The organism is Parapedobacter sp. (genome assembly GCF_035556095.1).
In the GTDB taxonomy this organism is placed as follows: Bacteria; Bacteroidota; Bacteroidia; order Sphingobacteriales; family Sphingobacteriaceae; genus Parapedobacter.
Map to the genome: position 1 here is coordinate 517,469 of NZ_DATMFT010000021.1, position 57,671 is coordinate 575,139.

Here is a 57,671-nt window from a genome sequence, read left to right on the forward strand (position 1 = left end):
ACTAAGCGTTTTTACGAGGCGTTACCCGAAATGCATCGGATTATGCACACCGATGCTACCGCTATTTTTGAAGGCGACCCGGCGGCGACCAGCACCTTCGAAGTAATCCGTACCTATCCCGGGTTTTTTGCGATTGCTTTGTACCGCGTGGCGCACGCATTGATGGCATTGGATGTGCCGCTCTTGCCGCGAATCCTTACCGAGCACGCCCATTCGCAAACCGGCATCGATATTCACCCAGCGGCTACCATCGGCGAATATTTCTGTATAGACCACGGTACGGGTGTCGTTATCGGCGAAACGGCCGTTATTGGCAATCAGGTGAAAGTCTATCAGGGGGTTACCTTGGGGGCGATGAGCGTAGAGAAATTTTTAGCAAACACCAGGCGCCATCCCACCATCGAAGACCGCGTGGTGATTTATGCAGGTGCTACGATCTTAGGCGGCGATACCGTTATTGGTCACGACAGCGTTATCGGTGGAAACGTTTGGTTGACGTCCAGCATCCCGCCTTACTCCACGGTGTACCACCAACCTACTGTAAAGATTGTAGACTCGAAAGCAACACATTAATAGGCTATGAAGACGTTGATTGATTGCGTGGGAAACACCCCGATGGTGAAAATCGAGAAATTGAACCCCAATCCCAATGTGACATTATATGCCAAATTGGAAGGGACTAATCCGGGTGGAAGTGTAAAGGACCGCGCCGCGCTCAACATGATCCGAAGCGCGATAGACCGCGGCGACATCACTCCGGATACACGGCTCATCGAGGCCACTAGCGGCAACACGGGTATCGCACTGGCCATGATGGCCAGTGTTTTCGGGCTGTCGATCGAACTCGTGATGCCATCCAGCTCTACGCGGGAGCGTACGCTGACCATGGAGGCGTTCGGTGCGAAGGTAACCTTGCTCGATTCCATCGAGGCGTGCCGGGATTATGCCGAAGAGAAGGGGGCACAACCGGATTACTACATGTTCAATCAATTTGCCAATCCCGACAATTACTTGGCCCATTACCAAACAACAGGGCCCGAAATATGGCGCGATACGACGGGTAAGGTTACCCATTTTGTGAGTGCAATGGGGACTACAGGTAGCATCATGGGCAATTCCATGTTCTTAAAAGAACAAAACCCGGCAGTGCAAATCGTAGGTTGCCAACCGACGGAAGATTCGTCTATCCCAGGCATCCGCCGCTGGCCTGAAGAATACCTGCCCAAAATCTACGACCCCCAACGGATAGACCGCATGATGGATGTTTCACAGGCAGACGCGACGGCGATGGCGCGCGAACTAGCCCGCAAGGAGGGGATATTTGTTGGGATGAGCAGCGGTGGGGCCATGGCGTGCGCTGCCCGCTTAGCGGCAGAAGTGGATACAGGCGTTATTGTAGTCATCGCATGCGACCGCGGGGATCGCTACCTTTCCAGCGACTTGTTCGGTTAAGGTAGCACAGCGTGTTAAACTAAGACCCGAATTTACTTTTCAAAGCAGCTAATTTGCTGGCCATGTCATTTTCTCCAGTACGCGACTTGGTAGGCTTTCGCTGTTTATGGGGCCGTCCGCCCTGTTTTTTGGGTACGGGGCGTTCTTCCGTTTTCATCGATAGGCTGATCCGGCTACGTTTTTCATCGACTTCCGTTACAGTGACCATTACCTTTTGCTGAACCTTAACTAATTCGTTGGGATCTTTCACATAACGGTTAGCCAGTTGGCTGAGGTGCACCAATCCATCCTGGTGTACACCGATGTCTACAAAAGCACCGAAATTAGTGATATTTGTGATGATGCCCGGTAAGCGCATGCCAATACGAAGATCAGCGATACTGTTTACACCTTCCGTGAATGAAAAAGGCTCGAACTGTTCACGTGGATCCCTGCCGGGCTTGGCCAGCTCGGCCAAGATATCGCGCAGGGTAGGCATCCCGACATTTTCACTGACGTATTTTTTAAGCTCGATTTGTTTACGCAGTTGTTCATCGCGAAGCAGGTCCGCTACCGAGCATCCCAGATCGGCCGCCATTTGGGCTACCAGGGGATAACGTTCGGGATGAACCGCACTGGTGTCCAGCGGATTTTGAGCATTCCGTATCCGCAAGAAGCCAGCAGCTTGCTCAAAGGCCTTTTCGCCCAATCGCGGTACTTGTTTCAGCGACTCGCGGTTACGGAAGGCGCCATGTGTTTGGCGGAAATTAATGATTTGCTGGGCTAAGGAAGGTCCTAAACCAGAGATGTAAGACAGGATTTCCTTAGACGCGGTATTGAGTTCGACACCCACGGCGTTAACGCAACTAACCACGGTGTCGTCAAGCGCTATTTGTAGCTTGGATTGGTCCACATCGTGCTGATATTGGCCCACGCCGATTGATTTTGGATCAATTTTGACCAATTCGGCCAACGGGTCCATGAGTCGCCGACCGATGGAAACGGCGCCGCGTACAGTCACGTCGTGGTCTGGAAATTCTGCACGGGCGGTTTCGGAGGCGGAATATATGGAAGCACCACTTTCATTCACCATCACGACGGCTATGCCGGGGATATCCAATTTGCGTACAAATGCTTCTGTTTCGCGTCCAGCCGTCCCATTGCCGATAGCGATGGCTTGCAACTGATGTTTTTCGATGAGGGCACGGATCGTGTGGGCAGCCTGTTCTGCGCCGCCGGTGCCGGTATGGAGAAATAGGGTCGTATTTTCAAGCAGTGCACCCTGCTCATCCAAACATACGGTCTTACAGCCGGTACGGAATCCTGGATCGATGGCCATGATGCGTTTTTGCCCCATGGGGGCGGCCAGCAATAATTGCCGTACGTTGCCCGTGAATACCCGTATAGCCTCGTCATCGGCGCGTTGCCGGGTAAGCATTCGTACTTCGGTTTCCATGGCAGGCTTGAGCAGCCGCTTATATCCGTCGAGCATGGCCATGCGCACTTGTGTGCTTGCTTCGCCTGCTCCCTTCACATAAGCATTGTCTAAAAGGGGGAGTATGTCACCTTCGGGTACTTCGATATCCAGGTAGAGCAGTTCCTCTTTTTCGCCTCGTCGCATGGCCAAAATGCGATGGGAGGGAGCAGTCTTCAGCGGCTCCGTCCACTCGTGGTAGTCCTTGTACTTCAATGCGGCGTCCTCTTTCCCGGGCACCACCCGTGCCGCGAACATTCCCTTTTCGAGGAAAACCTGCCGCGTTTTGGCTCGGATTGCTGCGTCTTCGGCGATGATTTCAGCAATGATGTCACGTGCGCCCGCTAATGCGTATTCTACATCGTTTACGCCATTCGCCGTATCCACATAGGTTTGTGCAGCGGCAAGGATGTCCGTGCCATTTTGCAGCAGCACCAATTGTGCGAGGGGTTCCAACCCCCGGTCGCGCGCGACACTTGCACGGGTTTTACGTTTGGGCCGATAAGGGAGGTACGTATCTTCCAGTGTGGTCATTGTCTCCGCAGCACGTACTTTTTCCTCCAATTCGGGCGTAAGCTTCCCGAGGTCAAGGAGTGATTTGAGGATGGCGTCGCGGCGTTTGTCCAACTCGCGCAGCTGGTAGAACCGGTCGCGGATTTGGGTAAGTTGTACTTCGTCGAGACTACCCGTCATTTCCTTGCGGTAGCGCGCTATGAATGGAACTGTGGCTCCCTCATCGAGAAGGGAAATAGCCGTGCTTACCTGCTTTGCAGACAACGCAAGTTCTTCGCCAATACGGATGTGGTGATTCATATTCCCTTAGGGGTTCTTTTCGTCACTGACCGGTTGCTGTGGGCTTTCGGTATCGGATGTGTCGTTACTTTCAGTGCCTGCTTTGGTATTATCGCCAGCGTCGTGGTCGTTGTGATAATAGGGGCCCTGAGTGCCGTAGTAGTCGGGCTCACGGCTAGGCTCGGGGTTGTGTTGGTATGTGCCTGCCGGTGCCGCTGGATTATGTTCATTCAGTTTTTTAGGCTCGTGGTCCTCCACGATGGCATCTTTCACATCCAGGTCCTTTTCGAAATTATTGATCTGGTCACTGATATCGCGTTTAATGGTTTCCGATGCATCCTTGAATTCACGTATGCCACGCCCCAGCCCCCGTGCTAATTCCGGAAGTTTTTTGCCCCCGAAAAGCAATAATGCAACGAACACAATGAGCATCATCTCACTCGTTCCAATGTTTAAGAATGCAATTACAGTACTCAACATAACAATAGCTCAATTTTCCACCTGCTAAGGTAGGGGTAAATTTTTTTATATCCATGGCTCGCCCTATTTTTCCACCTATAATTGATTAAAAAGCCATTTAATATACCGTATAATTGTGCTTGGCCCCATTATTCCGGCCCGGACAATATGGCAAACAATTGCCTGCAGCGCGTAAAAGGCTATTAGCGGCTTTTCATCGCTAATCAGCGTTGGTAAACGCTGGTCGGCGGTTCCTGATCGGAGTTACTCTTCGATTGCATTTGATTCGCTGATCCAAATCGATACGAGTGATTCGGCGCAATATTGTACCTTTGCGGCTTCAAAAATGCAATGATTTACAGGCATGGGCTGGCAACTGAAACGATACAAACCCTATTATATCAATACATTAGTGCTGGCCGGTCCAGTGATGATTTCGCAGCTTGGCCATATGTTGGTCCAAGTGGCCGATAGCATAGTCGTGGGCCATTTTGCCGGTACGATTCCGCTGGCAGCAGTATCGTTGGTGCATAGCATATTCATGATTGTGATGGTCATCGGTCTCGGTATCGCCTATGGTCTAACGCCATTGATAGCGCAAGAAAACGGCCGTAAGAACTACATAGAATGTGGTGCCTTGCTGTCCAATAGCATATGGATCAACCTATGTGCCGGTGCCGGGCTGTTCTGCTTGGTGTATTTCGGTTCAATGGCGGCCATCGATCACCTCGACCAAGACCCCGCAGTGGTTCGGGAAGCCAAGCCTTACCTCTTTATCTTGAGCTTATCCATTGTGCCGTTAATGGTTTTCAGTGCCTTCAAGCAGTTCGCTGAAGGATTGGGGTTTACGAAACAGGCTATGCGCATCACGATTTGGGGAAATGCGCTTAATGTGGTGCTGGCCATCGTTTTCGTTCGTGGAATGTTTGGTATAGAGCCGATGGGCGTTAGCGGCGTGGGGTATGCCACGTTGATAGACCGTTGCTTGATGGCCGTGGTAATGGGTGCTTACCTATTCCGTTCGGTCAATTTCAAGGCGTATTTGGAGCGGTTTAGGTTGTTTTATATGGATGTATCGCGAAGCTGCTCGATATTGAAAATCGGTGCGCCCGTAGCCATGCAGTACGTGTTTGAAGTAGGGGCATTTGCTGCGGCTGCGGTAATTGCCGGCACGATCGGTGCCAATGAGCAGGCGGCTCACCAAGTTGCGATCACGCTCGCTGCACTGACATATATGATGGCAAGTGGTATTGCAGCGGCGGCGACGATCAAAACCGGTAATAATTTCGGTCAGCAGAATTTTTTTCGCTTACGTCGATTCGCAGTTTCCAGTTACCACATCGTGTTGCTCTTCATGGGTGTAAGTGCCCTGTTGTTTGCCCTGCTGAACCAATACTTACCTTGGATTTTCACGAAGGATATGGCAGTTATCGGCATCGCCGCCCAACTCCTCATCATTGCCGGATTATTCCAGCTATTTGATGGTACTCAGGTGGTAGGATTAGGGATATTGCGGGGTGTCGGTGACGTCAATATCCCCACATTGATTACTTTTATTGCTTATTGGGTCATCGGGCTTCCCACGGCATATTCACTGGGCATCGTGTTGGAATTGGGGGTAATTGGCATATGGTATGGTCTCACCCTTGGCTTGCTCACTTCTTCGGTGTTGCTGTATATAAGGTACCGCAAGGTGCTTTCTGCACTTCAAACTTCCCGGTTTGAATCCCAGTTTTCCAGGTAATCGGCTACACGTTTCACAAAGCGGCCACCAAGAGCACCGTCCACAACCCGATGATCGTAGGAGAGGGACAGGAACATCATGTGCCGGATACCAATCATGTCGCCATGCTCCGTCTCAATTACCGCGGGTTTTTTGGTAATGGTGCCCACGGCCAATATCGCCACTTGTGGTTGATTGATGATGGGCGTACCCATAATGTTGCCGAATGCACCGATATTGGTGAGCGTAAATGTGCCATCTTGCGTGTCGTCGGGACGCAATTTGTTGGTGCGGGCACGGTTTGCCAGATTGTTGACAGCTTTGCTTAGGCCCACCAGGCTTAATTGGTCGGCATTTTTGATTACCGGCACAATTAGGTTTCCTGATGGAAGGGCTGCGGCCATACCGATATTGATATGGCGCTTTTTGATAATTTGCGTCCCATTAACGGAGACGTTGACCATCGGGAAATCACGGAGCGCTTTGCTCACAGCTTCGATGAATATCGGGGTGAACGTAATTTTTTCGCCTTCTCTTTTTTCGTAAGCCCCTTTTATCTTATTGCGCCAGTTGACGAGATTGGTGACGTCGGCTTCCACAAAAGAACACACGTGGGGAGAAGTTTGCACGCTTTTAACCATGTGGTCTGCGATTAGCCGGCGCATACGGTCCATCTCGATGATTTCATCTTGGGGAGCAATTGGAAGGGTAACGGATGTTTCCGGTGACGAGCCATTGACGGGGGGCTCCAGCGAGGTTTCGTTGGCCGTGTGTTGGGATTCGGGCGGTGGTTGCGAGAAGACAACGGTTGTAGCTCGCTTTATATTTCCGTAAGCATCCGGTCCGCCTGGATTATTTTTCCAAGCCAGGTAATCAAGCACGTCCTGCTTGGTTACTCTCCCTTCATTACCCGTTCCTGGAATGCTGTCGAGTTCCTGTGGGGTAATCCCTTCTTCTGTCGCTATGTTTTTAACCAATGGGGAATAAAAGCGGGCAGAGGCGTCTTTGGAAGCTGACGGCGACGATGTCTTATCATCCTCCAATTGGTCCACGCCCGGAATCTCCGCTGCTTCAACGGGGATCTCTTCGGCTTTGATAGATTCGTCGCTGGCTGCTCCATCGACCTCGAGGATGGCGATGACGTCGCCCACTTGCGCAACTGAGTTTTCGGTGAAAAGCTGCTCCTTGAGTCTGCCCGAAACCGGGGAAGGCACATCGGAATCCACTTTGTCGGTGGCGACCTCCAATACCGGTTCGTCTTCCTCAATGTAATCACCGGGTTGTTTCAGCCATTTGACTATCGTTGCTTCCGATACGCTTTCTCCCATTCGGGGTAGCTGTAAGTTGTATGTCGCCATAACGATTCTCCGTTTTACTGTTTGAAACGCGCCTAAGTTACATAAATAATTGACTAAAAATAAAACAACGAAATTTTATTCTGAATATATTCGGTTGGTCCGAATAAAATAACGATTGACTTCGTGAGACGCACACTATTTTTTTTATTCACCACGTTCTGCGTGTAGCAACCGCCAAAGCATAAACAGTGCTGCCACCGATGACCGTTCGATATTGATTGCCCGGTCATGGCCGAATAGGAACTTGTGTGCAACAACGCCCGTCTTGCCGGCTACAGCGATCCAAACCAGTCCGACAGGCTTTTCTGCCGTGCCACCTTCCGGCCCGGCGATACCACTCACGGCAATAGCGTAGTCTACCTGGAAACGATTTTGTGCACCCGAGGCCATTTCACGTACGGTTTGTTCACTCACCGCGCCGTGTGTTTCGAGTGTTTCCGCTTTTACGCCGAGTATCGCTTGCTTCACGGCATTTGAATAGGTTACGGCACCGCCTTCAAACATGGAGCTGCTACCCGGCAGTGCGGTAATCAGCCGTGCAATATTTCCGCCTGTGCAGCTCTCAGCCGTAGCCAGCGATAGGCTTCGTTGTTGCATGAAGTCCCGGATCAGCATTTCCAATAGGGTATCTTCGTTGGCGATGAAGTAGTCGCCCAAACGTTCCTTCAATTGGTCCGCAACAGCCGCGGTTTCCTGTTTGAGTATTTCCAGGTTTGCTCCCGTAGCGGTAAGCCGAAGCCGTACAAATCCGGGTTTGGGTAGGTAGGCCAAGTGGATATGGGATGGTAGTGCGCTTTCAATATCGGCAATCTTCTCGGCTAGAAACGACTCGCCGATGCCAGCAGTCAGTACGGTATGGTGCCACAGCGGTTGACGGCCTTCCATTTGGCGGAGCCGTGGCAACACACGTTCCTGCATGAGGTGTTTCATCTCGAACGGTACGCCCGGCATGATGGCATACGGTTTCCCCTTGTGGGTGACCCACATGCCCGGTGCGGTACCCATGGCATTGAAAAGAACATCGCTTTTATCCAATACGTCGGCTTGTTTCCGGTTCATTTCGAGCATCGGCCGGCCATTGCGGCTAAAGATGGATTCGACATGGGCAAGCACATCGGGGTCGCGGCGGAGGCCGCATCCGAAATATACCGAAAGCGTCTGCTTCGTCACATCGTCTTTCGTAGGACCCAATCCGCCGGTAATAAAAATCAGATCAGCCCTCCCGGAAGCGAGTGTGAGGGCAACGATGATGTCTGCCGGATGGTCAGCTACCGAGCTTACTTGCTTCACGTGGATGCCGATGGCATTCAGCTGTTGTGCCATCCACGCCGAGTTGGTATCAATGATTTGGCCAATAAGTATTTCGTCGCCGATGGTGATGATTTCTGCTTGCATATCATTAGAAACCCCCGAAAGAGTCGTTTCGTTTTGTCAATTTCAAATCCTGTAATATGGATGCCTTCGCTCGAATAGTGACGTTATAACTTTGGAACCGTCCGAAAGGCACCCAGCCAAAGGACATGTCCCAGCAATGCAGATCCCGATAGATGCTGAATCGGGTAAGTGATACCTCTTTTTGCCGGAAGTCATACCCCGAATTGAACTGTACTTTCCACTTGGGTGTCAAGCTGAAATCGCCATGGATATTGAGCGTGGCGGTAATGTTTTTCCGGTAACCCGGGTTCGAATATTGAAAGCTGAAAGACCCCGCGAGGTTCCAAGGGATGTTGAAATCGACAAATGCATTTGGGTCTGAGCTAATACGTGCCAGTTGCTGTTGCTGTTCGGGCGTCATATTGGCCTTTTGGTTGTCCAGCGAATCAAGACCCTCTTGTCGGCTTTTGTTGGCAGCGGGGTTAAAGCTGTAGTCGAACGACAGCCCGAAGTTGGTCAGCCGCGCCAGCTTGCCATCCTTGATCATGTATCGGTTTACGCGCCGATTGGCCTGACTGTCGAAGGCATACGGATCAAACGTGCCGTTGAAATTGAGGTTTATTTTTTGGTTAAACAAGGCGGTGCGACCTGAGAAATTGATGTTGGAAAGTTGGAATGAATCGGCCACGAAGTTGTAGTTGCCGCTGAACGTCAACCCCTGTAGTATCGGTACTTTTTTGACACCGCCATCGGTGGTGTCCTTTTTGCTCAATATTTTGGCTTCCAGGTTATTGTCGATTGAGAATCCAATGCCCATAGAGCGGCCGCTCCCCGGCGATCCGTAGCGGCTGCCTTGGAAAATGGAATACAGGGTTTCTTCGCCGCGGGCGTCGATGAATCTGCGGTAAAACCCATATTGGGGGTCGGAGAAGTCGGGCCGGTAGTTGAGGTTTACCGAGGGCGTGATGACATGGCGCATGGCTTGTATCTTCCCGATTTTGGGATACATCCCGTAAATTTTGGTGGATAGGCCAGACGATACGGAATAGTTGTAAGAACGCCGAAATCCATTCACCGTATCGCGTAGCTCTTCAAATCCACTAGGCGTGTTCTCCAATCGCCGGCGGTAGGTCTGGAAGTGCCAGCCCTCACTATAGCTTACACTGGTGTTGAACTGGAAGTATTTTAAGGCGTTGAGCGATAGGCTCACCGGGATACTGTGCTGGAAGCCATGCTGGAATTGGCTTAGGGTTTCTTTACTGAATAATCCGGTTTCTTTCGCATTGAGGATGTTGTCGCCCCGCAGCGAGTAGCTCACATTAATCCGTTGGTACCATTTCTGTTCACCGATGCGATCTTTCGAATCAAATGGGTTGAATGAGCTCACACTGAGTGAAAAGGTAGGCAGGTCGAGTGAGACGGTTTTGGCCGCCATATCTTGGGAGTGCCGTAAGCTGCTCGTGAAGTTAACCTTGCCATCAAGAAACGTCCTCCCATAACTGATGCTCGAATTCATTGAATTGCGAGTAATCTCGTCATAGTTGTAAGAGGCACCTGCGGCGGTGTTTTGGGTGTATGAGCTCGTACCGAAATTCACATTCGCACTAAAGGTGGTGCCGGGATTGGCTTCCTGCAATTGGGTGTGGTTCCACGTTACGTTGAAGTCTTTTGTCGACCGGTATTGGTCGGTCCCTTCCACGCCGTTTTTGGTGTTGGCATAGCGGAAATTGAAGCCACCATTGAATTTGTAGTTGACCCGATAACGGGTACTTAGGGATGCTTCATACGAGCCTTTTGAGTACAAGGTACCCCGGATTTCACTGTCCCAATAATCGTTGAACGCGAGGTACCAACCCATATCGCGCATGAAAAAACCCCGGTTGAATTCTTCGCCGAATGTAGGGAAAAGAAACCCTGATGCGCGTTTATTCGGCTTAGGGAAAAATCCGAACGGGATGGTGATGAATTTCAGCGGCACCCCCTCCATCACGAGGTAGGCAGGGCCCGAAATGATCTGATTTTCGGTAACGATACCTTTGCTGATATGGATGCCGAAATGGGTGTGGGGCTCAGGGAGGTTACAGGTGCTGTATATGCCATGGTAGAGCGACATCTCGTTGTATTGGTTTTTACGCACCCTATTCGCCTGGATGAAACCGCCCTCGACTTCTGTGAAAATGCCCCACGTGTCCCCCTTTTCTGATTTGAAATTGTAACGTAGGGAATCGACCACCTTGGGGGTTTCATTCGGAAAGATGACAACGGGCCTGCCTACATATTTGTTGTTATGGTCGAATATGCCACTCGCAAAAATCTCATTTGTGTTGTTGTTTATTCGTATGTAGTCAGCCGCTAGTTCAAATCCCTCATATTTGATTTTTGCTTCTTTATAAAGATGGATGATGTTATTGCGGATATCGGTGACTTGCGAGTCTTGGGCAACAATAGTCACTACAGCTTCCAAACCATCGGTCCGCCTCCGCTGTGTGCTGTCTTTCGCCGCTCCCAGCGAGTCCAACGCTAGTGTGTCAGTTCCGTTTTTGAGTGTGTCGATTCGGGTGCTATCCGGCTCCGATATTTCCTGGCCAAATACTGAAATGGCCGAGAATATCGTTAAGAATAGTGAGACGTAAGAAAAAAAAACAACAACTGACCTCAAATTTGACAACGAATAGTATTTTTGCAATATCAGAATTGCGTACAAAATTAATTAAAATAGTTAGGACTTCGGTGTTTTCAGATATGACAAAACGTTTCATTGCGCCTTTTCTTTTTTTCCTTTCGTTAGTTACACTCCCAGCCATATTATTTGCAAACCAACATCAAGATACGGTATATACCGTTCGTACTGTGGTGCTGGATGCAGGGCATGGTGGGGATAAGCCGGGAACCAACGGTGCAAAATCGCTCGAAAAAGACGTGGTGCTGCAAGTGGTTTTGAAATTGGGCAAGGCTATCGAGAAAGAGATACCTGGTGTAAAGGTACTGTACACTCGGACAACCGATATAGACGTTGATTTGTACAAACGCATCGAATTTGCCAATCGAAACCGTGCGGACCTATTTATTTCTGTTCATTGCAATGCGACTCCCTTGCGCAAACGTCGCAACAGCAAGGGCAAGTATTATTACGCCCAAGACAAAACCGTTAGAGGTACCGAAACGTTCGTATCTGGGTTTGGTCGCTTGGGCGAACAAGATGCCGCAATAAGGGAAAATGCCGATATCCTCCTAGAAGACAACTACGAAGAAAATTACCAGGGGTTTGACCCGAACGACCCGGCCAGTTACATTGTTTTTTCGCTGATGAAAAACCAATATCGTGAACAGAGCATCAATCTGGCGTCCTTTATGCAGGATGAATATGTTAAATCGGGCAGGGTCGACCGGGGGGTACAAGAACAGAGCTTGGCCGTGCTTGCACGGGCCGGGATGCCGGCTGTATTAACTGAGATCGGTTTTCTGAGCAATCCCAACGAAGAAACCTACATGGTGTCAGAAAGCGGGCAGGCGGAGATTGTTAAAAATATGGTCAACGCGATTAAGTCGTATAAAAGGCACGTGGAGCGTTAAAACCCCGGTTGCTAAACAATATCGGCATTAAAGTTGTTTTGCACTATTGACAAGCTTTTCTTAGCTTAGCGAATTATGGCTTAACAGATTATAGCTTAACAGACGAAAACGAAAGGTACTCTTGAAAATAGCAAACGAAACCAAAGTAGGAATATTGGCGGTAGTCGCCATTGCAATATTGATTCTGGGATATAGCTTCTTGCGGGGCAATGACGTGTTTAGCCGCGAAGTTACTCTTTATTCGATTTACGAACGTGTGGATGGGCTCACGGAGTCGAAGCCGATTCTGGTAAACGGCTACCAGATCGGCCGTGTATCGAAGATGGAGTTGCAGCAGGATGGCCGCATCCGTACGGAGTTTAAGGTCAATCGCGACTATGCGGTTCCGGCAAATACCGTAGCGTTCCTTTCTAGTACGGATTTGCTGGGCGGAAAAGCCATCGTCTTTGAACTCGGCGATAGCGCCGTCTACGCAAAAGATGGCGACGAGCTGCCGGCTGGTATACAGAAAAACATCATGGAGCAGGTAGAACCGATACAGAAAAAAGCCCAGGATATTGCGGCGGTTCTTGACTCGGTACTGAATTCCATCAACAACACGATCAATAAAGATTTCCAGCGTGATTTCAATCGCAGCATCAACAGTATTGCCAATTCACTTCAAAACCTTGAGGGAATCACCCGGCAGTTGGACGGCCTAGTGGTATCCGAGCGAAACCGTATCAGCCATATTGTGGCCAATGTTGAATCGATTACCAACAACCTCAAAGAAAACAACGAGCGCATCGGCAATGTATTGGTCAATCTGAATAGCATCACGGACCAAGTGGCAAAGGCCGATTTCGCACAGACCATTACCAGTGCGAATAAGGCGATGGCCGATTTCCAATCGATTACCGACCGTATCAACCAAGGTCAAGGCTCCATCGGTATGCTTCTGAACGACGAACAGCTGTACGATAACCTTAACCAGGCGTCCAAAAACCTGGAAGAATTGATTGCCGACATGAAAGCCCGGCCCGGCCGATATGTGCATTTTTCTGTGTTCGGGCGTAAGGATAAGTGAGTGCTGATTTGTAGATCGATGTATTGATTTGAGCCAAGAATCAAATAGCAAATAGCAAAAAAGCAAAAAGTTATTGCCGTTTTATGGAATAACCCTTATCTTTGCAGTCCAAAGAAAAATCCTATGCGGAAGTGGCGTAATTGGTAGCCGCACCAGACTTAGGATCTGGCGCCGAAAGGCGTGGGGGTTCGAGTCCCTTCTTCCGCACTTGAATCCTTCCGAAACATCGGGATCCTCCCGGAAAATCGGAAGGATTTTTTATGTAAATGCGATAAACGCTTAAAATTGAGTATGAATATTTCACACGAAAACATCGACGAAACCAATGCTGTCATCACGGTGGACCTTGCCCCTGATGATTACAATCCCCAAGTAGATAAAGCGATTAAAGAACAAGCAAAAAAAGCCAAGTTACCGGGGTTCCGGCCCGGTATGGTACCGGTGTCTCACATCAGACGTACCTACGGTAAGGCGATTCTGATTGATGAGGTGAACCGGATGGTGAGTGATAAAATCAATGCTTACATCGGTGATAATAAACTCGAGATCCTAGGGCAACCGTTGCCGAAGGAAGATGATGCCGATTACAACTGGGACTTTGCCGATAATTTTTCTTTTTCCTATGAAGTGGGACTTGCGCCACAGTTCGATATACCGTTTACCGAAAAATCCAAATTTACCCAGTACGTCATCAAAGCTGATGAAGAGACGTTGGCCTCACGCATGAAAAATCTGCGCCGCAGTTATGGCAAAATGACGAACCCCGAAGTGTCTGATGAGGGCGACGTACTGTACAGCGAACTGAAACAGCTGGATGCCGATGGCAGCGAACCGGAAAACGGTATTATTAATATGGCGTCGGTCCGTACGGACTTGGTTGACGATAAGAAAATAAAGAAAGCCCTTATCGGTCTGAAGAAAGACGATACGGTCACCATCGATATCAAGAAAGCATTCAAATCGGCAGCAGATATTGCCCGTATTACGGGCATCCCTGAAGAGGATGTTGAGGCACTGGAGAATACACAGTTCCAGCTAACTGTAAAGAATGTGAATCGCCTTGAAGAGGCGGAATTGAATGAAGAATTCTACACCAAGGTATTCGGTGAAGGGGTGGTTTCCTCCGAAGCCGAATTTAAGGAGAAAGTAAGGGCAGAGGTCGAAGACATGTTGGTGCAGAACGCCACCCAGAGGTTGCAGAATGATCTTTACTTGAAAGGCCTTGACACGGTGAAGGCCGATTTCCCAGAAGCGTTTCTCAAACGGTGGCTGAAGGCAACCAATCCGGAAATCAAAGAAGATGAGTTGGAAGAAGGCTTTGCAGACTTTGTGAAAAACCTGAAATGGACGTTGATTGAAAATCGTATCATCACTCAGAACGGATTGGAAGTGAAGTATGAAGAGGTGCTTGCATTGGCAAAGGAACGGATTTCCGCACAGTTGAAAATGTACAACCCTGGTCAGGAAATCGATGACCAGCAGCTCGCGCAATATGCCGTGCAGTTGCTGGGCGATAAGGAACAGGCCAACCGATTATTCGATGAAGTGAAAGCGTTGAAAGTATTTGACTACCTGAAGGGGCTGGTGAAGTTGGAAGAGAAGGAAATCGAGTACAACAAATTCCTCGAATTGAAATAGTATCGTTCATAGATTGATGCATAAAAAAGAGGCGCCTTGAGACGCCTCTTTTTTTATGATACCTTATTTTTATTGTGCTTTGGCTACAAACTTAGCCAACGGTGCCATCCGGGCACGGAAAAGTTGGAGGGTGTCGCCGTGCACATGGTAGCTATCGGCCGACTCCAATGCCCGTTTCAGTCCGTTTTCAACTTCCATGTTTTCACACGCCATCAGTGTACCTATCAGTTGTGAAAATTTGATGCGGTTGGGTTCATTCAACTCGTAGGTGCCGCCCATGCCGTTGCACCCCCCGGTGGCCTGGACTCGGTTATCTTCACTGTTCAGCTGGATGTACGGTTCCTTTTGGGTCGATTTATCCGCTACGGCTTGGCCGCTGACTTCAATGAGTTTCCAATACCGGTCGGTAATTTGGTCAGACATCTTGGCGAGTACGTAATGTTCGGCCAACGTGCCCGTAATGCGGTTGCCTTCCATGTCCAGGTGGAACAGCTTGTTTTCACCCACCTGGAATTTTTCTCCCCGGTCAGCCAGGGTGATTTTTCCGCCATTTTCATCCCAGGCGAAGGTACCAGACTCGGTAAACACGGAATCACCTCGTTCAAGGTAACGCGTTTTCACCACATAGGTGTCGTCGTCGTTTAACGTGATTGTGTATCGAATTCCCGGGCAGTCAGCGCAGGGTAATGTGCCCTGGTACGTACCAGCCCAATCGACCGAATTCCGGCTGTTGTGGGCAGGGTCTGCACCGTCATTACCCACTGTTTTTTTTGTTTGGCATGCAGCAATGGCTAATGTAACGATCATTGCACCTGCGGCCGCCTTTAGTAATTTCGTTGTATTCATGGCACTTATATTTTAGTAAGATTAATAAGCATAAAATATACCAAAACCATCAAGCTTTGGATATTTTGGTAATCGATAACTTCGTTAGTTCAATAAGCGCTACACAGGCTATAGAAACCGTGGCCATTAGTCCCAGGGCATCCCACGGCAGTGCTTCGGTTTTAAATATAGGTTGCAGCAACGGCGTATATATAAGCAGCAGCTGAAGGCCAATGGAGCCGACCACGGTGCCCATCAGCAGCGGGTTGCTAAACAGTGGCATTTGCACGATCGACCTATCCAAACTTCGTACAATCAAGGCATTTCCAAGTTGTACAAAAGCAAGCATCGAGAAAACCATCGTTTGCTGTAGGGCTATTCCGTATTCGCGGTTTACAGCCATAAACTGTAAGGTAAATGCACCAATGGCCATAATGCATCCCGTTACGACCATCCGTGGGATAAGCCCCCCGGCGAATAGGTTTTCCTTCGGATCGCGGGGTGGCCGTTCCATGGTGTTTTTTTCTGCCGGTTCGGCCGCCAAAGCAAGACCGGGCAGCCCATCGGTTACGAGGTTAATCCACAGGATGTGTATAGGCAGTAACGGGATGGCAAGCCCCAAAATCGGGGCGAAAAAGATGACCAGTATTTCGCCCAAATTGCATGACAATACATACAGCACAAACTTGCGGATGTTGTCGTAAATGCGGCGCCCTTCTTTGATGGCTTTCACGATGGTGGCGAAATTGTCGTCCAACAGGATCATATGGGCGGTTTCCTTAGTCACATCAGAACCAGTTATTCCCATGGCTACGCCGATGTCTGCCTGCTTCAGCGAAGGGGCGTCGTTCACCCCGTCGCCCGTCATCGCCACAAACTCACCGTTGTGCTGTAGGGCTTTCACGATGTTCAACTTCTGTTCTGGCGATACGCGCGCATAGATGGTAGCATGTTTTACCTTTTCGTTCAATTCGCCATCATCCAGTTCGTTGAGGTCTTTTCCGGTCAGCACGTCGTCCTTTTCCCGGTCAATGAGTTTCAACCTTTCCGCAATGGCAACAGCCGTAGTAGGCTGGTCGCCCGTTATCATCACTGGTTGGATACCTGCTGTTTTACATTGGGCGATGGCATCCACCACCTCTTCACGCGGCGGATCGATCATGCCGACCATGCCGAGGAAATCAAGGTCGCTTTCCAACGATTCATCCACGGTATCCGGCTTTGTTGCCATGGATTTATATGCCACGAAGAGTACGCGTAATCCTTCGCTTGCCCACTCACGGTTAGTCTTGAGCCACTCCTCTTTTTTGTCGTCGTAATCACCTGACAGCGCTTCTGCGATTTTAGCCGGAGCCCCTTTTACGAGCAGCAGGTAGCCATTGCCATCTTTGTGGAGTGTACCCATACGCATCCGTTCCGAATCGAATGGGATTTTGGATACCAATGGGTATGTTTTTTTTGACTTCTCAGCAGATAGCCCCTTGGTTAATGCGTAGCTAACGAGCGCGGTCTCCGTTGAGTCGCCCAATGGGTTGTCATCTTCGTCAAACTGTACCTCATTGTTCTGCAGAAAAGCATGCAGCAACAATTGCTCTTTTCCTTCGGTGTTCCATACGTTCTCTACGGTCATCTCATTCTTGGTCAGTGTGCCCGTTTTGTCGCTGCAGATATAGGTAACCGAACCCAACGTTTCTACGGCAGGGAGCCGCCTGATAAGGGCTTTTTGCTTCACCATGCGGGCAGCGCCGTTGGCCAGCGCGATGGTGATGACCGCCGGAAGTGCCTCTGGCAGTGCTGCCACGGCCAAAGAGAGCGCGGTGAGGAAAATGGTCAATATTTTTTCGCCACGATAGAGCCCATACCCGAATATCAGTGCACAAACGGCTAATATGATGACAACGAGTTGTTTGCTGAATTTTTTCAACCGCCGTTGCAGCGGCGGTTCTTGGGTTTCCCGTTCCAGCATGGCCGCGATCTTGCCCATCTCGGTATCCATGCCCGTACCGGTGACTACCATGCGGCCCGACCCGCTGCTTACCACTGTTCCTTTGAAGGCCATGTTGACTTGGTCGCCGGGTAGTAAATCCGATCCATCCAGCGGGTCGGTGTGTTTTTCCGTCGAATGGCTTTCGCCGGTTAAAATAGCTTCATCGGTTTTGAGACCGTTGATCTGGAACAGTCGCCCGTCAGCTGGAACGATATCGCCCGCTTCGAGTACAACCACATCGCCTGGTACGAGCTCTGTCGTGCTGATTTCTACGGCGGCACCGCTGCGAATGACGGTGGTGTGCTGGGCTGCCATCTCCTGTAGCTTACGGATAGATTCTTCTGCCTTGTTTTCCTGAATGTAGCCAATTAATGCGTTGCCGAGGATAATGCCAAGTATAACGTATGCGTCCGTATGTTCGCCCACGAAAAACGATACAGCGGCGGCAATCGCCAAAATGCCGATCATGTTGTCTTTGAACTGGCTGCCGAATATCGAGAGTCTAGATTTTCGTTTACCTTCTTCCAGTTTGTTCGGCCCATACCGTTCTTGCAATGCACCGATGGCGTTTTTAGCTAACCCGTCGGTAGACGAGTCTAACCGTTTCAGTATGTCATCGCTATTCTCGCGATACCAGGGTGTAGTCATCATGCATAGCTAATTCGCTCAGAGTGTTTCGTCAAGCCAGCGGAAAAACTCCCGTTGCCAAACGAGGGCGTTTTGCGCACTCAGTACCCAATGGTTTTCATCGGGCAGGTACAGCAACCGACTTTTGATTCCCCGCAACTGGGCTGCCTGGAAAGCTTCAAGGCCCTGCTCGATGCCGACGCGGAAATCCTTCCCGCCCTGGACGATCATAATGGGTGTATTCCATTGGGTTACGTGGGTGATGGGATTGAAGTCGGTATATGTCTTTTGGTTGCGTTCATCCCAATACGGCCCACCCAAATCTTTATTGGCAAAGAAAAGTTCCTCCGTGGTACCGTACCAGCTGCGCATATCAAATAAACCATCGTGGGCGATGAATGTTTTAAACCGGTTCTTATGCATTCCGGCCAGCATGAATACGGAGTATCCGCCGTAGCTGGCACCTACGGCTCCGAGCCTATTGGTATCCACATATGGCTCTATAGCCATGTCGTCTATGGCCGAGAGGTAATCGTTGATGGCCTGGCCACCCCAGTCGCCGCTGATCTGTTCGTTCCACGCGACGCCATAGCCGGGCATTCCCCGACGGTTTGGCGCAACAACGATATAGCCTTGCGCTGCAATGAGCTGGAAATTCCACCGGTAAGAGTAAGATTGCGAAAGCGCGCCTTGTGGTCCGCCTTGGCAATACAATAGGGTGGGGTACTTTTTGTTGGGGTCGAAATCGGGCGGATAGATGATCCACGACAGCAGGTCCTTGCCGTCTGTCGCTTTGGTGATACGGGCTTCCACCTTGCTTTTGGCGATCCCAGCATAGCGGTTGTCGTTTACCGATGTGATTTTGGCGAGCCGATGGCTGGTCAGGTCAAAGCGGTACAATTCTGCGGCGTGGTTCATATCGGTGAGCGATACCACTAATTGGCCGCCTGCCTGACCTACGATGCCCGCAATGTCATGCTGTCCATCGCTGATTTGCTGAATGTGTTCAGCGGTTGCATCCGCCAGGTTATTGGGTAGCCGGATCTCGAACAGTTGCACCGTACCTTTCACGGCTGCCGTAAACCAGATGGTGCGGCCATCATTGCTCCAGAGGTACGCGTTTACGGTGCCGTCCCAAGCAGCCGTGAGGTTGTGTCGCCGGGTCGTCTTTTTGTCAAAAACGACAATATCATTTTTGTCAGCTTCGTAGCCGTCTTCGGCCATGCTCAGCCACGCCAGGCGTTGCCCATCGGGGCTGTAGGCGGGTGCTTGGTCATAACCCATCATCCCTTCGGTAAGGTTGGTGGTTTTAGCGGTAGCCAGTTCGTAGCGGTAAATGTCGGTGTTGGTGGTTTGTGCGTAAGCCGTGCCAACGCTTTTTTTGCTGACGTAGAGGATGCTTTGACCGTCGGCACTCCATATCACGTCTTCCTTGCCGCCGAAAGGCTGTTGCGGGGTATGGTAAGGCTCGTCGGCCATGATATCGACAGGCGTGCCGAGTTCACCATTGTGGTATGTGGCATAAAACACGTGGTTGTATGTCCCATTGGACCACGTATCCCAATGCCGGTAATCCAATGCGTCATACACATAGGCATCCGATTTGGGTAAATCGGCATGGCGGTCGGTACTATGCATTTTCTCGAGCGGAACGGCCGTTGTGAATAGGATGTGTTTACCGTCTGGCGAGAAGCGGACGTTCTGTAGGGGAGTAGCGTGGTCGGTCAATTGCTTCGGTTCGGTATTGTTGGTAGCCAGTTGCCAAAGCTGCCCCTTGTGCAGGTAAATAATAGCGCCGCTTTGGCTATCGATGTGTACCACACTTTCGCCCCCCTCACTGGTGGTGAGCTTCTGGGCTGTGCCCCCCGATACGGGAATGCGGAAAAGGTTCTTCTCGGATTTGTTTTCAGCTAGGTCGTAATAGGTGACCCCGTAAACCACATCTTTGCCATCGGGAGAGAGGGACTCTGCCGATATCCGGCCCAGTTGCCAGAGCATTTCGGGGGTGAGTGGTTGTTGTGCTTGGCTAACGCCTGCGGTGGCTAACGCTGCTGCAATCATCAGTGCTTTGTGTTTCATGGTTGTTATATTCGTGTGTAACGGTTGCAAGTTAGTGAAGTCTGGTAATATACAGAAATGGTGGTGGTAAGGGACGTGAACGTTTCGTACCTTTGGGTTATGAATAAAGATTTGATCCTTCGCGAACGGCTAGCCCTCCAGCGGACGATATTGGCCAACCAGTCTACGTTTCTGTCGTTCCTACGGACATCCATGTATTTTGCGGTAGCTGGAATTTCTGTCGACCGATTGCTGGATATACCCGGCGGGCGTATTTACGAATATGTTCTTTTCGTGATTGCCGCCGTCGTTTTGGTTGTAGGCGTATTCAACTTCGCGATACATCGGAAAAAGATTACCCGCAGCCAACAACACATCGGCGACTATAAACTGGAATATGGCGGGGACGCTTACCAGGCAAGAAAATAGCCAAATAAAAAAGCGAATCCAACAAGATTCGCTTTTTTGTGCCCGGAGAGAGACTCGAACTCTCAAGGGACTGCTCCCAACGGCTTCTGAGACCGCAACGTTTACCAATTTCGCCATCCGGGCGGCACACCCCTTTCGGGGTTGCAAACTTAGATAAATTCATTTTTATATGCAATATAAATATGCTGCATAAAAGATAATTTTTATCTATTTTCAGTTGCTTTCGGAAGTTGCTGATAAGAGAAATTTATTAATGATTGTCAATCACTAATTATCAACTATCAACTATTCTTCTTCGTCGCTATGCAGCATATCCCGGTGTTCTTCGGGTTTGTAAGCTGCCTTAAGTTCGGCGAGTTTCTTCTTGCCGTATGCCATTTTAGTTATCAGTACAAACAGCACCGGAATGATGAAAATACCGATAATGGTAGCGATGAGCATACCGCCGAATACTGTCCAGCCAATGGTTTGGCGCGATACGGCACCTGCCCCCACGGAAAACATGAGCGGCATGATGCCGATGATAAATGCGAGCGAGGTCATGATGATTGGGCGGAGCCGTAATTTGACGGCCTCAATGGTTGCTTTAAGTAGTCCCATGCCCATATCCACCCGCTCTTTAGCGAATTCTACGATGAGGATTGCGTTCTTGGCGGCTAATCCGATAATCGCCACCAGTCCGATCTGAGCATAAACGTTATTATCGAGATGCGGAAGGAACGTTAGTGCCAGAATGGCGCCGAATATACCCAGCGGCACGGAAAGCAGGATGGAGAACGGAACGGACCAGCTTTCATACAAGGCGGCCAGTAAGAGGAACACGAAAATAATACACAGTGCGAAAATCTGTAAGGTCGCGTTGCCTGATTCCTTTTCCTGCAGGCTTAAGCCCGAAAACTCATAACTATACCCAGCCCCGAGCGTCTCGGCAGCAACCTCTTCAAGCGCATTCAGTGCATCACCGCTACTGTATCCCGGAGCGGCGCTACCGCCTACATCGATAGACCGGAAAATATTGTAGTGGCTGATAATCGACGGATTTTGTACGATAGCGTAGGAGACTACGGTACTCAAGGGCACAGATACGCCCTGTTGGTTGGTCACGTACAGTTTATTGATGTCTTCGATCGCCATCCGGTAGGAGGTGTCCGCTTGGGTAACCACGCGGAAATTCCGACCAAAACGCGTAAAGTCGTTCACGTAGCTGCTACCCAGGTAGCCGGAAATCGTGCGGTAAATACTGCTGAGGGGTATACCCATCTTTTTTGCCTGGTCCCGATCGACGGTTACCTCATAATTTGGCGTTTTCGAGTTGAACAAGGTATAAGCCATGCCGATTTCCGGTCGCTGGTTGGCGGCCATCACGAGCTTGCTGACCGCAGCCTCGAAATCCTTGATATCGCCGCCCTGCTGATCCAGTATTTGCATACTGAAGCCACCGCTAGCCCCCAATCCTGGAATAGCCGGTGGGGCAACCGCCAAAACGGTTGCTTTGGGATAGCCTGCATACATCCCTTGGATTTGGCCCAGGATCTCCGTTGCCGTACGTGTACGATCTTTCCAAGGCTTCAATTGTACGAAGAAAGTCGCACCATTCGATTTGAACGAGCGGTTGAGGAGGTTGATGCCATTGATGGCCGTAATGTTGTTGATTTCGGGGAAGGCCTCCATGAATGTGGCTTCCATCTCTTCCAATACTTCCGTTGTTCGGGAAGCAGACGATCCTTCGGGGAGGGTGATCCCCGTCATAAATATACCGTTGTCTTCCGTTGGGATAAACCCAGCCGGTTTGGCAGAAAACAACCCGTACGTACCCACATAGAGGCACACCAAGATGATGATAACGATTGGTGCCCGTTTGATGGCGGCTCTCACGCCGAACGAGTAGCGCTTGGTGACCCGGTCAAACCAGTTGTTGAACCGATAGAACACTTTATTCATACCGGTTGACTTTTCATTGAGCTGTGAGGGTTTAAGCATAATGGAGCACAATGCCGGGGTGAGTGTGAGGGCAACAAATGCGGATAAAAGCACGGAAACCGCGATGGTGATGGCAAACTGCTGATACAGTAATCCCACCATACCGGGTATAAAACCAACAGGAATGAATACCGCAGCGAGGATAAGGGCGATGGCAATAACCGGTGCGGTAATTTCCTTCATAGCGCGGAGGGTTGCCTCCCGGGCACTTAGCCTGTTTTTGTCGATGTGGTGCTGTACCGCTTCCACCACCACAATGGCGTCATCCACCACAATGCCAATGGCCAATACAAATGCCAACATTGTAAGGTTGTTGATGGAGAAGCCAAACAGATTGAAAAAAATAAACGTGCCTACGATCGATACGGGAATGGCCAATACGGGTATTAATGTAGCCCGCCAGCTTTGCAAGAAGATGAACACCACCAGTGTAACGAGGATGAGCGCCTCGATGAGGGTGGCCAATACGGCATTGATGGATGCTTCGACTACCGATACAGTTTCGTAACTCACGACATAGTCCAGGTCACTGGGAAAGGTCTCCTTGAGGGCTTCCAATGCTTGGTATATGCCTTCGGCGGTTTGTACCGCATTGCCGCCGGGCATCTGGTTGATCATCATCCCCGATGCAGTCCGACCGTTAACGGTACTGGTGATGGTATAGGCAAACTGGCCCAGTTCTACACGGGCTACGTCATCGAGATATACCAAGGAGCCGTCAATGTTCGTTTTGACAACGATTTGCTTGAACTGTTCCTCCGTATCAAGGTCGCCATCGAGGATGACGGGGAACTCGAACACTTGATCGGATTGCTGCGGCCGCGCACCTACGCTGCCGCCGGGCATCCGGATGTTCTGTTCCTGGATTGCCGTATTGATGTCGGCTGGTGTGAGGTTGAGGTTGGCGAGTTTGTCGGCGTCAAGCCACACCCGCATACTGAAAGGCTGTCCAAACGCCATAACGTCGCCCACGCCATCCACACGCATCAATGCATCGCGCACGTAGAGGTTAGCGTAGTTGTTCATAAACTGCTGGTCGCGCGTACCATTGGGCGAAAACAGGTTGATCATCATCAGCACATCCGTGTTGGCTTTGCGCGTGGTTACCCCCAGCCGGCGTACCGCCTCGGGCAGTGCGGGTTCGGCAATGCCTACGCGGTTCTGTACGTCGAGCGTGGCGATGTCGATGTCGGTGCCTACGTCAAACGTAACGGTGATATTTGCACGCCCATCCGATGTGCTGTTCGATGACATATAAGTCATTCCCGGGGTGCCGTTGATTTGGCTCTCGATCAAGGTGGTAACGGTTTGCTCTACCGTCTCAGCATCTGCTCCCGTGTAATTGGCCGAAACATTGACCGTAGGTGGTGTGATGTTCGGGTACTGGCTTACCGGCAGCGTAGTAATGGATATGGCACCGATCAACGTGATCAGTATGGAGATAACAATGGATGTGACCGGCCTTCTTATGAATACTTCTGAAATCATGTTACACTTGAGCTACACTGTAATCTATCTACTGTTCTGATTTGGCAGGCTGCTGAACGGCCACTTTGGCTCCAGATCTTAAATTGATCAGTCCCTGCGTTACCACCATTTCGCCGCGGGATAGCCCTTTGCGTACCACCACACGGTCGGCTACTTTCGCGCCGAGCTCGACCAGGCGTTCCTCTACCGTACTGCTATCGGTAACCACATATACCGCCGACTGCCCCAATTGTTCGGTAACCGCCTGGTAGGGGATAACGAGCTGTTCGGTTTCTGATGTTGTCCGAACGCGAACGTTGGTGTTCATCCCCGCCCGCAACAAGTCGTCGGGATTGGCGAACGTTGCACGCACGGTGATGGTACCGGTGTTGGCGTCGACAGCGCGGTCGATGACCGTGATTTTGCCAGCATGGGGATACACAGTCCCACCTGCGAAAGTAAGGGTGATCACGGAATCTTTTTCGATAGCTGGTTGCTTCTGCAAGGCTACGAATTGTTGGATGTTCCGTTGGTTCACGGCAAAGTCAACAGCAATGGGGCTGGTTGATGAGATGGTGTTGAGCAGCGTGCTTCCTGCCGTTACCAATGCACCCGTGCGTACCTGGGAAATGCCAATCGTGCCGCTGAAAGGAGCCACAATTGTAGACCTATCGAGGTTTGTGGTGGCCGTAACCAAAGCGGCCTTGGCCGATGCTACCTGGGCGTCGGCATTGTTGAGGTCGGTTTCGGCGTAGTCAAGCGTCTGCCGTGCAATTGCATCCTGATCGGCCAACTTTCGGTACCGCTCCACATCGCGTGTTATGCGATCTAGATTGGCTTCTGCAATGGCTAGACTCGCTTTGGCCTGCTGCGCCGCCGCCTCATAGCGGGTACGGTCGATTTCGTACAGTTTCTGACCTTTGGAAACCGAAGCACCATCGGTCACGAAGATACCGGTAATGTAGCCGCTTACCTCCGCGCGGAGGTCGGTTTCATTGAGGGGTACCACACTTCCGGGGTAGGCATCTACACCTGCCACAATTTCTTCCGTTACCACATCCGTAGTAACCGGAATGGCCTGGGCTTGCGGTCCGGCCGCCTGTTTTTGTTGCTTATTGCCACAAGCGCCTGCGAGGCTGGCAGCAATGAGAAGGATGGGGGCTATCTTGTAATTGTTCATATGTTTATAAGTCAATAGTCGTATGTCAATAGTCGTATCTGATGTCTCGTGTCTAATGTTTAATGTCCAAAGTCTCCCCACTAATCCAATATCGATCCTAATGCGCGTTGTACCTCCAGCTTTCCGGAAAGCACTGCAAACAGCGCGTTGAGGTAGTTGATTTGGGCAGTACGTAAATCCGTCTCGGCTGTCATCAGATCGAGATACGTCTTGATACCCTCGTCGTATTGTAATTTTAGCGTATTATATACTTCTTCGGCTAATACCATATTGTACTGCGCCGTGGTCCAATCATTGAGGTTTGCCTTGTATGTAGCCATGGCCATTTGATATTGCGTATTGATTTGGTTTTTCAGGTTGAAAATATCCCAGTCGATACGCTCCTCTTGTAGCTTGGACTTCCGGATTTCCTGGATGCGTTTGGTGCCCTGGAAGATGGGCACGTTGAGCGTGAGACCAAAAACAGACCGAGGAAACGCCGGATTGTATAGGTCTGAGAAATGGTTATCGCGAAAATCCCACGCATAATTGTAGAATGCCGATAAATTTGGCAGGAACGTCCATTTGTTATACTGGGTGTTTACCTGTTGGAGTTGTTTGAGCGTTTGCAGTTGCCGGAATTCCACGCGGTTTTCTAGGTTGACGGTCTGCGCGGTGTCCAGCAGGATTTCCTGTTCCATAGCCGTATCTTCAAACGACAAGGATAATGACTGCTCCGCTTCCAAACCGATCAACTCCTTCAGGTAAGCATATTTGTAGTTGAGCATTTCGGCCACACGCTTTTGTTCGGCTTTTGTATTGGCCCGTGTAATTTCCGCCCGCTTGTAGTCGATGTTGTCTACGATACCGGTTTCATACCGAGCCCGTGCATCAGCCAGCTGCCTTTCTATGCGTTGGAGGTTTTCCCCGATGATGTTCAGCTGCTCTTCGCTGGTAAGGATGTCATAATAGCCTTTGCTCACTTCTACTACGGTATTGATGGTGCTGTTTTCCGTATTCAGTGCATTTTGTTGCCGGATGTAGCGGGCCGCTTTCGAGGCCTGCATCAGTCCGGGATTAAGCAGTTGCTGGTCGGCCTGTAGTACCACCGCACTGGAATGTTTTTGCCCCATCGCGATAACCTGGTCGCCAATTACCGTGGTAGGGATTTTAACGTTGTAATTATAAGTGCCGGTGGCATTAATCTGGGGGTACCATCCCGAGAGTGCCGACGCTATTTCACGTTCACCGATCTCCTCATCCAATATTGCCTGTTGTATCGTCGCCCGGTTATCGAGCGCGAAATCGATCAGGTCTTGCAGCCGCGCACGTTCGGGCAGATCAGGGGCGCTTTCCTGTGCCAGCGACGGCGAAAACATGCTTCCGCTGATAACGAATAGGGTGCTGTAAACAAGTCTCTTTAAATACATATTTGCCGTTGTCGTCATATTACTAATCAATTCTTGATGCCATCCCAGATGATGGCGATCATCTTTTTGAGGTCTTCTTCTTTTAACGCAAACCGCCCGTGGATATTTCGTTTGGCCGTTGCCGATACGGTGCCGATGTACGCTGCACTGATGATATTGATATCCAAAGGCTTGACATAACCTTCTTGGACGCCCTGTTTCAGGAATACCGATACTTCATCTTGGAAGCATACGCGGTCTTCCGGGTAAACATCCTTTACATAAGGAGAGGAAAAAAACTGTTCGAGAAAACTCAATACTTCCGGATGCTGTATATAATATTTCACCAGGTTCATCCACACGGCGGTAAACCGCTCTGGGTAGGGCAGGGCACGATCGTTATCCTTGAAGATGACCTGTTGCATCCGCTCCCTTGTATAGTGGTAGAGCTCGACGATTAGTTGGTCTTTTGAGGTGAAATAATGGTAAATAGTACCCGTTGCGACGCCCGCCTCCTGTGCAATTTGGCTCATCGGCGTGCCGTGGAAGCCAAATTCCTTGATCAGACGTAGGGTGCTTTCAAATATAGATCGCTTTTTCGCTGTTGTTTCCGTGCTTAATTGAACGTTCATTCGGGTGGCAAAGGAAAACATTATTTGCGAAAATGACGAGGTTTAACCCATTAATAACGGAAATTTGACAATAGCCGTCAAAAGGTCAATCGCCATGGCGGTCACGAAACAAGCGTGAAGTCGATCTGCCGTTTGGCGAGATCCACTTTCTTTACGCGTATCTGCACTTCATCGCCCAATTGATACCGTTTTTTGCGCCGTTGGCCGATGATGGCGTAGTTTTTTTCATCCAGCGCGTAGAAGTCGTCAGTAATGTCGCGTAAGCGCACCATACCTTCACATTTGTTTTCCTCAATTTCCACGTACATACCCCATTCGGTTACACCGGAAATAATGCCGGTGAACGTTTCGCCCACCTGGTCTTGCAAGAACTCCGCCTGTTTGTATTTCACCGATGCCCGTTCGGCGTCGGCGGCCCGTTTCTCCATTTGTGAGGCATGCTCGCATTGCTTTTCATACGCTTCGGCATTGACAGATTTGCCACTGGCCAGGTAATGTTCAAGCAGGCGATGCACCATCACGTCGGGATAGCGGCGGATGGGTGAGGTGAAGTGCGTGTAGTAATCGAACGCCAGACCGTAGTGACTGGTCTTTTTGGTCGTATAGATGGCTTTTGCCATGGACCGTATGGCGAGGGTGGTCAACACGTTCTGTTCTTTGGTGCCTTCCACGCGCTCCATCAGTGTATTGAGCGACTTGGCGGTTTCGCGGTCGGATTTGGTATTGATTTTATAACCGAAGCGGGCTGCAAATTGGGCGAAAGCAGTGATGCTCTCTTCCTTGGGTACATCGTGCACACGGTACACGAATGTTTTTCTGTTTCCGCTTTTGCCCTGTTTACCAATGAATTCGGCTACCCGGCGGTTAGCCAGCAACATGAAGTCTTCAATGAGCCTGTGGGCGTCTTTACGCTCCTTTACGTATACACCTAAAGGTTTGCCGGCTGCGTCGAGATGGAACTTCACTTCGGTAGTTTCGAAGCTGATGGCCCCATGTTTGAATTTGCGGTCGCGCAAGATATAGGCTAGGTTGTTGAGGGTGTGTAGTTCGGTGCTGAACTCACCAGATTGCTGTTCGATGATTTCCTGAGCCTCTTCATAGCTGAACCGTCGATTGGAATGGATGATGCCTTTTCCGAACCAATCGCGTATCACGTTGGCGTTGCTGTCCATTTCGAACACCGCTGAGAATACGAGGCGGTCTTCGTTTGGCCGGAGGGAGCACAGGTCGTTCGACAAGCGTTCAGGAAGCATGGGGATTACACGGTCTACCAGGTAAACGGAGGTGCCCCTTTCGTAGGCTTCCTTGTCGAGTGGTGAGTCGGGCCGCACAAAATGGCTTACGTCGGCAATGTGTATGCCGATTTCGTAGTGGCCGTTGGGCAGCTGCTCGAAAGAAATGGCATCGTCGAAATCCTTGGCATCCTCCGGGTCGATGGTGAACGTGGTGACCGGCCGGAAGTCGCGGCGTTTGGCGATTTCTTCGGCCGGTATTTCGGCGCTGAACCCCGCCGCCGCATTTTCCACAGCTTTGGGAAACTCGAGCGGGAAGCCGAAATCGGCCAAGATGGCATTCATTTCGGTGTCGTTCTCCCCTTTTTTGCCCAGCACAAAAGTCACCTTACCCACAGGGTTCTTACCGTCGCGCGGCCACTCGGTGATAGCCACCACGACTTTTTCGCCGTCTTGGGCACCGTTGAGGTCGGCCAACGGCACAAAGATGTCATGCAGCATCTTGCGGTCGTCTGCATTGAGGAACGCAAAGCGGGGGGAGATGGCGATGGTTCCTGTGAATTCGGTGCGCGCCCGTTCGAGTATTTCCACTACTTCGCCTTCCTTGCGCTTGCCGCGCCGTTTTTCGTACGTATGCACTTTCACACGGTCGCCATGTAGGGCTTGGCGAAGTTTCCGTGGTGCAATGTAAATGTCGTCCTCAAACTCATCTTCCGATACGATGAAAGCCGACCCGTCGGCGGTCATGTCTACTTTGCCGATGACGAATGCTTTAAGTTCCTTAAGGGTGTATTTACCTTTTTCTACTTCCTTGAAGAGCCCACCAGTTTGTGCCTCCTCCTGCAGGATGTCGCGGATGGCCTCGCGCGACTCGCTGTCGGCCAAGTTAAGTTTGGCTGCCACCTGCTTATAATTCATCGCCTTATTGCCCGATTTCTCTATTAGATCGGAAATCAGTTGGGTAAGTACGTGTTTGAATGCGTTGTTTTTTTTATTTGCCATATTTTGATTTGAGATTTGTGATTTGAAACATCAGACTGCCCGGTCTAATGTCTCACGTCTCATGTTTATTGTCTTAACCTGCATAACTAACGGCCTCTTGAGCGATTGGCGATTCGTTGCGCAACCGCCGCAAGATTTGTGCCGTGGTGAGCACATCCTTTTCGCAGTAAACGCGGATACGCTCCAAATCGTTTTCTTCGTAGTACACCCGGTATACATCTCCGCCGCTGATATCGTCTTTGGGCGAGGGGATGCCCAAGGCTGCCGCCATGAGGTTAAGGGAGACGTAACTCCTGAAATCGCCGAATCGCCAAAGATCCATCGTGTCCAGATGGTTGATTTCCCAGGGCTTTTTGCCCCATACATCCAGTTGGGCCGGGAGTGGAAGTCCGTTGATGATCATCCGTCGGCATAGGTAGGGAAAATCGAAGGCTTTGCCGTTGTGGCCGCAAAGCATCAGGCTGGCTGGTTGTGCCTGCATCAAGTTGGAGAAGGCTATCAGCAGCTCCCGTTCATCAGCGTGGGCAAATGATTTCAGGCGGAAGCCTAGCTGACCCTGACGCTGGTTGAACACACCCACGGATATGCAAATGATTTTACCGAACTCGGCATGCAACCCTGCGTTGGGGTATACATCAGCGGCTGTTTGCTCTGCCTCCAGCGTGTTGCGTACCTTATGAGCCCACAGCTCCTTGAAAAGGTCGGACAACTCATCGAAAGTAGCTTGTTGGCTGACCGTTTCGATATCCAATACCATTACTTGTTGCAGGTCTACCGTTTCGAGCATATTATTTCACTATTTTGCTAAGATTGCAAATCGCTGGCTAATGCGTGTCCCATCATCGTCCACTAATGTAATGCGGTGTTCTCCTGGAGATATTTCGAGCGCCAGTTGGTGGGACGTTTCCGTTTCACCGACAAACGTATCGTCAAGGTGCCAGAATATTTTGCTGCCGCGTCTGCGGTGGGCCGCATTGAAAATCACCTGCCCGCGCTTCCCATCAATTTCTAAAGGTATGTAAATTCTCGCATTATTTTTCGGATATATCATTTCCATTACCAAGCCCGGCGAATTGTCCGTGCATCCCGGCGCATAAGGTGGCAGCTCGTGGTAATTGCTGTGCCGTGGTTTATAATAATATTCCATGGCCGGCGGCAGTATAAACCACTTGGCAGCCACGATGTCGCCAGGAGCAGTGCAATCGGCCGTTACGCGGAGCGTACCCTCACGGTTGGTGTGTATGGTCCGGTGGTAGGGGCACACGGTAGAGCGATGGCCCGGTACGGGGATGTATAGCGTATCGGGATTGGGGCAATCCGGGCTGGCGAGGTGGCCACTTTGGGTGCATACCGCCGTTTGCACCATGCGATCCACAGGCGGGCTAAACCATCCCGGCGACGGCAGGAGGTCAAAAATATCGAACAATATCGGCGCAGCTGTGTTAATTCCAGTCAGGCCCGGCCGTCCTTCACCATCGGCGTTGCCCACCCATACGCACACCACGTGTGCGGGCGTGAGGCCCACCGCCCACCCATCGCGGAAACCGAAGCTCGTACCTGTTTTCCAAGCGATTTTCTTGGAGGAGGCAAACTGTTCCCATAAAGCCTCTTCACCTGGACGCATCACCTCATTCATGGCTTGGAAGGTAAAGTAGAGCGAGGCATGGTCGATAATGGACGCACGTTCGATAGATTCCCCGGGTGGCTCATGTGCGCTTTCGAGGTAAAGCGGGTCGTGGTAGTCGGCGCGGTTATAGTTGGTTTCGTACCGTTCGTAATGGTTTAGGACTCGGGCCATACTGGCATAGGTACCAGCTAGTTGCCATGGTGTAACTTCGCATCCGCCCAGGATCATCGATAGCCCGTAGAAATCGGCTGGGCGATTGAGTGTTTGGATGCCCACGGACCTGAGGAAGGGGTGGAAGCGTTGGTACTTATATTGCTGCAGCATCTTCACCGCGGGGATGTTGAGTGATCGGCTCAGTGCCCGCGAAGCGGGTATGGCACCGTCGTACCCCAGATCATAATTCTGCGGGGTATAACCGCCGATCTGGGTGGGCACATCAGCGATGAGCGTGTTCGGCAGGATCAATCCATCGGTAAGCATGGCCGCGTAGAGTATGGGTTTTAGCGTGCTCCCCGGACTTCGACGCGACGTAATCATGTCTACCTGGCTTTCCGCGCTACTGTTTTGCGGCGTGTGTACATTGCCTATGTATGCGAGGGTTTTACCCGTCTCCACCTCCAGTACCAGTGCAGCAGCATTTTGGATGCCGTTGGCGCTGAGGTTGCGATGGTAGCGGTCTACGATGTCGGCCACCTGTTGCTGCAAGGACGCATTAATCGTCGTGGCGGCACGGGTGGTGTGCAGTTTGAGCGTGGTGTATTCCTGTTTAAAGCGCTCCAGCAGGTGGGGGGCAAGTCGTGGCAGTGGGTGTGGTTTATCGGGCAGGGGTTCCAGCTTGGCTAGGTCGGCCGTCTGCTGATCTATCGTGCCGGTTGATGCGAGCTTATCCAGCAAATTGTTGCGTTTGGTGAGCAGCTGGCCACGGTTGCGCCCCGGATGGATAAGTGCGGGGGCATTAGGCAGTACGGCCAGTACAGCATTCTCCGCCCACGATAGTTGCTCGGGTGCACGACCGAAGTAGCGCCAGGCCGCTGCATCGAGTCCCACCACGTTGCTTCCAAACGGGGCATTTGCCGCATAGAGTGCCAAGATATCGGCTTTGCTGTAACCTGCTTCCAGCCGCACGGCTAGGAACGCTTCGATCAATTTTTGCCATAGTGTACGGTCTTGGCTACGGCTCATGCGGATTACCTGCATACTGATGGTGCTGCCACCGCTGACGACCCGGCCGCCAACGATATTCTGCCGGATGGCGCGCGCCAGTGCGATGGGGTCTACACCGGGATGATAATAGAAACGTTTATCTTCGAAGGTTGTGATGCACTTGGCAAATTTTTTCGGCACTTCTCCTGTAGCCGGGAAGCGCCATTGGCCATCGGCCGCAATAGATGCAGCAAGCAGTTTGCCCGAGGCGTCTTCGATGACGAATGAAGTAGGGGAGCGGAACAACGGTTTTGGAAGTGCCAGGTAGAACAACAGCAGCAGCGTTGCGGCGACTGCGAGAGCGATGATGCCACTTCTGGTTTTGTAGCGGCTAACGAATCGTTGCACTTGTTTGGATACCCACCTGATCACTCCGCTAAAATACGAAAATATCGATGCCCGCAGGCGTGAAGGCCGAATCTACTTGATGCTAAAAATGTAATATAATCAATTAGTTCAGATTATATTTGTAATAGATTTGATGTAAAGCTTATTGAGATTCATATAGATTAAATTTTAGCAAAATATTGGTTTGTTTTTTTTAGCCAAGGGGCGTTTTAACGGTTTTAGGCTGTGTGACGGTTGATTTTATCGTCAGTACTACCGTTGGCTAAATTATTTATATAAACTAATTTTGTTTTTTATTATATCTAATATATTGTATATTAAATTTATAAGAATATTAAGATAGTTCTATTAGCAATGAATAATAGACTGTTTTAGCTTCTTGCGATGATGTTGTATCGCATCAGATCTTCCTTGACGTTGCGTGCTAGTTTCCATGGCTATTTTTGCAGTACGGGTTCCCTCGTCTACAAAATAACGTGGCATAAATTCCGATGTCGTTTCATACTAAAGATCTCCATCACGCTCATTTGGCTGAGGACAGCTTGGGAAACGATGAACGAAATTTTTTTTAAAACATTGAGCTTCGTTGCGGGAATGTTGATGGTTTCGTCGGTCCATTTTGGAGATTGGGCGGAATTTGACAGTTGAAATATGCCTAGTCCATCCCATGTCCCTTTGATGTCCCTCCGCTGCCCCTATAGGGGCCTACGACCCATGGGCATCATCCCTGCCGTTCCCATATATGGTAAGCATGGCTAAGGAGAATCGGATGTAGGGTGTCTATAGCGTATATATCCGGGATAGGACACGGCTATCCGGTAATACAGTGGCATGTTCGCAATGCCTACCGCGTCAATCGGACGCCTTCGGGATATAAGTCATATTATTTAAATGCAATTGCCCCGGCTCGATTCGATGCTCCCCTGAATTGGAAGAGGATGGAACCCCATTCAACCGGTATAGGATAGCTACTACCCTGAGGCGTTACACTGTGCACAGAGCCCTACGGCATTGACGCCCACAGCGTGAAGCAGGTATCCTTCGGGCAGGTTGATTTTCGGTATCTTGAAGTCCTCCAAGCAGTAGATGCTGTTGCAAGCCGAGCAGATAAAGTGCACGTGTTCGTCCTGGTGTTGGTGTTCGTCGCAATCGGTAGAGCAGAGCGCATAGGTAGCCGTGCCGTGCAGGTCGAATATCTTATGGAGGATGCCTTTCTCTTCGAAGGTGGCCAATACTCGGTAAAGCGTTACGCGGTCCACGGAGTCGCCCAGAAGTTTCTCCAGTTCGGGCTGGGAAATAGCCGTATCTTTTTCGGAGATGATTTGCAGTACCTGCAGACGGGGCTGCGTTACCTTGAGTTTGTTGCGGCGCAATAGGGGTGCGAACCGCTCGTTGGCGTTCTCTTTCCGTGTATTTGCTATTGCGGTCAACATCATTTTATTAAATTAATAAGGGGCGTGCCTCAAAAGATAAGCTATTTTGAGACACACTCCTTTTGAAAAGTGTTTACTTACCTGCGGCTTTAGCGTGGTCTGCCAAAAATTGCGCCAGTCCATTGTCGGTAAGCGGGTGTTTGAGCAAGCCTAATATAGCCGATAGCGGTCCGGTCATCACATCGGCACCGATTTTAGCACACTCTACGATGTGCATCACGTGGCGGATGGAAGCTGCCAATATTTGTGTCTCATAACCGTAATTGTCATAGATCAAACGGATATCCTCGATCAAGGCAAGACCATCGGTCGAAATATCGTCCAAGCGGCCCAGGAACGGCGACACATAGGTGGCTCCGGCTTTTGCAGCCAATAGGGCCTGTCCGGCAGAAAATACCAGCGTACAGTTGGTTCTGATGCCTTTATCGCTAAAGTACTTGATCGCTTTAACGCCTTCCTTGATCATCGGTACTTTTACCACGATGCGGTCGTGGAGTTTGGCCAATGCTTCGCCTTCTTTGATGATGTTGTCGAAATCCGTAGATATGACCTCCGCGCTGACGTCGCCGTCAACAATTTCGCAGATGGCTTTGTAGTGGTTGATGATATTCTGTTCGCCGGTGATGCCTTCTTTGGCCATCAAACTTGGGTTGGTCGTTACGCCATCCAACACGCCCAGGTCTTGGGCTTCTTTAATTTGTTGCAGATTAGCGGTGTCTATAAAAAACTTCATGTTTTTGAATGATATAAAATAATGTACGTGTTAACTAGCTGTAAACGTTGCTATACAGCCCGTAAAATTAGCGATAATAACCCGAATAACGAAAAATTGTAGTTGTTTTGGCGTTTTAAATATATGCTTGCGTGGTATGACTTTTGTACTTATCATCGAGTGAATATCTTCCGTGCATTAACGCATCGCAACTACCGACTGCATTTCACAGGCCAAGCCATTTCCCTGATGGGTACATGGATGCAACGTATCGCAGTGAGCTGGCTCGTTTACCGGCTTACCGAATCGGCGTTGGTGCTCGGCGTGGTCTCATTTGTTTCGCTGATCCCCTCGTTGGTTTTATCGCCCTTTATCGGGAGTTTTGTAGATAGGCACCAGAAATACCGTATTGTACTGCTTACCCAAATCGGTTTGATGCTCCAAGCCGGAGCACTCGCGTCAATGGTTTTTTTCGGCTATTACAACGTATGGTGGATTGGGGTGCTCAGTCTGGCGCAGGGGATAATCAACACGTTCGATGTGACTGCACGGCAATCGCTCATGGTGGAGCTGGTGGATAATAAAGCAGACCTGCCCAATGCCATCGCGCTCAATTCGTCGGCTTTCAACGCCGCCCGGATGGTAGGGCCAGCACTGGGTGGGATATTGCTGAGTACGTATGGCGAAGCAGTGTGTTTCGGGATCAATTTCATCAGCTTCTTTGCAGTCATCGCATCATTGCTCCTTATGCGGTTGAAACCGCAGCGTTCCGTTGCGCGAAAGGAAAGCACGTGGCAAGGGCTCAAGGAAGGATTTAGCTACCTGCGGCATTCACCGCATATCTCATCGTTGATTATGCTACTTGCGGCATCCAGTCTGCTGGTGATTCCCTACACCACGTTGCTGCCGGTTATTGCCCGCGAGATGTTTGATGGCGATGCCACCACCTTCAGCTGGTTTGAGAGCGCCGCAGGGCTAGGGGCAATGGCGGGTGCCATTTACATGGCCAAAACGCGGATGGGTACCAACCTACGCTTCCGCGTGATGAAAGCTTCCGGCTTATTGGCGGTAGGTATCCTCGCCCTTTCGTTTGCCTCATGGTTGCCGTTGGCATTGGTTAGCACGCTGCTCGCTGCCATGGGGATGATGGTGCAAAATTCGAGCATCAATACCTACATCCAAACCCACGCCATGCCCGTGTACCGCGCGCGCGCCATCAGCTATTACATCATGGCCTTCCAGGGGATATTCCCGCTTGGGAGCCTTTTGGTGGGGGCAATGGCCAGTGCGTGGGGTATTCATTACACACTCTTGCTGCAAGGCGTGGCCGGCGTGCTGGTCGTAGTGGCGTTCATGGGATACATTTGGCGGCACATTAATCGTAAATACGTGCCGATATAACGATCGGTAAAAATAGAACAATCGATTGATTGAACGTAAAAATAGCTGTAGGCGGTTTTGTGCTTGGTGTCCAACTTTATTTTTTCAATATTTGTGAGCTTAAGCGGCTATGAATTAGCCAATAATCAATTATCCATTTTAATGATTCATATGAACTATTCGAGAAGACGGTTTTTAAGAACAGCGGGGTTGACCACCATCGCCGGAGCGGTTGCCGCTGATTACGCATTTGGATCCAATTCCATTTGGACACTCAATTCAAAGACCCTGAAGGTAGGCCTCGTTGGTTGTGGGGGCAGGGGTACCGCCGCAGCCATGGAGGCGCTTAACGCTGATCCCAACGTTGTACTGTATGCCATGGCCGATGCTTTCGATGACCAACTCGAACAGTCCTTTACCACCCTGAAGGAAAAGTTTGGTAAGAAAATACAGGTGAACAAGCGCCGCAAACTGGTCGGACTCGATGCCTATCAGCAATTGGTCGACCTCGACGTGGATGTGGTACTGCTCGCCGCACCGCCCGCATTCCGGGCTGACCACCTGGAAGCTGCCGTGAACGCGGGTAAGCACGTTTTCTGTGAGAAGCCATTCGCTGTGGACGGGCCGGGCCTACGTCGGGTTATCGAATCATCAAAGCAGGCGAAGGCGAAGAACCTATCACTCGTCTCCGGATTTTGCTGGCGCTACCACCTTCCGAAGCGTGAGACATTCAGTCGTGTGCTTGATGGGCAGATTGGCCGGGTACTCACGGCCGAAAGCAGTTATAACACGGGAGAGCTGTGGTATAAAGAGCGGCAACCCGGTTGGACGGATTTCGAATACCAGCTGCGGAATTGGTTGTACTATAATTGGCTTTCAGGCGATCACATCATCGAACAGGCTATTCACAGCTTAGATATGATGCAATGGGCACTGGGAGATAAATTGCCCGTGAGCGTAACAGGCAGCGGTGGCCGCCAAAAGCGGGTGGACCCTAAGTTTGGTAATGTATATGACCATTTTGCGATGGTGTACCAATACGATGATGGCACGAAGGCCTATTTCTCATGCCGGCAGCAGAACAATACCGAGCCCGCTTATGCCGTGGAACTCGTGGGGGATCAGGGCAAGTGTATCGTGGACTGCCGCACGGGCGGGCATGATATCACAGGAAGGAACCCGTGGAAGTATGATGATAGCACGAAGTTCACCGATGAAAATGCCTATAAGGAAAGCAACTCAAGGGGCATGTACCAGCAAGAACACGATGAGCTCTTTGCGTCTATCAGGGCAAACAAACCAATGAACGACGGCGACTGGATGGTGAAATCGAATCTCGTGGCCTTGGCAGGTAGGATGGCAGGCTACACAGGCCAAGCCGTTTCACTTGAGGCGGCGCTGGCATCCAACGAGGTGTTGTTCCCCGGAAATGTATCGTGGGATATGAAATACGATTTTCCCATTGCCATCCCTGGCGAAAACACAACGATTTAACGCTATGGACAGGAAGAAATTTATAAAATCAGCATCGCTATTGACGGGTGGGGCCGTGATTGCCCCGGCACTTGGCGGCAACAGCCCGCTGATGGCAAGCCAAACGAGCAACACGTTGAAGCTGAAAAAGGGCGTTAGCTTCTACATGATCAAGGAGGAGCTTTCGTTGGTCGACAAGTGTAAGCTGGCGAAGGATCTGGGCTTCGACGGTGTTGAGTTCAATAGTCCGGTGGATTTCAGTCTGGATGAATTGCTAGCGGCGAAGGAGAAATCGGGCATCGAAATACCCAGCGTGGTCAACAAAGATCATTGGAGCAAGCCGTTGTCCGATCCCGATCCGGAAGTGCGGCAGTTCATCATCGATTCGGTTGCCAAGTCGTTAGCGGATGTGAAAGCACTCGGTGGCGACACGGTATTGGTGGTGCCCGGTGTAGTCAACGAGAAGGTTCCCTATGGCGTGGCCTACCGGAATGCACTGGATTCCGTGCGGAAGTTGATTCCCCATGCCGAAAAGACCGGCATGAAAATCGGCTTGGAGAATGTATGGAGCAACTTCATCCTGAGTCCGGTAGAAGCGCGGCAATTTGTTGATGAAATCAACCACCCGCTGGTAGGCTGGTACTTCGATATCGGCAACATATTGCGGTACGGTTGGCCTGAACACTGGATCGCAGAGCTCAACCGGCGTATTGTGAAGCTCCACGCCAAGGAATTCAGTCGCGGGAAGATGAACGACGAGGGACTGTGGAAAGGGTTTGGGGTGGATTTACTCGCGGGCGACAACAACTGGCCGGTGGTGATGCAGGCACTCCGCGATATCGATTACCAAGGTGGATGGCTCACCGTTGAGCTGGGTGATGGCGACCGCGAATACCTGCAGAAGGTATCTAGTCAGATGGATACTATTCTCAGTCTTTAAAGCGTATTACGCATTGATACGGTTATGGTGTAAGGGGCTGTCTAATGGCAGCCTTTTATTTTTGGCCAAATTTCGGAATTAGTGGTTTCGTATTACTGATGGATCAGGCTTTTTTTCGACCTTTGGCACAAACGTATACGTGGGAAACGTGCATCAACAAGCGTCGTTGCTGCTGAAAAATAAATCAGCTGAATGAAACCCACATGAGTTGACCATTATTATAACATGCTAAGCGACCATCCGACACAGCGTAAAATGACGAATAATAAACTTGACATAAAACTTAGGCGAACGGAAATAGAAGAATTTATTTACAAATTAACCTGATAACGGAACGATAGTATAACGCCGCGGAAGCGGGTCATTGGGGAACGTTTACAAATAAATCTGGACATGGTGAAAACATTGTTTAATTTAATATTGCTGATTGCTGTGGGTGTCGGCTACGGGGGAAGTGGGGGTAAACCCTATACGGTTGAGGATTTTTCTTTTCCGGTCAAAGGCGATAGCCTCGTCTTGTCCGGCACATTAACCATACCGGCGTCTTTTCGGCCAACCGATAAGGTGGCCATTCTGGTGTCCCCGCCGCAGGCATTTTCCCGCGACTATGGGGAAGTCTATAAAAGTCTTGCCGATGCACTCACTATAAGCGGTGTGGCGGTATTGCGTTTTGACAACAGGGCTTTTGTAGATACCACATTACGATATGAAAAGAGTACGATGTTCATCCAAAAAGATGATGCATTACGTGCATTCGATGCGGTTAAGTCGGATCATCGCTTCGCCCTTAGCGCTGTGGGTCTTGTAGGGCACAGTGAAGGGGGGAGTGCCGCTGCTATTGCCGTTTCGGAGCGGCAGGATATTTCTTTTGTTGTACTACTGTCTACCACGGGCATCAAAGGAAAAGACTTGGCGTTCGAACAGGCTAAGCGGAAAATAGAAGATACGTTTCATATATTGCCCAAAGCCGACAGCGCCGCGGTGTTTGATGGTCTTCGTACGAGCCTCAGTCTTATTTACGATTATGACGATCCAGATTCGTTGAAATACCGCATGGACAATTACGTGCGGGCGAGGTATGAACTCGACCCAAAATTGTACGGTAATCAAACTGTCGAAGAGGCAGTTGTCACCAATCGCGCGATGTGGTTGAAACCTCGGCTAATTGCTTACGTGCGATTTGAACCTGCGCGTTACTATTCCAAAATAAAGTGCCCTGCGTTGGTAATGTGTGGTAAGATGGACGACCAGCTGGATTGTCAGTCCAATTTAGAGGGGATTAAAAAAATCTTCAAGGATATCGGAAAGCGAAACTACGAAATCGTCGTATTGGACGATTTGGGACATTCGTTTCAGGAATCGGATGGGATGGTGAAACGGCCCCGCTACGATGCATCCGAAAACAACAAGCCGTCTAAAAAGGCATGGGCGGTAATCACTGATTGGGTTGGGAAGATATAAACCTGCAATATAAATAATGAGTTTGGCAATTAGTAACCTGTTTAATAAGCGGCTGATATGAACATCAGAAAAGAAGAAACGGACGACTACGGCGCTATTTTGCGGCTGAAATAGCTTAGCTGAAATAAAACTTAACGAATGGAAGATACATACATTCAGAACCGGACGTTTGACCGGAACGCCTCGCTGGCAAAAGGCGAGTACGAAAATTGCGTTTTCAATGGCTGCGACTTTGCCGGGCATAGCCTTTCGGAGTTTAAATTCGTGGATTGCAACTTCAATGGGTGCAATTTCAGTTTGGCTAAGCTCAGTGGAACGGCGTTTCGGGATGTCCAATTCAAGGATTGCAAAATGCTCGGGCTTCGGTTTGATACCTGCAATGCCTTTGGTCTTGCTTTTTCCTTCGAGGGTTGCCAACTGAATCATTCATCGTTTTATAGAATGAAAATTAAAAAGACCGTGTTCAAAGATTCGCAGTTACAGGAAACCGACTTTGTGGAAGCTGATTTGACCAGCGCCGTGTTTGATAACTGCAACCTTATGCATTCGGTTTTCGACCATACAACCCTTGAGAAAGTTGACTTTAGGACTTCTTACAATTACGCCATTGACCCGGAAGCCAATCGTATTAAAAAGGCACGGTTTTCAATTTCAAATATCGCGGGGCTTCTCGGTAAATACGACATTGACATTGAAAAATGATGTCGAAGCCGCAATACATTGATGAATCTCCGGCTTTAATCAGCAGGAATTGTCAAAAAATAACCATCTTTATAAAAAAATATGCTGACAGCAATACATCCGAAGCTACCGATGCGCGATAAAGCCACGACAAGGGATTTCTATATCAATAAATTAGGCTTCCATGAGTTTGGAACGACTGATTTTGACGGCTACTTAATGGTAGAAAAAGACCAGGTACAGATTCATTTTTTTGAGTTTAAAGACCTCGAACCAAAAGCAAATTATGGCCAGGTTTATATCCGGACAGATGATATTGACCGTTTGTATAACCTATATTCAACAATCGGCTTGATCCATCCAAACGGTCCGTTGGCGATAAAACCGTGGGGGCAAAGGGAATTTGCATTGCTCGACCCGGATAGCAATCTGCTCACATTTGGACAATCTATTTAGTTTGCATGAAAACGCATACCACGAATTACTTTAATACGTTTATCGAAGTCGCGGAAGATACGAAGGCGACCGCGGGAATGAAACCGCCGAGTAAGGCTAAGAAATCCGTCGCCGAGCTACAATACGACCTCATAGCAAATCATCCTTACCAATATACATCGGATGATGTTTTGTTTCAAGTGTATGCCGATCGGAACGGTTTGGTAGAAAAGGAATACGGGCTAGCCAGGGCGCAGTTTTTCTCAAAAGGGCAACCCTGTTTGCGTGTGTCGCCGCTCGGTAAGACCTACGGGTTCGGGATCCATAGCGATGACGAAGGGAAAATAGCACTTTACGGGATGGAAACAGCGGCGTATCAAAAATTCTCAACCGACCCAACAATAAAAAAAGTAAAGGCAATGAAGTCAAGTCGCTAAGAAGTGGAGCGTCCAGTCCACATACAATGTACAATCGTGGCTCTCGCCATCGGATTTATGCTGTGTGGACTAACGGGATGTGACCCCAAGCACATTCGCGATGAAGGCTGGCCTACGTACCTGGGCAATCACGGGCGTAACCATTTCTCGGCATTGTCGCAAATTGACACCACTAACGTGCAATCCCTTCGTGTTGCCTGGACCTACCACTCGGGCGATACCGGGCAGGTGCAATGTAATCCATTGATTATCGACGGACGGTTATATGGCGTCACGGCTTCCAATTACCTCTTTGCCCTGGATGCCGCCACGGGTGAGGAACTGTGGCAATTTGTACCGGAGCGGACAGGGCCAAGTAATGTGAACCGTGGCGTAGCGTATTGGCGAAAGGGCGACCGGCAGCAGCTTATGTATGCGTTCCAGTCGTGGCTCTATGCGGTTGATCCCGAGTCGGGCCTGCCCATACCTACCTTTGGCGATAACGGCCGTGTAAGCCTACGGTCGGGGTTGGGGGAAGCTGCCGCTGACAAGTTTGTGGCTTCCACGACGCCCGGTACCATATTCAATGATTTAATCATCATGCCCATCCGGGTGAGTGAAGGTGTGGATGCCGCACCCGGGTTTATACAGGCATTCAACGTCATCACAGGTGCGTTGGAATGGGTGTTCCGGACCATACCGGGACCGGGTGAGTGGGGTTTCGACACTTGGCCTGCGGGGGCGCATGAAAACCCCGTAATTGGTGGGGCGAACAACTGGGCCGGGATGGCGCTGGATGAGGAAAGGGGAATCGTATATGTCCCTACGGGTTCGGCGGCTTTCGACTTTTATGGGGGCAATCGGAAAGGGCAGAACCTGTTTGCCAACTCCCTGTTGGCGCTACGGGCGGCGACGGGCGAGTACGTGTGGCATTATCAAATGGTACACCATGATGTGTGGGATCGCGACCTGCCCGCACCACCCAATTTGGTGACACTGACCATAGACGGTAAGAAGGTTGACGCCGTTGCCCAAGTTACCAAGTCGGGGCATGTCTTTGTGTTCGACCGCGAAGATGGCACCCCGATTTTTCCGATCGACGAAGTGCCTGTTCCGGCCTCTACCCTGCCTGGTGAGGAGACGTGGCCTACCCAGCCGATACCTCGTTTGCCACAGCCTTTTGCGCGGCAAGTGTTACACCGGGAAGACATCAATACCTTCGCCGCGGGTCGCGATTCCATTCTTCGCATATATGACAACGCCAATAAGGGGCTGTACCACCCGTTAGAACTGAACCAGACCATCCTTTTCCCGGGGGCCGACGGCGGTGCGGAGTGGGGGGGTGCCGCCGTCGATACGGACGGCATCATGTACGTCAATTCCAACGAGATGGCTTGGCTATTCAGCCTCAGTCCGCGGATACCTGCCAAATCTGGGGGTGTCATAACCGGCCAACAGCTATACACTGCTCACTGTGCCACCTGCCACCAAGCTGACTTTTCGGGTAGCCCGGCAAGTGGGTATCCGGGGCTACGGGGACTGAAAGAAAAAATGTCGCGGACGGAAATCGCCACCCTGATCGCTGCCGGCAAAGGGATGATGCCGGGCTTTGCGCAGATCAATAAACGGGAGCAGCAGGCCATCATCGGCTATCTTTTCGGTGAAGAAAAAACCGAAGTCGTATCGGCTAACCAGGAAGAAGTGCCCGAGGTGCCTTATACGTTCAACGGTTACAACAAATTTCTGGACGGGGCCGGCTACCCGGCGATTTCACCGCCGTGGGGCACATTGACGGCAATTGACTTGAATGCCGGACAGCATATCTGGCAGATCCCGTTGGGTGAGCATAGCGAGCTAACCGCACGTGGTATCCCGATAACGGGAACGGAAAACTACGGCGGGCCGATAGTGACCGCAGGCGGATTGTTATTCATCGCTGCCACCCGGGATAATATGTTCCGGGCGTTCGACCGGAAAACGGGCCGCCTGTTGTGGGATTATGAACTACCCGCCGCGGGCTTTGCTACGCCAGCAACCTATTCGATAGCTGGAAAGCAATATGTCGTTATTGCATGCGGCGGTACGAAGCTGGGTACGCGCGGGGGAGACAGCTATGTGGCATTTGCGCTACCCTGAAAATTCGGGGGGCTACAGCATACTGGAATGTGGAATTTTCAGTCTACTTTTGCCGTAATGAATGCGCACGCAAAAGGGGTGGCCATGGCATTGTTTGCCGCCACGTTATGGGGTGTCTCCGGTACGGCCGGTCAATTTCTGTTCCAGCAGCGCGCCGTGGGTGTGGAGTGGCTCATGGCCGTGCGGATGCTCAGTGCGGGTTCACTGCTGCTGCTTTTGGGTATTTTCCAAAAAGATAGCCATGTCTGGGGTATTTGGCACGAAAGAGGGGATCGCCTGCGGTTACTCGTATTCGGTATTGCGGGCATGTTGACTGTGCAATATACCTATTTTGCAGCCATAAAACATTCCAATGCGGCCACGGCCACTATTCTGCAATTTTCGGCACCCGTGATGATTGCCATCTACCTGGCTGCGCGGTATGGCAAACGGCTCAACCTTTTCGGTTATCTGGCCGTTCTTTCTGGAATATTGGGTGCATTCCTTCTTGTAACGCACGGCCGATTGGATACGTTGGCGATATCGCCTTTAGCACTTGTTTTGGGTATAGCTTCTGCCGTTAGTTTAGCATTATATACCCTCATGCCGGGAAAATTGCTCCGCAAATACAGTGCAGTGAGTGTGATCGGCTGGGGGCTATTTATCGGTGGTGTGGTCATTTCATTCGTTAAGGTTCCATGGCAAGCTGATGGCATATGGGACGTGTACGCGCGGTTGAACGTCCTGTTCGTCGTGGTGTTTGGTACGTTGATCCCGTTTTATATGTACCTACGGGCCGTGCAAATCATTGGCGGACAGAAAGCCAGCTTGCTTACCTCGGCAGAGCCCTTGTCGGCTACATTAATTGCTGTTTTGTGGCTTGGCGTTCCATTTCAGGCGGTTGACTGGCTGGGCGCGATGCTGGTTGTGGCAACGGTGTTTCTGCTTGCAATCGACAGAAAGCCGTAGCTTAGGAAGCAAGTTATCTTTCAAAACGTGATCAGCAACGTAACGTTACGTTCATCATTTTCACCGGGTAGCCAACGTGGTCCGTCACGAACGATAAGCGTTGCAAACGCGTTGAGTTTCTCGTTGGTGGTCTCGGTAACGGTTACCGCGGTAGGGCGACCCTCATCGTCGACCTTAAATGCCAATTCGACGGAGCCCTGGTCGTCTGCTAATTTCATGGCGTTTTTCAGGTATTGCCGATAAGCTGGCCAACCGCCCTTGGGCTGGGGTTCGCTTTTTTCAGGGCGACTTACATTCACCGTTGGGGTTTGACGCTTACCAGTACCATAGCCGACCACCACCACTTCATCGAGGCCTACATCAGTGGGCTTAAGTGCGATGGTTAGGGTATCCAGTCCGGTAATATCGAGCGTTTGCTGCTCATAGCCGATATACTGCGAAATCAGCGTACGTGAAGTGTCCGGAAGTGTAAATCGTCCTAGCGCATCGGTAGCAACCCGTTGGCCGTCGGTAGTTTGTAAAGTGACACCCGCCAAGGGTTCTTGAGTTTCCTGGTCGACCACTTTTCCACTTACGCGGGGTCGGGGCACGTGCTGCTGAATGCTGGTGCCGCGAATGCGGATGCCATCGGTGCGGCCCGCAAAGGCCTGTTCGTTGACCCTGACGGGGGTGTTCACTTCTGCAGCTGCGGTGCGGGCCACTGATCCGATAATTGCTGATTTTGCTTGTGTGCCAAAGCTAACAACGACAATTGAATCCACCGGGGCTGTATCGTTGTCGGATTTCGGCGTGGTCACGGCCAGCCGTGCCGCTTTCTTTTCTACACGTTCCGCTGATGTAGCCGCACTCACCGGAGGGGCTGTACGTGCCGGCTGCGGCGCAGCATCAGCTGTCCTTTCCTCGGTAGGGGATGCTTGTTCGGGCGATGGTGCTGTTTCCGGGGCGGCTTGTTGTGGCACTTCCTGTGGCGTGGCCGCAACCGTGGCTTCACGTTGTGCTAGGGTGTCGTCGCGGATGAACCACCACATACCCACAGTGAGCACGGCCAATATTGATGCGGCGATTGCCCATCGTTGTGCAGGCATGAGGCGGCGTGAGGCTGCGCGTGGCCGACGGGAACGTTCGGCAATGCGCTTGCGGATATCGGCAAGGTTATCACCGTGCACTTGCGGCGCTTCCTGTTCCATACCGAGGATGATATCCATGAACATCGGGTCATCCTGTGCCTGCCGTTCCAACGCGTACATTTCGCGAGGAGTTAGCTCCCCGCGGACATACCGCCTGATCAATTCCAAATCCACTTTACCCTTTTCCATGGTTGGCCTCCATGCACAATTTTAAATTCCGTTTGCCATTCTGGATGTAGCTTTTTACCTCTTTTAAACTATATCCGGTCAATTCGGCTATTTCCTTATAGCACTTCTCATTTAAGAAAAACAAATCTACACTACGTTTTTGTTTTTCAGGTAGCTGATCCATGCAGCGTTCGAGCGCCGTGAGTTGCTGTTCTTTTTCACCCGCCTCGTCCTCGGGATGCACGGCGAGGGGAAATTCCACAAATTCATCGATAGAAATGTGATGCCTGTTTTTCTCAGCACGCAGCTGCATAAGGCAATGGTTTCGGCTAAGTACGTATAGCCAACTGCCGAAGCGCTGGATTTCCTGTTTATTGACCTTATGGATGAGTTCCTCAAAAATCTGCATCACCGCGTCCTTGCTGCGCTCACTATCCTTAAGGTAACGCATGCACACGTAGTAGACCATTTCGGCATGGGCATGGAACAACTCGCCAAGCACCGCCAAATCGCCAGTGTCGCGATAACTCCGGAGGAGTACATCGTCATCGATGTTTTTTTTTGGTGTGCCAAATCCGCCCATGGGTGGGTGAAAGTAAATCTTTTTTCCGGCTTCCCGAAATATCAATGGCTTCTTAAACCGGTCTCACACCATTGGGTTATCGTTTACTGGGCAGGGCAATCGCTTATAGACAGTTGGAATCGCCGCACCAGGTCACCCCGCTTTAATTCGCCGTGATAGCTACCCGTTTCCATTTTGAAAAAATTGATTTTGTTTCTCTTTTTGTTAAGCGGAAAGTCGTATTTCACGACACTATCGTTTGTTTCGCGATTATCATTGATTAATGTTAGCATTGTGGGCGCTCCCGATTCGTTGACCAGCATCCACCTGGTATTGGAAACGAAATCATAATCCGGCAATGTATCTATCTTCCTTTGCTCATCTCGGAAATAAGGATCAAGGTAATACGTCATCGGATCTGTATTGCGGATAGTCAGGTTGCGTTTGCCGGCTTCGTTTGTGGAAAATCTCGCTACACACCCGCCAGACAGCAACACAGGGATTAACAGCAGATAGGTGAAAAGTAACTGGGTTATTTTGATACTGCTCTTTTTGTTCGTCATCATCGTTCTTTTTAATTTAGGATATTCCGACACCGCTTTATTAGTGCAGACGACCACAGCGAGAAAAAGGTTGCGTGGATTTTTTATTTTTTGCAATAACTGCTCATAAAAATATTTTTTCCATTTATGGAAACCTAACGGGCTGTGCATCCTTCGCCAAAATTAACACGTTATGAAACCGTCATGGTTTTCAAAAACTACACAGGGAAATGATTAAACCATGACAGCTTCATCACCACTAAAGAAAAATTTAAGCAGATGAAAACAATCGTTGTTGCAATGGTGCTATCGCTGTCTCTGGTTGGACATCGCACCGATACGCTACGTCAGGTTAGCGGTAAAGTCTATGATAAACAGACGGGCGCGGCATTAGCAAGCGTTGCTGTGACTGTAGAAGGTGCCGGGGTAGGCACCCAAACGGATGTTAAGGGATATTATACCGTTGCCGCAGAAAAGGGGCAATATCTTGTATTTAGCTATATCGGCTATGATACAGAACGTATACGCGTTGGGAAGGACGATGTGATGGATGTAAAGCTGGCCCCGTCCAAACAAAAGCTTGATGAGGTAGTTGTGGTTGGTTACGGAACGCAGGCGAAGACGGAATTGGTGGGGAGTGTCGCGGGCCTTGGAACGCCCGTCGTGTCGCGGACTTATGCACTGGTAGGTCGTATACGACAGCCGATCAATACAGAATCATACAACGGCGTTGCCGAAAATAAATTCCATGATCCACTGGATGAAGCCCTGTCAACATTCGCTATCGATGTGGATGCCGCCTCATACAGCAATTTCCGCCGTTTCGTCAACAACGGGCAGTTGCCACCCATTGATGCCGTGCGGATTGAAGAAATGGTCAATTATTTCCAGTATGACCTCAAAGGACCGTCGACCAATGAACCGGTGGCCATCCATACCGAACTGGCAACCGCGCCTTGGAACCCCAAGCATTATTTGTTGCGCATCGGGTTGAAAGCCAAGTCGATGCCTACCGATAAACTACCACCATCCAACCTTGTATTCCTTATTGATGTATCGGGATCGATGATGGGTGCAAACAGGCTACCGTTGGCTCAGGCATCGATGAAAATGTTGGTCGATCAATTGCGCGATAATGATCATGTGGCCATTGTAACCTATGCCGGGTCGACAACTGTAGCCTTGGAGAGTACTCCCGGTAATCAGAAAACCAAAATAAAGGATGCGATTGATGCGTTGACCGCCGGTGGAATGACGGCCGGTGGTGCTGGTCTTCAATTGGCCTACCGCACAGCACAGCAGCACTTCATAAAAGGGGGAAACAACCGTATTATTCTTGCTTCAGACGGTGATTTTAACGTAGGACCTTCCACCGATGACGATATGGAGCAGCTCATTACCAAAGAACGGCAGCGAGGTGTAAGCTTATCCGTGATGGGTTTTGGCATGGGCAACCTCAAGGACAGCAAGATGGAGCTGTTGGCCAATAAGGGGCACGGGAATTATGCTTATATCGACAACATCACCGAAGCCCGCAAAGCAATGGTAACCGAGTTTGGAGGTACGCTGTTTACGGCGGCTAAAGATGTGAAAGTACAGGTAGAATTCAACCCGGGCAAGGTGCAAGCGTACAGGCTGTTGGGATATGAAAATCGACTATTGGAAAAAGAAGATTTTAACAATGATGAGAAATTGGGCGGCGACATGGGCGTAGGCCATACCGTAACCGCGCTTTATGAAATCGTGCCGATAGGGGTAAAGAGCAACTACCCCGGCGATGTGGATCCACTGAAATACCAAAAGACAAAAGAGCGGCACGTAGCGGGGAATAGCAATGAGGTGGCTACGGTCAAGTTCCGCTATAAAGATCCCGATGGTGAAAAGAGCCGTTTGCAGCAGGTGGTCGTGGCGGGCCGGCCGCTGGAGCTGGCTAAAGCTTCTATTGATTTCCGGTTTGCCAGCGCCGTGGCCGAATTGGGCATGCTGCTGCGCGATTCGGACTACAAACAGCAGGCAAACTATGACCAGCTGATTGCCCGGGCCAAAGGCGCTAAAGGAGCAGATGACGAAGGCTACCGGGCGGAGTTTATCCGGCTGGCAGAAAGTGTGAAGCTCCTGGCGAAAAGTAACGAATTGGCAGTGGGGAGTGAGTAACCCCGCTGCCCTTATGCGGATGTCATGCGGTCGAAAATCGTACGTTGTTCCCGCATGGATTGCACCTTGTCGGCCGGGTCAGTGTGGCACTCTAGCAATATCCACCCGGCATATCCCATGCGGGTGAGGTTTTCCAGCAACGCGGGGTAGGGGTAGTCTGTACGGTCGAGCTCGCGCACATGTACCGTATCGCCAAAGCGGTCTTTCACCAAGTCGAAGTTGTATTGGAAGCCCTGCCCGTCGAGGTCCTGCGGATTGCAATTCCAGCAGATGGTGGCATTGGGGTGGTCCGCATGGTCCATGATGGTTTTGATGTTGGGGAGGTCCTGCGTTTCATTGCCATGTACTTCGAGGCGGAGTTGCTGCCCGAAGTCGGCGGCGTAAGCGGCCAGTTCATTCAGTGCTGCGCCAATCTGCGCCATTGTCTTTTCGCGCGGTACGCCATCATGGAAGGCATTGGGTTTTACTTTCACGCCCGTGCCACCAATATCAGCACTCAGCTGAATAAATTCCTTGGTGCGCGCAACGGATGCTTGGAGTCGTTGCTGGTCGGGAAAATCGTATTGTTCGTTGGTACCCATACCGATGCATTGCACCGCACTGTTGCTGAATTGGTCCTTGACCCGCTGCCGCTCGTGTTTGCTTAGTTCGGGAGAAACCCCGTGCGCATGGTCTACACGCAGTTCGATACCCGTCAACCCCGTGGCCGTGCAGTTGGCAATGAGGGTGGGCACATCCCAATCTTTGCCCCACAGGTAAGTAACCAGCCCGAGTTTCATTTTGCTGGCAGGCTTGGCACCAAGAGCGGCCCAAGTTTCCATGGGGACTAAGGACGAGCCGGCCAGTAGTGACATGGTTTGGAGAAACTGTTTTCTGTCAATAGGATGTTTCATCTGGTTATTTTTGCTTTTTTAGTTGTCAGATGGAGCCTTTGATGATTAATCCGCTAGCTGGCGGATTAATTATGCTGGGTTCATAAGTTATCATTGGTGTTCGTACAAATTTAATAAAACGAATTAGAATCGCATCCGCTGGATACGGATAGCGTTGCCAATAGCCAACAAGGCAACGCCCACATCGGCAAAAACAGCCTCCCACATGTTAGCCAGTCCGCCCGCGCCGAGTGTAAGTACGATAGCTTTCACCGTGAAAGCGAGAATTATATTCTGCCAAACGATGCGGCGTGTAGCGCGACCAATGCGTATTGCCGTTGGAATCTTGCTTGGACGGTCGTCTTGGATCACCACGTCAGCGGTTTCAATGGTGGCGTCGCTACCCAATCCACCCATGGCAATCCCCACGTCGCTAAGGGCCACCACGGGAGCATCGTTTACCCCATCGCCCACGAAAGCGATGCCGCGGTTCGCGGCTTTCATTTCCTTTATCTTGTTGGCCTTGTCGGCGGGAAGTAGGTCGCCATACGCCTCGGAGATGCCGAGCGCGGCGGCCACGGACTGCACAACGGCCGACCGGTCGCCGCTGAGCATGGTAGGGGTAATGCCGAGTGCTTTCAACTGATTGATGGCTTCCCCGGCGTCTGCCTTTATTTCATCGGCGATGATCAGGTATCCGGCAAAGCGGCCATCGTAGCCCATTGCCACCACTGTATCCGTAAGGGTTCGCGTATCGACGTCGTACCGGATCCCGAACCGGTCGAGCAGCTTGAAGCTGCCCACCAGCAACTGCTTCCCCTCGGCCACAGCCACCATGCCGAGCCCGGCGATTTCTTCTACCTCTTCCAATGGTACGGACCGATCGACGGCACCGACGTATTCGTGGATAGCCGTGGCCACGGGATGCGTGCTATGGCTTTCCAGAGCGTTGGCCCAGCGGAGGATGGTCGAACGGTCGAGCGAATCCGCGATCACGGCTTCCTGGACCCGGAAAACGCCCTTAGTGAGCGTACCCGTCTTATCCATCACGATGTGCCGGATATGTGCCAACGTATCGAGAAAGTTGCCACCCTTGAAGAGGATGCCATGCCTACTGGCAGCACCGATGCCGCCGAAATAGCCTAAGGGTATGGAGATGACCAGCGCACAGGGGCAAGAAATCACCAAAAATACCAAAGCGCGGTATAACCAATCGTTAAATACATAATCGGCCACAAACAGTGCGGGCAGCAGGGTGATGAGTAGTGCAAGTAGTACAACGATAGGCGTATAAACCTTGGCGAACTTACGGATAAACAGCTCCGTGGGCGCTTTGCGGGATGACGCCTCTTGCACTAACGTAATGATCTTGCTTAGCTTGCTATCTGTATATGCCGTGGTAATACGTACTTGGGCCACTGTATTTAGGTTCACCATGCCGGCCAGTACGGTATCGCCGTTTACCTTCGTAGCTGGTTTGCTCTCGCCGGTCAGTGCGGCGGTATTGAACGAGGCACGCTCCGAAATCAACTCACCGTCCAGCGCGAGCTTTTCACCGGGTTTAAGCTGCACGGTCTGGCCGATGGTGGCCTGCTCGGCCCTGATGGTGCGCAGGCCATCGCCATCTCGGATGGTGACCTCATCGGGCCGCTGGTCCAGCAATGCTTTGATGTTACCCTTGGCCCGGCGCACCGCCAGTCCCTGCAAGTTTTCGCCTACCGTATAGAAAAGCATCACGGCCACCCCTTCGGGGTACTCACCGATAAAAAAGGCCCCCAGTGTGGCGATGGTCATCAGGGAAAACTCCGAAAAAAGCTCCTTTTTGGCGATGGCTTGGAACATTTCACGGATAACCGGTCCACCTACCGGAAGATAGGCCAAGCCATACCATGCCAAGCGTAGCCAGTTCTCGAAAAACGCCGGCCGCGAGAGCCAAGTGTTGTCAAAAGCAAGGCCCAATAGTAGTAAAATGAAGCTTAGTGTAGCAGGTAGGAAAAGCCTGAAGGCAGACCGATCGGTATTAGGCACATGGGCTTCGCCATGCGGATGAGACGTGTCGCAGCAAGACACAGCATGCTCATTGCCCATAATACATTGTTATGCAAACAACCATATTCAAAGGTACGTAAATTATCAGATATCGTTCAGGTGATTAAGCGATGATATTGTGTCCGAATAGCATACCGGCCTCGTTGAAGTGTATTGTACGATGCGAGGGTGAAAACAAAATAATTTTTTTTTGAAATGTTTTTGGACCTCGTTCGTCTATAGAGGTGGTTGGCGGATGGAATGAATAATCGCATGGAAAGATGACCGACGAAAAACAACGCAGAATCACGGCTACCATAACGGCCTACGGGAAGGGCTTACTGGGTTTTATCCGAAAACGGGTGAATAGCGATGCCGATGCCGAAGATATTCTGCAAGATGTTTGGTACCGGCTGAGCGCTGTCATCAATTCCCATCCGGTAGAGCAGGTGGGCGGTTGGCTTTACCGCGTGGCCATAAACCGGATTGTCGACAAGCGGCGGAAAAGAAAAGAATCGCTATGGGCGGACGGCACACCCGGGGATATGGAAAACGCATGGCTTGGAAAGATGCCCATGGCTGGCTATAGCAATCCGGAGGCCAAATATCAAGAACGGGTGGTATGGGACGAGATGCACCGGGCTTTGGAAGAATTACCAGCGGCACAGCGGGATGTATTTGTATGGCACGAGTTGGAGCGAATCCCTTTCGCCGAAATAGCAGCGTTTACTGGTGAGCCGATTGGGAAGCTGGTGTCGCGTAAGCGCTATGCTGTATTGCATTTACGAAAACGGTTGAAAGTTTTTTACGATGAATTAACAGATAAATAATTTAAAGAAATAAAATATGAAAACGTTGTTTAGAAGCAAAATACGCTTTGTCCTTATTCCGGTTATGGCGGTAGCTTTCCTCTTTTTGGTGGGTTTCCTGGTCATGCATTTGTGGAATTATACCCTACCCGTGTTGTTCGGTGTCAGTGCCATCAACCTATGGCAGTCGTTAGCACTCTTCCTTTTGTGTAAAATTTTGTTTGGTTTCGGTGGTGGTGGGCCAAGAAGGGGCGGCCCGCCATGGCGGAGAAAAGCGATGCGCCGCAAGTTTGATCAAATGGACGAGGAGGGCAAGGCGCGTGTACGTGCGTATATGCGCTCAAGATCCCATTGCTGGGGGGGTATGGCCGACGAACCGGATAGAAAAACCGATGATGGTGAAACGCAACAAAGGGACTGATTGATGGTGACCGAAATATTTATATTCAAAACTGGCGTACATACGAACGCCGATGTGCAGCAAGCGGCAAGTGTATTCAGATCGGTTGCCGCAATCAAACGGTGGAGTTTCGATTTGGACGATTGCGATCGGATTTTACGGATCGAAGCGACAGCCGGTCTCCGGCCGGAAGCGGTTGAGCAGTTGTTGCTGCGGGTAGGCATTGCCTGTGAGCAGCTGGAGTACGAGTTATAATAATGAGGTGGTCTGCCCGTGCGTAAAAATAAAAAAATATGGATGTCAGCGCACCAACGAACGTATTGTTGACTATCTTTAGCGCGAGATAGAAACGCTAACGAAATATATATGACGATCATGAATAGAAAGTATTATTTAACGGTACTACTGCTGATGCTTAGCATCGTATCCTTCGCGCAGTTCAAATCATTATTCAATGGCAAAGACTTATCCGGGTGGACCATCCACGGTACGGAGAAATGGTATGTTGAAAATGGCGAACTGGTTTGCGAAAGTGGGCCGGATGAGCAATATGGCTATTTATCAACAGAAACCTCCTATAAAGATTTTGAACTACGGGTAAGCTTCAAATTGGAAGCCAATGGAAATAGCGGGGTGTTTATCCGATCGGATATTGAGGGTGTGAAAATCGAGGGCTGGCAGGTGGAAGTGGCTCCGCCAAACAACCATACTGGAGGCATTTATGAATCGTATGGTCGCGGTTGGCTGATCCAGCCCGACCCCGAAAAAGAAAAGATTCTGAAAGCAGACGACTGGAATACCATGAAAATACGGGCGAAGGGTGATAAAGTGACCACTTGGTTAAACGGGAAGAAGATGGTACAACTTTCGGATGAAAAGATAGGCGCTGCAGAAGGATTTATTGCCCTCCAGATACACGATGGCGGTGGTATCAAGGTGCGGTGGAAAGACCTAACGATCAAGGAACTTTAAAAGGTGCTCCGTGCGCGAGGAACTTAATAACCAATAGTAAGCTAGTGATATGAAATCCCTGTCATCCCTATCCCTTTTGTTTGTTGCCGCGGCACTGTCGCTCCAGGCCCAGACACCATCAGTTAAGAAATCACCCCTGCTTACCGCCGCGCCGCCAAGTACTGTAGGCGTTTCCTCAGAACGGCTGGCGCGGATTGACGCGATGCTACAGGAATCGGTTGCCGAGGGGCAGATACCGGGTGTTGTAGCCTTGGTGGCTCGCAATGGCAAGATTGTGTACCATAAAGCTTACGGTAACGCCGACACCGAAGCCGGCCGCAAACAGCAAACCGACGATATCTTCCGAATCGCCTCACAAACAAAGGCAATCACAGCGACGGCGGTAATGATACTCTGGGAGGAAGGAAAGTTCCAATTGGATGACCCGATTTCAAAATATATTCCCGAATTTAAGAACCCGCAGGTACTGCAATCGTTCAGGTATGACGACACTAGTTATACCACCAGGCCGGCTAATAAGGAAATTACCATACGGCACCTGCTTACACATACATCCGGGCTGGGGTACAGTATGATAGATGGCGACGAGCGGATGAAAATGATTTACCAAAAGGCCGACGCCACGGATATATTTGTCACCGAAGAGGTCCGTATCGGAGACCTCGTCAAGAAGTTGGCAAAGCTACCGCTGCACCACGATCCGGGCGAGCGTTATACGTACAGCTTGGGATTGGATGTACTGGGATACCTCATCGAAATCGTATCGGGCATGCCGTTTGATCGTTTTCTGCGCGAAAGGCTCTTCGATCCACTAGGTATGGACGATACGTGGTTTTACCTGCCGGACGGAAAAGCGGACCGGTTGGTGACCGTACAACAAAAGGTGGACGGCCAATGGCAGAAGCTACCTTACACGTTTTACGACCCTGATTATCCCATTAAAGGCGCGCGGACGTTTTTTGCGGGTGGAGCGGGCCTAAGCAGTACAGCGAAGGACTATGCAACCTTCTTGCAAATGTACCTCAACGGCGGGGAACTTAATGGCGTTCGTATATTGAGCCGCACCACAATAGCTACTATCATGGCAAACCAAACGGGGAACTTATTTGGTGGCGAGGCAGAGGATTATGGCTTGGCTTTCGGGATGCTGACGGCACGTGGGGTGGCCAAAGGCGGCTTAGGCGGCGAGGGTACATTCGTGTGGGGCGGTTACTTCAATACGCAGTATTTTGCCGACCCCAGTGAAGGTGTAATCGGGATCCTCATGAAACAGACGCAAGGCCCCACTAACGACCAGACGAGCTGGAAATTCAGACAGATGGTAGGGGCATCGATTGATGACTGAAGGATGAAGATAACCCATAGGGATGAGAAAAATATCCTTACCTTTGCCGCACAATGGATGTTAAACAGCCGGAAAGGGAAGATTATAGTTTTTGGACGAAGTATAAACGATTTGCCGGAAGTGAGCTGCTGCTTTATCTGATTATGGTAGTGGGTATTCTGTTGGGAATTATTATTTTTAGTTGAATGTCGAATACATACTATAGTACCTGAAACTTCCTGCAATAAAATAGTTTTGAAAACGATTTCCGAATGAACCAGACGTGATTTAGTTAATCATCGAAGGCTTCGCCCGACAACTAAAAGCAAAAGATAACAGATGAATCTTAAATTGAAACGCCCCCTGGCTTTTTTTGACTTGGAGACTACCGGAGTAAATATATCGGCCGATCGGATCGTGGAGCTTTCCATCTTGAAGGCATCTCCCGATGGTAGCGAGGCCGTGAAAACACTCAAAATTAATCCCGAAATACCCATACCGCTCGAGTCGTCTCTGATTCATGGAATATACGACGAAGACGTGGCGCAAGCACCCACATTCAAAGAAGTGGCTATGGAAGTAGCCGAATTCCTCGGCGATGCGGACTTGGCCGGCTATAATTCGAATAAATTTGACATCCCGATGTTGATGGAGGAATTTCTCCGTGCGGGTGTTGAGTTTTCACTAACTGATCGTTTTTTCGTCGACGTGCAAAATATTTTCCACCAGATGGAACAACGCACGTTGAAAGCTGCGTACCGCTTTTATTGCGGCAAGAGCCTTGATAACGCACATAGTGCTGAAGCAGATGTACGGGCAACCTACGACGTGCTGCTGTCGCAATTGGATCGCTACCAAGATACGGAGTGGGAAGACAAAGCGGGCAATAAGTCAGTCCCCGTGGTGAACGATGTAGAAGCCCTGCATCATTTTACCAACCTGAGCCGCCCGGTAGATTTCGCTGGCCGGATGGTATTCAACGAACAGGGTGAAGAGGTGTTCAATTTCGGAAAGCATAAAGGGCGGTCTGTAGAGGCGGTTTTCGCAATGGAACCCAGCTACTATTCATGGATGATGCAGGGGGATTTTCCGCTATATACCAAGCAATGCTTGGAAAAGGTGTGGAAACGCTTTCGGATGAAGCAGAAAGGAACGGCCAATGTGCCACGTGATACCGACCCGTCTAAACGCAACAGTCAGGCTGCCGGTAGGCAACCACAGGAAGGGCGCCCGAAACGGAAGTCTGGGCCCATTACGGACGATATGCTGAAAGATCTACAGGCGAAGTTCAGCAAATAGTCGCAGGCCATTCCTTACGCATTCTTGACAAACAGCCATTGATAAACGGGGGCAAACCCGTATTTTTGTATATTCATTTTACGTATTACGATGTCACAAGAAACTGAACATATAAAATGCCTGATTATCGGTTCTGGGCCAGCTGGGTATACCGCAGCTATTTATGCTGCCCGTGCCGATTTGAAGCCGGTGGTATATACCGGTATCGTGCCAGGCGGGCAACTTACACAGACCACCGACGTGGAAAATTTTCCCGGCTATGCCGATGGGATACTTGGCCCACAGATGATGGAAGATTTCCGGAAGCAGGCGGAACGTTTCGGTACGGATGTGCGCTTTGGCTACATAACAGAGGTGGACTTCTCTGGTGATGTGCACAAAGTAGTAGTAGATGGCGAGAAGACGCTCACCGCTGAGACGGTGATCATTGCTACAGGTGCAACAGCGAAGTGGCTTGGTCTTGAAAGCGAACAAAAATACAACGGATTCGGTGTGTCGGCCTGTGCGGTGTGCGATGGTTTCTTTT

Annotated in this window: 46 protein-coding genes and 2 tRNA genes (2 of these 48 running past the window's edge); 25 read left to right on the plus strand and 23 right to left on the minus strand. The window is 50.5% G+C overall.

All coding sequences use genetic code 11. From position 1 onward, the window contains the following. A protein-coding gene (locus VNQ80_RS12690; protein ID WP_325639142.1) for a serine O-acetyltransferase crosses the window boundary here: on the plus strand, positions 1-573 show its 3' portion. The gene continues 240 nt to the left of window position 1, outside the view; only the last 573 of its 813 coding nucleotides appear in the window; its start codon lies beyond the left edge, outside the window; it ends in the stop codon at positions 571-573. Positions 574-579: 6 nt separating this feature from the next. Continuing rightward, the gene (gene cysM, locus VNQ80_RS12695; RefSeq protein WP_325639144.1) at positions 580-1,452 is read left to right on the plus strand and encodes a cysteine synthase CysM; all 873 of its coding nucleotides are present in this window, start codon (positions 580-582) and stop codon (positions 1,450-1,452) included. 19 nt (positions 1,453-1,471) lie between these two features. Here the strand turns inward: cysM and VNQ80_RS12700 are convergent, their stop codons facing one another. Together VNQ80_RS12700 and VNQ80_RS12705 are read right to left on the minus strand one after the other, a co-directional pair. Further along, positions 1,472-3,718, minus strand: coding sequence for a Tex family protein (locus VNQ80_RS12700; protein ID WP_325639146.1), 2,247 nt, complete (start codon positions 3,716-3,718; stop codon positions 1,472-1,474). Positions 3,719-3,724: 6 nt separating this feature from the next. Beyond that, the gene (locus VNQ80_RS12705; RefSeq protein ID WP_414692995.1) at positions 3,725-4,132 is read right to left on the minus strand and encodes a Sec-independent protein translocase subunit TatA/TatB; all 408 of its coding nucleotides are present in this window, start codon (positions 4,130-4,132) and stop codon (positions 3,725-3,727) included. 388 nt (positions 4,133-4,520) lie between these two features. On the opposite strand from VNQ80_RS12705, the gene VNQ80_RS12710 reads away from it, so the two are divergent. Continuing rightward, positions 4,521-5,900 carry an MATE family efflux transporter gene (locus VNQ80_RS12710; RefSeq protein WP_325639150.1) on the plus strand — a complete coding sequence of 460 codons (1,380 nt, stop codon included), beginning with the start codon at positions 4,521-4,523 and terminating at the stop codon, positions 5,898-5,900. Here the strand turns inward: VNQ80_RS12710 and VNQ80_RS12715 are convergent. From VNQ80_RS12715 to VNQ80_RS12725, 3 genes are all read right to left on the minus strand, one after another. Further along, a complete protein-coding gene (locus tag VNQ80_RS12715) occupies positions 5,864-7,237 on the minus strand; it encodes a dihydrolipoamide acetyltransferase family protein (protein WP_325639152.1) in 1,374 nt (457 codons plus the stop codon). The two genes, VNQ80_RS12710 and VNQ80_RS12715, sit on opposite strands and share 37 nt — an antisense overlap. 144 nt (positions 7,238-7,381) lie before the next feature. Then, on the minus strand, positions 7,382-8,632 hold the full coding sequence (locus VNQ80_RS12720) for a competence/damage-inducible protein A (protein WP_325639154.1): 1,251 nt from the start codon (positions 8,630-8,632) through the stop codon (positions 7,382-7,384). A gap of 4 nt (positions 8,633-8,636) precedes the next feature. Continuing rightward, a complete protein-coding gene (locus VNQ80_RS12725; protein ID WP_325639156.1) occupies positions 8,637-11,270 on the minus strand; it encodes a putative LPS assembly protein LptD in 2,634 nt (877 codons plus the stop codon). 83 nt (positions 11,271-11,353) lie between these two features. Between VNQ80_RS12725 and VNQ80_RS12730 the strand changes: the two genes are divergently transcribed. From VNQ80_RS12730 to tig, 4 genes are all read left to right on the plus strand, one after another. Then, the gene (locus VNQ80_RS12730; RefSeq protein WP_325639158.1) at positions 11,354-12,184 is read left to right on the plus strand and encodes an N-acetylmuramoyl-L-alanine amidase; all 831 of its coding nucleotides are present in this window, start codon (positions 11,354-11,356) and stop codon (positions 12,182-12,184) included. 121 nt (positions 12,185-12,305) lie between these two features. Continuing rightward, positions 12,306-13,250 carry an MlaD family protein gene (locus VNQ80_RS12735; RefSeq protein ID WP_325639160.1) on the plus strand — a complete coding sequence of 315 codons (945 nt, stop codon included), beginning with the start codon at positions 12,306-12,308 and terminating at the stop codon, positions 13,248-13,250. 125 nt (positions 13,251-13,375) lie between these two features. Beyond that, a tRNA-Leu gene (locus VNQ80_RS12740) sits at positions 13,376-13,457 on the plus strand. 84 nt (positions 13,458-13,541) lie between these two features. After that, positions 13,542-14,888 (plus strand): trigger factor, encoded by a 1,347-nt coding sequence (tig, locus tag VNQ80_RS12745; RefSeq protein ID WP_325639163.1) that lies wholly within the window; start codon positions 13,542-13,544, stop codon positions 14,886-14,888. A gap of 69 nt (positions 14,889-14,957) precedes the next feature. On the opposite strand, the gene VNQ80_RS12750 is transcribed toward tig, so the two are convergent. Genes VNQ80_RS12750 through VNQ80_RS12760 form a run of 3 tightly spaced genes read right to left on the minus strand, consistent with a single transcriptional unit; the run spans position 14,958 to position 20,406 of the window. After that, on the minus strand, positions 14,958-15,734 hold the full coding sequence (locus tag VNQ80_RS12750) for a copper resistance protein NlpE N-terminal domain-containing protein (protein WP_325639165.1): 777 nt from the start codon (positions 15,732-15,734) through the stop codon (positions 14,958-14,960). Positions 15,735-15,783: 49 nt separating this feature from the next. After that, on the minus strand, positions 15,784-18,351 hold the full coding sequence (locus VNQ80_RS12755; protein WP_325639167.1) for a cation-translocating P-type ATPase: 2,568 nt from the start codon (positions 18,349-18,351) through the stop codon (positions 15,784-15,786). 15 nt (positions 18,352-18,366) lie between these two features. Next, on the minus strand, positions 18,367-20,406 hold the full coding sequence (locus VNQ80_RS12760) for a S9 family peptidase (RefSeq protein ID WP_325639169.1): 2,040 nt from the start codon (positions 20,404-20,406) through the stop codon (positions 18,367-18,369). 99 nt (positions 20,407-20,505) lie between these two features. Here VNQ80_RS12760 and VNQ80_RS12765 point away from each other — a divergent pair, with 99 nt between their 5' ends. Beyond that, positions 20,506-20,814 carry a DUF202 domain-containing protein gene (locus tag VNQ80_RS12765; RefSeq protein WP_325639171.1) on the plus strand — a complete coding sequence of 103 codons (309 nt, stop codon included), beginning with the start codon at positions 20,506-20,508 and terminating at the stop codon, positions 20,812-20,814. A 39-nt stretch (positions 20,815-20,853) separates the two neighbouring features. On the opposite strand, the gene VNQ80_RS12770 is transcribed toward VNQ80_RS12765, so the two are convergent. The 10 genes from VNQ80_RS12770 to fsa all read right to left on the minus strand — a co-directional run bounded on the left by VNQ80_RS12770 (position 20,854) and on the right by fsa (position 35,039). Beyond that, positions 20,854-20,937, minus strand: a tRNA-Leu gene (locus tag VNQ80_RS12770). A gap of 162 nt (positions 20,938-21,099) precedes the next feature. Next, positions 21,100-24,282, minus strand: a complete 3,183-nt coding sequence (locus VNQ80_RS12775) for a multidrug efflux RND transporter permease subunit (protein WP_325639173.1) — start codon at positions 24,280-24,282, stop codon at positions 21,100-21,102. A 28-nt stretch (positions 24,283-24,310) separates the two neighbouring features. Next, positions 24,311-25,441, minus strand: a complete 1,131-nt coding sequence (locus tag VNQ80_RS12780; protein ID WP_325639174.1) for an efflux RND transporter periplasmic adaptor subunit — start codon at positions 25,439-25,441, stop codon at positions 24,311-24,313. 80 nt (positions 25,442-25,521) lie between these two features. Continuing rightward, the gene (locus tag VNQ80_RS12785; RefSeq protein ID WP_325639176.1) at positions 25,522-26,868 is read right to left on the minus strand and encodes a TolC family protein; all 1,347 of its coding nucleotides are present in this window, start codon (positions 26,866-26,868) and stop codon (positions 25,522-25,524) included. 8 nt (positions 26,869-26,876) lie between these two features. Next, a complete protein-coding gene (locus tag VNQ80_RS12790; protein ID WP_325639178.1) occupies positions 26,877-27,461 on the minus strand; it encodes a TetR/AcrR family transcriptional regulator in 585 nt (194 codons plus the stop codon). 101 nt (positions 27,462-27,562) lie between these two features. Next, positions 27,563-29,695, minus strand: coding sequence for a ribonuclease R (gene rnr, locus VNQ80_RS12795; protein ID WP_325639180.1), 2,133 nt, complete (start codon positions 29,693-29,695; stop codon positions 27,563-27,565). Between the two features lie 73 nt (positions 29,696-29,768). After that, positions 29,769-30,482 (minus strand): 3'-5' exonuclease, encoded by a 714-nt coding sequence (locus VNQ80_RS12800; RefSeq protein ID WP_325639182.1) that lies wholly within the window; start codon positions 30,480-30,482, stop codon positions 29,769-29,771. 9 nt (positions 30,483-30,491) lie between these two features. After that, positions 30,492-32,897 (minus strand): penicillin-binding protein 1C, encoded by a 2,406-nt coding sequence (gene pbpC, locus VNQ80_RS12805; RefSeq protein ID WP_325639184.1) that lies wholly within the window; start codon positions 32,895-32,897, stop codon positions 30,492-30,494. A gap of 947 nt (positions 32,898-33,844) precedes the next feature. Then, positions 33,845-34,309: a Fur family transcriptional regulator gene (locus VNQ80_RS12810; protein WP_325639186.1), complete on the minus strand. Its 465-nt coding sequence runs from the start codon at positions 34,307-34,309 to the stop codon at positions 33,845-33,847. 70 nt (positions 34,310-34,379) lie between these two features. After that, positions 34,380-35,039 (minus strand): fructose-6-phosphate aldolase, encoded by a 660-nt coding sequence (fsa, locus tag VNQ80_RS12815; RefSeq protein ID WP_325639188.1) that lies wholly within the window; start codon positions 35,037-35,039, stop codon positions 34,380-34,382. 159 nt (positions 35,040-35,198) lie between these two features. On the opposite strand from fsa, the gene VNQ80_RS12820 reads away from it, so the two are divergent. From VNQ80_RS12820 to VNQ80_RS12860, 9 genes are all read left to right on the plus strand, one after another. Then, positions 35,199-36,419, plus strand: coding sequence for an MFS transporter (locus tag VNQ80_RS12820; protein ID WP_325639190.1), 1,221 nt, complete (start codon positions 35,199-35,201; stop codon positions 36,417-36,419). A 150-nt stretch (positions 36,420-36,569) separates the two neighbouring features. Further along, positions 36,570-37,892 carry a Gfo/Idh/MocA family oxidoreductase gene (locus VNQ80_RS12825; RefSeq protein ID WP_325639191.1) on the plus strand — a complete coding sequence of 441 codons (1,323 nt, stop codon included), beginning with the start codon at positions 36,570-36,572 and terminating at the stop codon, positions 37,890-37,892. A 4-nt stretch (positions 37,893-37,896) separates the two neighbouring features. Beyond that, a complete protein-coding gene (locus tag VNQ80_RS12830) occupies positions 37,897-38,811 on the plus strand; it encodes a sugar phosphate isomerase/epimerase family protein (RefSeq protein ID WP_325639193.1) in 915 nt (304 codons plus the stop codon). A 393-nt stretch (positions 38,812-39,204) separates the two neighbouring features. Continuing rightward, positions 39,205-40,272 (plus strand): alpha/beta fold hydrolase, encoded by a 1,068-nt coding sequence (locus tag VNQ80_RS12835; protein ID WP_325639195.1) that lies wholly within the window; start codon positions 39,205-39,207, stop codon positions 40,270-40,272. Between the two features lie 138 nt (positions 40,273-40,410). Continuing rightward, positions 40,411-40,974 (plus strand): pentapeptide repeat-containing protein, encoded by a 564-nt coding sequence (locus VNQ80_RS12840; protein ID WP_325639196.1) that lies wholly within the window; start codon positions 40,411-40,413, stop codon positions 40,972-40,974. An 81-nt stretch (positions 40,975-41,055) separates the two neighbouring features. Next, positions 41,056-41,409, plus strand: a complete 354-nt coding sequence (locus VNQ80_RS12845) for a VOC family protein (protein ID WP_325639197.1) — start codon at positions 41,056-41,058, stop codon at positions 41,407-41,409. A 5-nt stretch (positions 41,410-41,414) separates the two neighbouring features. Beyond that, positions 41,415-41,825, plus strand: a complete 411-nt coding sequence (locus VNQ80_RS12850) for a DUF6157 family protein (RefSeq protein ID WP_325639199.1) — start codon at positions 41,415-41,417, stop codon at positions 41,823-41,825. A 36-nt stretch (positions 41,826-41,861) separates the two neighbouring features. Next, entirely contained in the window at positions 41,862-43,940 is a 2,079-nt protein-coding gene (locus VNQ80_RS12855; RefSeq protein WP_325639201.1) for a PQQ-binding-like beta-propeller repeat protein, read from the plus strand. Between the two features lie 57 nt (positions 43,941-43,997). After that, the gene (locus VNQ80_RS12860; RefSeq protein WP_325639203.1) at positions 43,998-44,888 is read left to right on the plus strand and encodes a DMT family transporter; all 891 of its coding nucleotides are present in this window, start codon (positions 43,998-44,000) and stop codon (positions 44,886-44,888) included. A gap of 20 nt (positions 44,889-44,908) precedes the next feature. Here the strand turns inward: VNQ80_RS12860 and VNQ80_RS12865 are convergent, their stop codons facing one another. The 3 genes from VNQ80_RS12865 to VNQ80_RS12875 form a co-directional block, all read right to left on the minus strand. Then, a complete protein-coding gene (locus VNQ80_RS12865; protein WP_325639205.1) occupies positions 44,909-46,204 on the minus strand; it encodes a carboxypeptidase-like regulatory domain-containing protein in 1,296 nt (431 codons plus the stop codon). After that, positions 46,191-46,766: a sigma-70 family RNA polymerase sigma factor gene (locus VNQ80_RS12870; protein ID WP_325639207.1), complete on the minus strand. Its 576-nt coding sequence runs from the start codon at positions 46,764-46,766 to the stop codon at positions 46,191-46,193. The genes VNQ80_RS12865 and VNQ80_RS12870 overlap by 14 nt, the downstream gene beginning before the upstream one ends. Before the next feature lie 83 nt (positions 46,767-46,849). Next, positions 46,850-47,311, minus strand: a complete 462-nt coding sequence (locus VNQ80_RS12875) for a hypothetical protein (protein WP_325639209.1) — start codon at positions 47,309-47,311, stop codon at positions 46,850-46,852. A 255-nt stretch (positions 47,312-47,566) separates the two neighbouring features. Between VNQ80_RS12875 and VNQ80_RS12880 the strand changes: the two genes are divergently transcribed. Then, on the plus strand, positions 47,567-49,441 hold the full coding sequence (locus tag VNQ80_RS12880) for a vWA domain-containing protein (protein WP_325639211.1): 1,875 nt from the start codon (positions 47,567-47,569) through the stop codon (positions 49,439-49,441). An 11-nt stretch (positions 49,442-49,452) separates the two neighbouring features. Here the strand turns inward: VNQ80_RS12880 and VNQ80_RS12885 are convergent, their stop codons facing one another. After that, a complete protein-coding gene (locus VNQ80_RS12885; protein WP_325639214.1) occupies positions 49,453-50,334 on the minus strand; it encodes a sugar phosphate isomerase/epimerase family protein in 882 nt (293 codons plus the stop codon). A gap of 123 nt (positions 50,335-50,457) precedes the next feature. Beyond that, entirely contained in the window at positions 50,458-52,401 is a 1,944-nt protein-coding gene (locus VNQ80_RS12890) for a heavy metal translocating P-type ATPase (RefSeq protein WP_325639216.1), read from the minus strand. 221 nt (positions 52,402-52,622) lie between these two features. Between VNQ80_RS12890 and VNQ80_RS12895 the strand changes: the two genes are divergently transcribed. From VNQ80_RS12895 to trxB, 7 genes are all read left to right on the plus strand, one after another. Next, entirely contained in the window at positions 52,623-53,171 is a 549-nt protein-coding gene (locus VNQ80_RS12895) for a sigma-70 family RNA polymerase sigma factor (RefSeq protein WP_325639218.1), read from the plus strand. 16 nt (positions 53,172-53,187) lie between these two features. Beyond that, positions 53,188-53,571, plus strand: a complete 384-nt coding sequence (locus VNQ80_RS12900) for a hypothetical protein (RefSeq protein ID WP_325639220.1) — start codon at positions 53,188-53,190, stop codon at positions 53,569-53,571. A 3-nt stretch (positions 53,572-53,574) separates the two neighbouring features. Next, on the plus strand, positions 53,575-53,805 hold the full coding sequence (locus VNQ80_RS12905; RefSeq protein WP_325639222.1) for a hypothetical protein: 231 nt from the start codon (positions 53,575-53,577) through the stop codon (positions 53,803-53,805). Between the two features lie 120 nt (positions 53,806-53,925). Continuing rightward, a complete protein-coding gene (locus VNQ80_RS12910; RefSeq protein ID WP_325639224.1) occupies positions 53,926-54,522 on the plus strand; it encodes a DUF1080 domain-containing protein in 597 nt (198 codons plus the stop codon). Positions 54,523-54,571: 49 nt separating this feature from the next. Further along, entirely contained in the window at positions 54,572-55,867 is a 1,296-nt protein-coding gene (locus tag VNQ80_RS12915; protein ID WP_325639226.1) for a serine hydrolase domain-containing protein, read from the plus strand. Between the two features lie 318 nt (positions 55,868-56,185). Continuing rightward, a complete protein-coding gene (locus tag VNQ80_RS12920) occupies positions 56,186-57,145 on the plus strand; it encodes a 3'-5' exonuclease (protein ID WP_325639228.1) in 960 nt (319 codons plus the stop codon). Between the two features lie 90 nt (positions 57,146-57,235). Then, positions 57,236-57,671, plus strand: the beginning of a protein-coding gene (gene trxB, locus VNQ80_RS12925; RefSeq protein ID WP_325639230.1) for a thioredoxin-disulfide reductase. 521 nt of this gene lie beyond the right edge of the window; only the first 436 of its 957 coding nucleotides appear in the window; its start codon is at positions 57,236-57,238; its stop codon lies beyond the right edge, outside the window.

What these genes read in the sequence shown, in the direction of transcription:
- VNQ80_RS12710 (WP_325639150.1), top strand. Translation starts at nt 4,521, where the DNA reads ATGGGCTGGCAACTGAAACGATACAAACCCTATTATATCAATACATTA.
- VNQ80_RS12825 (WP_325639191.1), top strand. Translation starts at nt 36,570, where the DNA reads ATGAACTATTCGAGAAGACGGTTTTTAAGAACAGCGGGGTTGACCACC.
- cysM (WP_325639144.1), top strand. Translation starts at nt 580, where the DNA reads ATGAAGACGTTGATTGATTGCGTGGGAAACACCCCGATGGTGAAAATC.
- fsa (WP_325639188.1), bottom strand. Translation starts at nt 35,039, where the DNA reads ATGAAGTTTTTTATAGACACCGCTAATCTGCAACAAATTAAAGAAGCC.
- VNQ80_RS12890 (WP_325639216.1), bottom strand. Translation starts at nt 52,401, where the DNA reads ATGGGCAATGAGCATGCTGTGTCTTGCTGCGACACGTCTCATCCGCAT.
- VNQ80_RS12775 (WP_325639173.1), bottom strand. Translation starts at nt 24,282, where the DNA reads ATGATTTCAGAAGTATTCATAAGAAGGCCGGTCACATCCATTGTTATC.
- VNQ80_RS12780 (WP_325639174.1), bottom strand. Translation starts at nt 25,441, where the DNA reads ATGAACAATTACAAGATAGCCCCCATCCTTCTCATTGCTGCCAGCCTC.
- VNQ80_RS12860 (WP_325639203.1), top strand. Translation starts at nt 43,998, where the DNA reads ATGAATGCGCACGCAAAAGGGGTGGCCATGGCATTGTTTGCCGCCACG.
- VNQ80_RS12835 (WP_325639195.1), top strand. Translation starts at nt 39,205, where the DNA reads ATGGTGAAAACATTGTTTAATTTAATATTGCTGATTGCTGTGGGTGTC.
- VNQ80_RS12730 (WP_325639158.1), top strand. Translation starts at nt 11,354, where the DNA reads ATGACAAAACGTTTCATTGCGCCTTTTCTTTTTTTCCTTTCGTTAGTT.
- VNQ80_RS12900 (WP_325639220.1), top strand. Translation starts at nt 53,188, where the DNA reads ATGAAAACGTTGTTTAGAAGCAAAATACGCTTTGTCCTTATTCCGGTT.
- VNQ80_RS12810 (WP_325639186.1), bottom strand. Translation starts at nt 34,309, where the DNA reads ATGATGTTGACCGCAATAGCAAATACACGGAAAGAGAACGCCAACGAG.
- VNQ80_RS12760 (WP_325639169.1), bottom strand. Translation starts at nt 20,406, where the DNA reads ATGAAACACAAAGCACTGATGATTGCAGCAGCGTTAGCCACCGCAGGC.
- rnr (WP_325639180.1), bottom strand. Translation starts at nt 29,695, where the DNA reads ATGGCAAATAAAAAAAACAACGCATTCAAACACGTACTTACCCAACTG.
- VNQ80_RS12700 (WP_325639146.1), bottom strand. Translation starts at nt 3,718, where the DNA reads ATGAATCACCACATCCGTATTGGCGAAGAACTTGCGTTGTCTGCAAAG.
- VNQ80_RS12870 (WP_325639207.1), bottom strand. Translation starts at nt 46,766, where the DNA reads ATGGGCGGATTTGGCACACCAAAAAAAAACATCGATGACGATGTACTC.
- VNQ80_RS12720 (WP_325639154.1), bottom strand. Translation starts at nt 8,632, where the DNA reads ATGCAAGCAGAAATCATCACCATCGGCGACGAAATACTTATTGGCCAA.
- VNQ80_RS12765 (WP_325639171.1), top strand. Translation starts at nt 20,506, where the DNA reads ATGAATAAAGATTTGATCCTTCGCGAACGGCTAGCCCTCCAGCGGACG.
- VNQ80_RS12880 (WP_325639211.1), top strand. Translation starts at nt 47,567, where the DNA reads ATGAAAACAATCGTTGTTGCAATGGTGCTATCGCTGTCTCTGGTTGGA.
- VNQ80_RS12885 (WP_325639214.1), bottom strand. Translation starts at nt 50,334, where the DNA reads ATGAAACATCCTATTGACAGAAAACAGTTTCTCCAAACCATGTCACTA.
- VNQ80_RS12840 (WP_325639196.1), top strand. Translation starts at nt 40,411, where the DNA reads ATGGAAGATACATACATTCAGAACCGGACGTTTGACCGGAACGCCTCG.
- VNQ80_RS12895 (WP_325639218.1), top strand. Translation starts at nt 52,623, where the DNA reads ATGACCGACGAAAAACAACGCAGAATCACGGCTACCATAACGGCCTAC.
- VNQ80_RS12850 (WP_325639199.1), top strand. Translation starts at nt 41,415, where the DNA reads ATGAAAACGCATACCACGAATTACTTTAATACGTTTATCGAAGTCGCG.
- VNQ80_RS12715 (WP_325639152.1), bottom strand. Translation starts at nt 7,237, where the DNA reads ATGGCGACATACAACTTACAGCTACCCCGAATGGGAGAAAGCGTATCG.
- VNQ80_RS12910 (WP_325639224.1), top strand. Translation starts at nt 53,926, where the DNA reads ATGAATAGAAAGTATTATTTAACGGTACTACTGCTGATGCTTAGCATC.
- VNQ80_RS12915 (WP_325639226.1), top strand. Translation starts at nt 54,572, where the DNA reads ATGAAATCCCTGTCATCCCTATCCCTTTTGTTTGTTGCCGCGGCACTG.
- VNQ80_RS12905 (WP_325639222.1), top strand. Translation starts at nt 53,575, where the DNA reads ATGGTGACCGAAATATTTATATTCAAAACTGGCGTACATACGAACGCC.
- VNQ80_RS12845 (WP_325639197.1), top strand. Translation starts at nt 41,056, where the DNA reads ATGCTGACAGCAATACATCCGAAGCTACCGATGCGCGATAAAGCCACG.
- VNQ80_RS12800 (WP_325639182.1), bottom strand. Translation starts at nt 30,482, where the DNA reads ATGCTCGAAACGGTAGACCTGCAACAAGTAATGGTATTGGATATCGAA.
- VNQ80_RS12755 (WP_325639167.1), bottom strand. Translation starts at nt 18,351, where the DNA reads ATGATGACTACACCCTGGTATCGCGAGAATAGCGATGACATACTGAAA.
- VNQ80_RS12785 (WP_325639176.1), bottom strand. Translation starts at nt 26,868, where the DNA reads ATGACGACAACGGCAAATATGTATTTAAAGAGACTTGTTTACAGCACC.
- VNQ80_RS12705 (WP_414692995.1), bottom strand. Translation starts at nt 4,132, where the DNA reads ATGATGCTCATTGTGTTCGTTGCATTATTGCTTTTCGGGGGCAAAAAA.
- VNQ80_RS12875 (WP_325639209.1), bottom strand. Translation starts at nt 47,311, where the DNA reads ATGATGACGAACAAAAAGAGCAGTATCAAAATAACCCAGTTACTTTTC.
- VNQ80_RS12920 (WP_325639228.1), top strand. Translation starts at nt 56,186, where the DNA reads ATGAATCTTAAATTGAAACGCCCCCTGGCTTTTTTTGACTTGGAGACT.
- VNQ80_RS12830 (WP_325639193.1), top strand. Translation starts at nt 37,897, where the DNA reads ATGGACAGGAAGAAATTTATAAAATCAGCATCGCTATTGACGGGTGGG.
- VNQ80_RS12790 (WP_325639178.1), bottom strand. Translation starts at nt 27,461, where the DNA reads ATGAACGTTCAATTAAGCACGGAAACAACAGCGAAAAAGCGATCTATA.
- VNQ80_RS12750 (WP_325639165.1), bottom strand. Translation starts at nt 15,734, where the DNA reads ATGAATACAACGAAATTACTAAAGGCGGCCGCAGGTGCAATGATCGTT.
- tig (WP_325639163.1), top strand. Translation starts at nt 13,542, where the DNA reads ATGAATATTTCACACGAAAACATCGACGAAACCAATGCTGTCATCACG.
- VNQ80_RS12865 (WP_325639205.1), bottom strand. Translation starts at nt 46,204, where the DNA reads ATGGAAAAGGGTAAAGTGGATTTGGAATTGATCAGGCGGTATGTCCGC.